The following is a 40,429-nucleotide window of genomic DNA, read 5'->3' as shown; positions in this document are numbered from 1 at the left end:
TAGGAATAGGTTGATCCGGATGACACAGTTCACGTTACACTACCGCGCCACCTTATTTGCCCTGCCATTATGCCGTAGTCTTTTGGTTGGGCGGTGCGGTGGGTGTCCGCCTTAACTTTGCTAACTTTTTATTTGTTTTTGGATGATTTTTAAAATGATGCTCAATAATAGAATGGTTTTTACCCTACCGCTATACAAAATTCATATTGGCGGTTCGTTATTTTGTTGTCCGTATGTTATGCTTCAACAATTCATTTATTTGCCATTCTCTTTCAGCTGTTATTTTGTTTAAATCATTTGAAGAACATAATTGGACAGTTTTAATTGCGTAATCACTACAAACCATTGCGTGTTCTTTCATATGTCCGACCGCTACGGCTTGTCCAACAGTTCTTAAAATATTTTTTGCAATTTCTGTTTTACATTTTCGCGCTTCTTCGTGAACCTTAAACCCTGCCTGTCTGACTTGATGAACAGTTGCTTTATTTTCCTGCCAAAGTTTATTCGTTTCAAAACCAAAATCCACGACTTCGGAATTTATTTTTTCAGTTGATAAGCTTAAAACGTGTTTGGCAGAGCTTATAGCCCAATTTGCTAAATCAATATGTTCCGTAATTTTTACAAGACCTAATAATTCTTCCCGTAATTCAGGATTATCTAAAATTTTAATTTTGGGTTTATCGCTCATTCTCTTTGATGGTTGTTGTCCGCCTGTCACTCCCAAAATTACAAAAATATCTCAACCGTATTTGGGATTATAATACAGTAATTTGCAACTGAACGCCAAATACTACCTCTCACTGCAACATTGAATGGTCGAGCATCTTTTCAGAGTGGCTTTAAAAATGAAGCTGATAGCCAGCTTTCATTTTTTATCAACATAAAGGAGTATAGCGATGGAAAACAGTGATAAAAACAAGGAAACTCCCGAAATCGACAAGACCATTTTGGAAATTAACGAGCAAAGGGAGCGTGAGAAAGAGGAAAAATTTGTAGATTTAATCATTGAGATTATTGTGTCAGCAACGTTAAGGGAATACTATGAAAAGAGCGATAAGATACCTACGGTTCAGCCAACTCGGACAAAGTAACGGTTCAATCGAAAGACAGGAACTCTATACCGACCAATGGCTGAAATTCAACAATGTGGAACTGGTGGACACCTTTACCGACAGGGGCACGAGCGCACGGACGTTTGACCGCCCCGACTTCATCAAACTGAGGGAGTTCATAACCAAGCACCACAGGACGGTGGATTACTTCTTGGTCGACCAACTCGACCGTTTCAGCCGTGATACAGGGGAAGCGATGAGTATGGTCAAGCTCCTGCAACAGAAGTACAGCCTACAGGTTGTAAGTGTCACCGAGGGCATTACCTTTGACTACGATACGCCCGGAAGTTTCTTCCGTGCAGGATTGCAGTTGTTGCTTGCCGAAGAGGACAATATCAACCGGAGCATCAAGGTCAAGGGCGGTATCTATACCGCAAAAGCCAAAGAGGGAAGATTTGTTTACAAGAACGCTCCGTTCGGGTACAGGAAACAGGGAGAGCGTAAGGAAAGGCGGTTGGTAATTGAGGAAACCGAAGCCAAGATAGTACGCTTCATCTACGATGCTTATCTAAGGGATACCCCGCTCTATCTGATAAAGGAGCAAGCCCAACGGTTGGGCTTTCCGACAAAGGGCAATATGGCTATCGAACGGGTGCTTAAAAACCCGACCTATGCAGGCGGACTGTTCGAGGCTATCCACGAACCCATCATTGACAAGACCACGTGGATGATGGTACAGGAGAAAATGAAACGACCCGAAAAAACGAGGACGGTCATCGATGATGAAATCCCGTTGCGTGGGGTATTGAAATGCCATTGCGGAAACCCGTTATCGGGCGCACCGTCAAGGGCAAATCGGGCAAGTATTTCTATTACTACAAGTGCAGGCACTCCAAGCACAACAACATAAGTGCAATAAAAGCTCATAACCAATTTTTGGAAGTCTGTGAGCTGATGAGCCTGCCGAGTGCAAGGGTAAGAAAGATTAGGACAGTGACCAAAAGTTCGCTCGATTTGGAAATGGAGAGCAACCGTAAAAAGGTCATAGAAAAGAGAAGCCAATTGCAGGAAGTCGAGGAAAAGCTGTTTTCGGTCGAGGAGAAATGGATAAAGAACGAAATCAACAAAGACACCAAAGACCGTTGGTATTCGATATACAGTAACGAAATACTGAACCTTAAAGGGAGCGATTGAACGGTTGAGCAATGACCAGAGCAAGGCGTTCAGCATCTTGGAAGATAACCTGAACCTATTGACCGATATGCGCCATGTATATACCGTGTCCGACACCCTACAAAAAAGGGAATTTGTGAACAGGGTGTTCGACAGCAATCTGTACTATGAAAATGGTATTTATCGAACACCTACCATGCTTGGTTTAGTATCGCATAACCATTTGAAAATGAAAGAAAAGGGATTGCTTATATACGAAAAAAAAGAGGGTCTTCTTGATGAAGACCCTCTCAGCGGAGAGTGAGGGATTCGAACCCCCGGACCTGTTACAGTCATCGGTTTTCAAGACCGACGCAATCGACCACTCTGCCAACTCTCCGCCGCAAAAGTACAAACTCTACCACATTTTGCAAATTCAATTCTTACTTTTTTGTTAATGATTTCATTACCAGTTAAATATTAATTAACAGTGATAAATATCATATCCAACTCTACATGGCTGAATTTTGAGAAACCAATTTTTGTTGTTACCATTTTGAAAAAACTAAAAGGTTAATACTAAATTATGATTACCAGATTTGGTTTGAGGATCGGATCCGCCCGGTTTAGATACGGTTTGCCGGGAATACCAATTAGTTTTCGCGGCAAACCAATTCACTTTTGCCCGGGAAGAATTGGTATTTGGGAAATACCTTTTGGTCTTCACGGATTTCCGATTGGTGCCGATGGATTTCCGTTTTTCCGCAGCGTATTTCTAATTGGTAAGCGGCAAAAGAGAATGAGTTATTGAGGAGGGAGAATTAGTAATTAGAAAAAGGGAATGGAAAAAACCGGCCGGAAAATCGGTATACGGCAAAAACCAATTCTTTTCCGTTGAAAACACATCGGTAATGCGCAAAAACCGATCATAAATCCGTAGATACCAATTAGGAATTTGCGAGAACCAATTAGGTTTTGGAGCAAGAAAATTGGTTTTTCGGAAATTCCCACCCTGTTTTTCGTGGATTTGATTATAAACCACCGATTCCCGATGATGAAATTCTTTTCGTGTTTCCTTGTTTCCATTTCCTGTTATCTTTGTTGCCTCACCTTTGATGTACAGCGAGGAACTTCTCGGAGGATGGAGTTGTTTTTATAGGCAATTTTACCTAAGTTTGCACCGAAAATAGAAGCGCCAATAGCTCAGTTGGATAGAGCAACGGTTTTCTAAACCGTCGGTCTCAGGTTCGAATCCTGATTGGCGTACTAAATAGCCTCTTGATGTATATTGAGGGGCTTTTTTGTTAGTGTTTAATAGCAATAATGTCAATAGGAAGGCATGTTTGCTTCTTCCTTGGAGAAATGCTAACTTGTACCAATTGGCAATATCAGGATTTACAAGACTATGGATTTTACAAAGCAAACAGTTGGGGTGGTAGGAAGTGGTAGTTGGGCAACGGCTATGATTAAAATGCTGGGTGATAACGATGTTGACAAGTCTATCTATTGGTGGGTCCGTAATAGGGAAACCGCGGATTACATCCGGATATATAAACATAATCCCAATTACCTAAGCGCTATAACGGTCAAAATCCCCAAGAGAAACATCCATGCCGATGTACGTACAGTCATTGCGCATTCCGATATTGTAATCCTCAATACACCCGCGGCATTTTTGAAGGATGCGTTGAAAGGCATTACATCGGAAATGTTGCAGGGCAAGGTCATTGTTTCCGCCATCAAAGGGATTGTTCCAGATGAAAACCAAATTGTAGGGGATTATCTTCAGGAACGGTACAATATTCCCATATCCAATATCGCGGTCATTGGTGGGCCATGTCATGCGGAGGAAGTATCACTTGAAAAGCTATCATACCTTACCGTGGCCTCGCAAAATATGGATGTCGCAGTAGCTGTAGCCTCACTGATAGGTACCCGTTATATAAAAACCAATGTCTCCGATGATATATATGGGACCGAATATGCTGCCGTGTTGAAAAATATTTATGCGGTAGCAGGGGGTATTTGCCATGGCATCGGATTCGGTGATAATTTCCAGGCTGTATTGGTGTCCAACGCAATCAGGGAGATGGCGGACTTTGTAAACACCGTACACCCCATTAAACGGGACATCAAGGAATCTGCTTATTTAGGCGATCTATTGGTGACGGCCTATTCTCAATTTAGCCGTAACCGCAACTTCGGGAACATGGTTGGCAAGGGTTACTCGGTTAAATCTGCACAGTTGGAAATGAACATGGTAGCCGAAGGGTACTATGCCTCGAATTGCATCCAGCAAATTTGTACGGAATACGGTATTGAATTGCCCATCTGCAATGCCGTGTATAACGTATTATATCAAAACCAATCTCCAGTTCTGGAAATGAAAGCATTGGCTGAAAAATTAACATAACAACATATGAACGGAAAAACCTTACCTTGTTATTTTCTTATTCTCTTTTTCCTAGCGGTCTCCGTTGTTTCATGCGATATATTCAAGCGGAACGAACTGCCTCCTTCCTATCACAACGGCGTGGTGGTAACCGCTCATCCCGAAGCTTCTGCTGTGGGGCTAAAAATCCTCAAGGACGGTGGCAATGCAGTGGATGCGGCGGTAGCTGTGCAGTTTGCACTTGCTGTGGTATACCCTAATGCAGGCAATATTGGAGGAGGAGGGTTCATGGTGTGCCGCAATGCCGATGGCAGCTTTGCTTCGTTAGATTTCAGGGAAGTAGCGCCAGTAGCCGCCAAGATGGATATGTACCTTGATGATGAAGGCAATCCCATTACCGACCTCAGCCTGCGAGGACAATTGGCCTCAGGCGTGCCGGGTGTGGTGGATGGCATGGTCAAAGCACATGAAAGGTATGGGAAGTTGGAGTGGACTCAGTTGTTGCAACCTGCCATCCTTCTGGCACAGCAAGGATTCCCAATCACGACCAGGCAGGCCCAAGAGCTCAATGGCAGGAAAGAAAGCTTCGAAAAGCACAACCCAGCGGGAACGGCCTTGGTGAAGGCAGGGGAGTGGGCAGAAGGGGATACCCTTGTGCAACCTGAACTGGCACATACGCTATCCTTAATTGGCCAACACGGTAGGGCAGGCTTTTATGAGGGAGAGGTTGCCAACCGGATTGTTGATGAAATGGCAAGAGGCAATGGCATCATCAGTCACGCCGACCTGAAAAATTATGAAGCCAAGTGGCGGGAACCGGTCGTATCGACTTACCGCGGCCATCGGATTATATCTATGCCGCCATCATCAAGTGGCGGAATTGCGTTGATTTCTATGCTCAAATCTGTGGAAGCCTATCCGCTGTCAAAATGGGGCTTCCAGAGCGATTCAACGATGAGGGTAATGATAGAGGCTGAACGCAGGGTGTATGCCGATAGGGCCACTCACCTTGGAGACCCAGATTATTATGAGGTGCCACAAGCGATGTTGATCGATTCGGGCTATAATGCAGAACGGATGCGCAACATTAATTTCAAGCACGCTTCATTCAGCAGCGATATTTATGCAGGAAACCTACTCCGTATCGAAAGTGAGGAAACAACGCATTTTTCCATCATTGACGAAGAGAATAATGCTGTATCCATTACCACTACCATCAACGGTTCCTATGGATCGCACGTGGTAGTAGATGGGGCTGGGTTCTTGTTGAATAATGAGATGGATGACTTTTCCGTAAAACCGGGAACACCTAATATGTATGGGCTGATCGGCGGTAAAGCCAATGCCATTGAGCCCGGTAAACGTATGCTCAGCTCAATGACACCCACGATCATGGAAAAGGACGGTAAGTTATTCATGGTGGTAGGCACACCCGGTGGAGCTACCATCATGACATCCGTATTTCAGACCATCCTCAATGTAGTGGATTTTGATATGAATATGCAACAGGCTGTGAATGCGCCGAGATTTCATCACCAATGGTTGCCCGACGAAGTGTTGGTCGAAAAGGACGCGGTGGAAGATAGGATTCGCCATTCATTGACCACAACCGGCTATAAATTGGTTGATCGAAATAGCATAGGTAGGGTAGATGCCATATTGGTATTGCCAGATGGAAGTTTACAGGGAGGGGCTGATCCTCGTGGAGATGATGTGGCCTTGGGCTATTGATATATAAAAAAGCCGTATAGGTTTACTGCCTTGGCGGCATACATATGTGCGGGATTGTCGCATAGACAAACTATGAGGTTTATAAAAAGATGAATGTGATTAGCAAGCAAGCGATAGCCGAACGGTATAAGCATATTCAGGATGAAATATGCGCGGGGTTGGAAGCGTTAGACGGGGTTTCGGTTTTTGAAGAGGAGGTATGGCAGCGTGATGGCGGTGGCGGTGGGCGCACCCGAATCATCCAAAATGGCGATGTCATCGAAAAAGGAGGTGTGAATTTTTCAGCTGTGCATGGGCAGCTACCTGAGGCGGTGAAAAAGGCCTTTAATGTGGATGAATCGGATTTTTTTGCGACAGGTGTTTCCATCGTTATCCATCCAAATAATCCGTTTGTGCCTATCATCCATATGAATATCCGGTATTTTGAGTTGAATGATCGGATACGATGGTTCGGTGGGGGGATAGATCTCACACCGCATTATGTGCAACTTGAAGATGCCACCTACTTCCATCAACAACTCAAGCATATTTGTGACGAGTATGACCCTGCTTTTTATCCGGAATTCAAAGCTCTTGCCGATCGGTATTTTTACATCAAGCATCGACAGGAGACTAGGGGCATAGGCGGCGTTTTCTACGATAGGCTCACACCTGATCGAACAACGATATCATGGGATGGGATTTTCGACTTTTCATGTGCTTTGGGTCGCGCATTTGTGCCGATTTATAGGGAGCTGGTCAACAGGAACCGCCATAAGGCGTATACCGAAGCCAACAAACAGTGGCAACACCTCCGGCGCGGACGGTACGTGGAATTTAACCTGGTATATGATGCGGGAACGAAATTTGGCTTGGAAACCAATGGTCGTGTCGAATCCATCTTGATGAGCTTGCCCCCACAAGCCCAATGGGCTTATGATTTCAAAGCCAAACCGGGAAGTGCAGAAGAACATACCTTGTCATTACTTAAACAGGGAGTGGATTGGTTAGCCTCATGATTAAAACATACGATTACATAACATAAAGAATGGTTACATTCAATCGATTTACGTTAACCAACGGCTTACGAGTACTGGTACATGAAGATCCTGCTACCCCAATGGCGGTGGTGAATATATTATATGATGTGGGGGCCAGGGATGAGGATCCCAACCAGACTGGGTTTGCACACCTATTTGAGCACCTGATGTTTGGAGGCTCAGTCCATGTGCCTAATTATGACCTGCCCTTGCAGCGGGTAGGTGGTGAAAACAATGCATTTACCAATAACGACATCACCAATTATTACATCACCTTGCCTTCGGCCAATCTCGAAACGGCTTTTTGGTTGGAAAGTGATCGCATGCTTAGCTTGGCGTTCAGTGAAAAGAGCCTGGAGATTCAACGGAATGTAGTATGCGAAGAGTTTAAGCAACGGTATCTCGACCGACCTTATGGTGATATGTGGTTACGCTTACGGCCGTTGGCTTATAAGGTACATCCATATCGCTGGGCAACCATTGGCAAAGAACTTGCCCATATCGAGGACGCCAAAATCCAAGACGTCAAGGCTTTCTTTGAAAAACACTACACGCCCGGTAACGCTATTATGGTAGTAGCAGGGGATGTTACTACCAACAGGGTAAAGCAGCTAGCTGAAAAATGGTTTTCACCAATCCCTTCAAGGGGTAAGTACGTACGTAAATTGCCCGCTGAGCCCCGGCAGCAGGAAGCTCGTAGAGAGGTGGTCCATGCCGATGTGCCGCTCAATAGCCTTCATATAGCTTTTCATGGTTCTGCGAGAAGCGATGATCCGTATCATGCAATGGATTTGATTTCGGATATGCTGTCGCAAGGGCAATCTTCTCGTCTATACCGTCGGTTGGTAAAGGAAATGCAATTGTTTAGTGAAATAAATGCCTACCAGGTAGGGGGTCTTGACCCTAACCTATTCGTGGTGGAAGGGAAGCCTTCGCCTCAAGTTAGTATCGAAACTGCCGAGGAGGCCATATGGACAGAATTGGAGGCGCTCAAGAACGAAACGGTTGAAGAATATGAGTTGCATAAGGTGAAAAATAGGGTGGAGTCTACCATGGTCTTTTCTGAGCTGGCTATTTTAGATAAAGCCATGAACCTTGCGTATTTCGAACTCTTGGGCGATGCAAATGAATTGAATAGCGAAGCGAAACGGTACCTTGGTGTATCTGCCGCCGACATACAGCAACAAGCCAACACATTATTTAGGAAAGAAAACTCTTCAACACTTATTTATATTGCCAACAAACATGCTGGATAGGACCTCTCCCCCCGTTTATAACGCGATAGAACGCTTCAACCTGATCAAACCCGAGCATATTACATTTGCCAATGGCATGGAGGTTTTCGTATTTAACGCCGGCGAACAAGATCTGGTGCGTATTGAATGGATATTTGGAAACGTATTCACTGAAGAGAAGCAGGCGTTACTCAATACCTGTGCCTGTGAAATGTTGTTGGAAGGAACATCCTCCTATAGCAGCACGAAGATTGCCGAAACGGTGGATTTCCATGGTGCTTTTCTCGTACCGGAGTTTGGCTACGACCGATCTGCCCTCTCTCTGTTTACGCTTAATAAGCACTTAGCGCATCTGTTGCCCTTGGCGAAAGCTGTTCTTTCGGATTCCGTTTTTCCTGAAAATGAACTGGCAACTTATACCCGTAATAGTAAGCAGAAATTGCAGGTTGCACTCGAGAAAAACAGCTTTGTAGCGCGTCGCCAATTCAACAACGCTGTTTTCGGCCAAACTCGTTATGGGCATGTATTTGAAATTGCGGATTATGATAAAATAACAAGGGAAGCCCTTTTGGCATTATTCCGACAACAATACACGCCGTCCAACTGCACGTTGATCATATCAGGCAAGGTAACGGATGACGTGGTTGCTTCTTTGGAACGATTATTTGGTGACGATTGGACTGATGATAACAAATCTGCTCCAGCAGATATTGCCCCAGACTTTGGTGGACACGAGGGGCGGGTAATTGTGGCTGAACGCAAAGATTCATTGCAATCAGCTATCCGGTTAGGATGTCTGAGTTTACAGCGCCATCATGAAGACTTCCCCGGTATGCAGGTGGTCAATACGTTATTGGGTGGTTATTTTGGATCCCGATTGATGGCTAATATTCGGGAAGATAAGGGGTATACCTATAGTATCGGATCGGGATTGGCTTCGTTGAAACACAGAGCTTTTTTTACCATTGCTTCTGAGGTTGGTGTGGATATGACAACGGCTACACTTACCGAAATAGAACGGGAAATCCGCTTACTTAGAGACGAAAAGGTGAGTGAAGAAGAATTGGCACTAGTCAAAAACTATATGCTGGGTTCCATGTTAGGTAGTTTGGAAAATGTGTTTTCACATGCAGATAAATTCAAAAGTGCTTATTTTTCAGGACTGGATTTAGATTATTATGAGTATTATACCGGTGTGGTCAGGAATATCGATGCCGATGAAATTCATCGTTTGGCCAATGCATATCTAGACTATGATAGGATGGTGAAGGTGGTGGTAGGAAGGATGATTTGAAGATAGGCTTACCGACTCTTCAACACCTCAAATAGCGCTTTACCTTTCAGCAAGCATTCATTGTACTCCTTTTCCGGATCGGCATTGTCGGTGATGGCTCCGCCGGTATGAAAGGAGAGGTAGCCATTCTCTGCATTGTACACCATGGTGCGTATGACCACGCTGAAATCAAAATTGCCCTGCGGACTGAAATAACCCAATGCTCCGGCGTATATTCCGCGACGGCTGTTTTCATATTGGTCTATTAATTTCATGGCGCTTATTTTCGGTGCTCCGGTCATGGATCCGGGTGGGAACGTGTTTTCGATGGCCGCTGTTGCACTCATACCATCACGTAGTTGACAAGTGATGGTAGAAATCAATTGATGCACCTGCCGAAAACTGTGTATTTGTAACAACTCGGATGCTTTCACGGTACCTGGTTTGGCGCTCCGGGTAAGGTCATTCCTTACCAAATCCACAATCATGATATTCTCACTGATCTCTTTCGGATTGGTAGACAATGCAGCCTTCAATTGCTCGTCTTCATCAACATTTCTCCCGCGTGGAGCTGTACCCTTTATGGGTTGAGAGAGCAATGTGCTACCATTTTTCGATAGGAAGCGTTCTGGGGAGGCGGATAGGATGTATTTCTCTCCAAACTTGAAAAAGCATGAAAAAGGAGTGGGAGAAACTTCGTTAAGCCTCCGATATGCTTCCAGAGGGTTAAGGGAGACGTTTTCTGCAAAAAACTCTTGGCAAAGGTTTACCTCATAACAATTACCTTTATGGATATGGTCTTGCAATTCAGCGAAGGCCGAAAAATAAGTTCCCCGAGTCATCCGGTATTTTAGTCGGCCTTTGAATCCCAAGGGTTCCTCATTTATTTCTGTAGCCTCAATTTGCTTGATGATGGCTTGTGGATTTTCTCCTTTGATCTCTGCATTGTATCGCCCAATGAGTAGAGTGTATTTTGGCACAAAGAAGTAAGCATCCGGAAACGCCGTACGGTTTGGATGCTGGGAATGCAACTCTTCGATCTCGTTTTTTAGGTCGTATCCCAAAAAACCGGGAATCCATGTGTTTGGATGGCTATCTATGAAATGTTGCAATTTTGCGAAGGTATCGTGTCCATCGCTCGTGAAAGATGCGGATTCACCTACGGCGATAAATACCTCAATATTGCCATAGTTGTCGCGGTAACCATTGGAGTCAAGGTAACAAACAGCGTCAAACTGGGCTGCCCATTGCAACGCCTTTTGGGTGAATGTGTCACTATCATCAAGGTGGCATGCTAATGATACCATAGCTGAGTTAGCTCAATATCAGCGTTTGTGTACGATCTGGTCCTACAGAAAGGTATTTGATGGGTACGCCAAGGTGCTGTTCGAGGTAATGGATATAATTATATAGCGTCTGGGGAATTTGATCCTTGCCGGTAATTCCACATAGGTCCTCGTTCCAGCCTTGGAGGCTTTCATAAACTGGCTCAGGTTTAATGCTCACGATATCGTAAGGCATATAATCTATTTTTTCACCATTTTGTATGTAGTGGGTGCACACCGCTATGGTGTCAAATCCGCTTAAAACATCGGCTTTGGTCATCACCAATTCAGTAACCCCATTGAGCATGATGGCATATTTGAGCGCGGGCAGATCAATCCATCCAGTACGCCGTGCCCGTCCGGTGGTGGCACCAAATTCATGGCCCAGCTGACGGAGTTTTTCTCCTGTTTCATTGTCCAATTCGGTTGGAAATGGGCCGCCACCCACACGGGTACAGTATGCCTTGAAAATACCGATAACTTGGCCGATCTTGGACGGAGCTATCCCTAATCCTGTGCAAGCACCGGCTGTAGTGGTGTTAGACGAAGTGACAAATGGATACGAGCCGAAGTCGATATCCAGCAAGGTGCCTTGCGCACCTTCGGCAAGCACGCGTTTGCCTTCACGAAGGTATTGGTTTACCAAATGCTCGCTATCTACATGGGGGATTGTTTTGAGAAATTCCACAGCCTCCATAAATGCCTGTTCACGTTCAGTAAAATCAGGTATTTCTCCATAGTGCGATAAGATTGACTTATGTTTATCCACCAGTTTTTGATAGCGCTCCATGAAATCGGGTAGTGTGGTGTCGCCCACACGTATGCCATTTCGACCAGTTTTATCCATGTAAGTAGGGCCTATACCCTTGAGCGTGGAACCGATTTTCCCTGCACCCATTTTAGTTTCTGATGCTGCATCGAGTAGCTGGTGGGTAGGTAATATAAGGTGGGCCTTGCGAGCGATGACCAACTTTCCATCAGCCACCGGATCAAACCCGTTTTTTTTCAACGCATCTAGTTCCCTCTTGAGTGTGATGGGATCTATGACCACTCCATTGCCGATAAGATTGAGCGTGTCCTTATTAAAAATACCAGAAGGAATGGTATTCAGCACGTATTTTTGGTTATCAAATTCCAACGTATGCCCGGCATTCGGTCCGCCCTGGAAACGGGCAATTAAATCGTATTTTGGACAAAGTACATCCACAATTTTACCTTTCCCTTCGTCGCCCCATTGTAGGCCCAAAAGCACATCAACTTGCATAGTCTAAATTAGTATTGAAAATTGAAATCATTTAATATCGGTGGAGGTGGTAGCATATTAGCGCAACCCAATTGCGCACTGGGAATACCAAACTCGTGGCAAATCTAACATTATTTTAATACTCTCCGATTTTTAAATCGAAAAGGTGGCCAATGCTTACCCGATTAGCGACACCGAAAAATAGGTTGGGATGAAATAACTCAATTGGTTTCAACCAATTCCCTTTTTTTGGAAGTACGGACACTGCCTACCGTATCCTTTTTGGTCGAACAATCGCTGCATACCCCATACAGATTCAGGGAATGATGCTTGATCTCAAACTTCAAGAGCTCGCCCATCATGGTTTGTATTTGATGGATGCGCGGGTCACAGAATTCAACGACCTTGCCGCATTCGATACAGATGATATGGTCGTGCTGTTTGTATCCGTAAGACTTCTCAAACTGTGCCATGTTTTTACCAAATTGGTGTTTGGTCACCAAATCACACGATACAAGCAACTCCAAGGTGTTGTACACCGTAGCCCGGCTCACCCTGTATTTCTTGTTTTTCATGTGGATATACAGGGATTCCACGTCGAAGTGGTCATTCCGTGAATAGATTTCTTCAAGGATCGCATAGCGTTCCGGAGTCTTGCGGAGTCCTTTGTTCTCCAAATAAGCCTCGAAGATCTTTTTTACTGTTTGATAGTTTTCCGTTTGAGTCATCATACGAAAGTTTAATGTACAAACTTACATAAAGTTGCCCGGATATACAAGGGGTGCACAACAGATTGCCAGTTTCACGCAAAGTGCACCAAGCCCATTCCTTAGCGGCCTTCGCGAGAAAGCAGAGCGCCTTTGCGGTCTTCAATTATCCGAATCAAAACGTGTGATCCCTGTAATGCCCTTGATTTGCTTAAGATGTTCGATAAGATTCTCGAGATGTGCCGTGTCATTAACGAAAATCATGATGGACCCTTCGAAAATACCCTCGTTGCTTGAAATGGTAATAGACCGGATATTCACTTTGAAATCGTCCGAAATGACCTTTGTGATCTTATTTACAAGCCCCACATCATCGATGCCCACAATATGCAATCCGGTAAGGAAAGCCAGTTCTTTCTGCGACGTCCATTTGGCTTTCACGATACGGTAACCATAATTGGCCATCAGTTTGGCAGCATTCGGACAATTGGTGCGATGTATCTTGATGCCTTCATTGACGGTGATGAACCCAAACACATCATCACCAGGGATAGGGTTACAACAAGGGGAGAGCGTGTAGTCGATTTTTTGCAAATCATCACCGATTAGCAACGTTTCATAGTCCTTTTTGTTGATCTTTTCGACCAACCCGCTTATATGTGAATTGAACTGCTGTCCGTTTTGTTGTTCTATGGTCTTTTCGCTCAGGACAAACTCCTTCAGGTTTTTAATGTCGATGGTTCCCTTGGCCACATTATAAAACAATTCCTGCGATGAAGGATATTTAAAAAACATCGTCAGTTTGTTGATGTTTTCGGTATTGTAGGTAATCTTAAGTGACTTCAGTTTCCGCTCGAGAATTTCTTTGCCATCTTCAGCCACTCGCCTTTTTTCTTCCTTGAGGGCAGATTTTATTTTGGATTTGGCTTTGGCAGTGACCACGAAGTTCAGCCAATCCTCTTTAGGAGTCTGTTTACTGGAGGTGATGATCTCCACTTGGTCGCCATTCTGCAATTGGTGGCTCAAGGGTACCAGCTTGTGGTTGACCTTGGCCCCGATACAACTGGCTCCAAGATCGGAATGGATTTCGAAGGCAAAATCCAATGCAGTGGCGTTGTGCGGGAGCTGGATGAGCGCGCCCTTGGGAGTAAAGATGAAAATCTCGTCAGAAAAGAGATTCATTTTGAAATCATCGAGGAAATCAAGCGCGTTAGGTTCCGGATTGCTCAATATTTCTCGCACTTTATGAATCCATTGATCGAGCCCGCTGTCTGAATTGGATTCCTTGTACTTCCAGTGTGCAGCAAATCCCTTTTCGGCAATTTCATTCATCCGTACGGTACGGATTTGAACTTCCACCCATTGCCCTTTCGGACCCATCACGGTCGTATGCAGCGATTCGTATCCATTGGCTTTGGGCGATGAAACCCAATCCCTTAATCTATCCGGGTTGGGCCGGTAGAGGTCGGTCACAATGGAATAGGCTTTCCAACAGTCGGCCTTTTCGTTTTCCGGTTCTGAATCAATGATGATCCGGATGGCAAACAAGTCATACACTTCTTCAAAAGGAATGGATTTCTTGCGCATTTTATTCCAGATGGAGTGGATGGACTTTGGCCTGCCGAAAACATTGGCTTTGACGCCTTGCTCATTCAATATCTCCTTGATAGGTTCCACAAAATTGTAAACGAAGCGCTCCCTTTCTGCCTTTTTTTCGTTCAGCTTCTTGGCAATGAACTTATAGGTGTCGGGGTCAGTATACTTCATGGAAAGGTCTTCCAATTCGGACTTGATCGCATAGAGGCCAAGACGATGCGCCAGTGGAGCATACAGATACGACGTTTCGGATGCTATTTTCAATTGCTTGTCCCGAGGCATGAAATCCATGGTACGCATGTTATGCAGTCGGTCAGCAAGCTTGATGAGAATAACCCGCACATCATCCGCGAGGGTAAGCAACATCTTACGGAAATTCTCGGCCTGCATGGAACTGTTGGGGTCAAATATGCCCGATATTTTTGTCAACCCATCAATGATACGGGTCACTTTCTTGCCAAATTCACGTTCGATGTCTTCTAGGGAAATATCCGTGTCCTCTACCACATCGTGTAGCATGGCACATACGATGGACGTAGTACCTAGGCCAATTTCCTCGGCGGCAATTTGGGCAACAGCTATCGGATGATATATGTAAGGTTCGCCCGATTTCCGACGCATATCCATATGGCTGTCCAATGCCATATCAAACGCCTTCCGTATCATTTGCTTGTCTCCACGCTGCAACGTAGGCTTACAGGCGCGTAACAATGCACGGTATCTTTTGCGTATTTCTTTGCTCTCCGCCTCTAAATCAACCACTAATTCTTTCATATATCACCTTACACTTTGTATTAAGAATTACTATATTTGTATATCCATCTATATGATTATTGGACGAGTAGTTTACCTATTCGTTTAATTTATAAATATACGGATAATAATTAATATTGTAACAGGATCTCGGAGCGGTAATTATTATACACATGGGCCATCTAAGGCTGTTGTTTTTTTTGAGTTTTTTTTTACCTGTGGGCGAAGTTGCGGCGCAAGACACCATTGCGCAGATGTCTACAGCCCAGCAGCCACAGCGTATTAGGGTACCTACTACTGTGGTAAATGGAGAATTTGTGCCCTGGATGCTGATCCCTGAGGTGGAGGTAACGCGGAGACGTATTTTCAAAAGCCCAGAAGACAAAGCCCGGTATATGCGATTGCGGTATAATGTAATCAAGGTACTGCCTTATGCAAAATTTGCACAAAACAGGTATCAGCAGCTATACCGTGATTTAGCCGTAACCGCTAATAAACGTAAACAAAAGCGATTGGTAAAGGACTGTGAAAAGGAAATCAAAGACATGTTCAATAGGGAAGTGAAGAACCTCACCATATCGCAGGGAGAAATATTGATCAAGCTTATCGACCGCCAGACTGGAAATTCCAGTTATGAAGTTGTGCGCGAACTGCGAGGTGGTGTCACCGCCTTTTTTTACCAATCCGTTGCAAGGGTATTCGGACACAACCTCAAAAACACCTATAATCCGGAAGAGGATTTCGAGATTGAAAACATAATCCGCAGCCTCGAACGACCCACTTACCGATATTTTTGATGTGGAACCGATAACTTGTATATAAACGGCAAGTTATCTAAGTTTGTGCCGAACTTGTTGAATATCGGACATGAAGGAAAATAACAAACTGGATATATTAGTGATAGCTGTGCATCCTGATGATGCCGAACTGGGTTGTGGCGGCACCATCCTCAAGCATGTGTCCATGGGGCGGAAAGTTGGAGTCGTTGACTTGACTCGTGGAGAACTGGGCACCCGTGGTACACCCGAGACAAGAGGGATGGAGGCACTTGATGCGGCTCGTATACTCGGCCTGTCAGTGCGGGAAAACTTGGGTTTGCGCGATGGGTTTTTTAGAAATGACGAATCCCATCAGTTGAAAGTTATCCAGGTTATACGTAAATACCGCCCCGAAATCATCATTTCCAATGCGTTGCATGACCGTCATCCCGACCATGGGCGGGCGGGCGACCTAATCAACGATTCGGTTTTTTTGGCTGGCTTGCGGAAAATAGAAACGATCGAGGAGGACAGTACCCAAGTTCCTCACCGTGCAAGACTGGTATTGCAGCTGATCCAGGACTATTACATCAAGCCAGATATTGTGGTGGATATAAGTGACCATTGGGAAAAGAAAGTGGATGCAATAAAAGCCTTTCAATCGCAATTCTTCAATAGCACCTATAAGGAAAACGAACCCGAAACGTACATTTCAAAACCCGATTTTCTTGAGTATATCGAGGGTCGTGCCCGGGAATATGGTAAGTATATCGGCGCAACGCATGCGGAAGGATTTACATGCCGCAGGTTACTAGGGGTAGATGATTTGTTTGTGTTGAAGTAGGGGGGAGGTGTGAAATGCTTATACCGCGAAACTCTCTCCACAAGCACACGTACGGGAGGCATTCGGATTGTGAAATTCGAACCCTTTTCCAGTGAGGCCATCCGAATAATCAAGCTCAGTGCCAGCCAAGTACAAATAGGATTTGATATCCAGACAGATTTTGATACCGTTATCTTCAAATAGCTGATCACCCTTTTTTTCCTCGTTATCGAAGTCGAGTTTATAACTCAACCCTGAGCAACCACCACTCTCCACCGCCACACGTATAAAATAAGTGTTGTCGTAGTTTTTATCACGTATGATATCAAGGATATGTTGCTTTGCTTTTTCTGTTATCGTAACCATCTTTTGTCTGATTTGAGATGTTAGACATGAGATTTGAGACTTTCCTACTCCCGATGAATCGAAATTCGGCTTCCCAAATCCAAGTCACCATGCAAATATCGGAATAATCAAAGGATATTACAAAAGCTTAACGTTTGTGTGGTGTCATATTTATAGGCTAAGGTAATTCTTTGCTAAACACACGCATCAAATAGAATAAAAAGGGAAGTATGAAGATGCTGCCCAGCATGAGTGCCCACGCCAGCGATGAAATCGTTTGGTCATTTCCCGCATGTTCAATCAGGGACAAACCCCCTTCATTTTTGAATAAGATAAGTTCCGGATAATGCTGGTAAGTGGCGGCAAGCAAAATCATCGTCACCTGAAAGCCAGCCAACAGACGGGCAGCTATTGCTTTCCTTTTTTTGAACGCAATAAATGTAAAAGCCAATGAAATCGTGGCCAATAGGATTGCTGTTTGGCCTATCAGGCCTCCAAATATCCAGTCGATCAACGGTATCCCTGAATACATGGCAGCAAGGAAGACCAGCACACCGGCCCCAACTACAGCAAAGATCATATGCTTGGCAACACGGATAACCAATGATTTGTGTTGCTCATCTCGCACGGTTCCTATGGCGTAAGTCGCGGCAAGGTACCCACATATCGTGATCGTAAAAAGGCCAATAGCTGGCCCGAACCAGTTCAACCAACTGCCTATGTAAGCAGAAATGAAATCGGTGGCCTGGAGGTCTATCGTACGGGAAACAGTAGAGGCTGCGATAATACCCAGGAAAAAGGGTGTCACCATACTTGACCAAGTAAAAATCCGAGAATATACCTGCTGCCAATCATCTTCTACCGCATCATAGCTCCTGAAAACGAATGCCGTGCCCCGGGCAATGATGCCTAATAGCATGGCAACAAGGGGGATGTGCATATACACGGACATAGTCGTGTATATTTTGGGGAAGCCAACGAAGAGGATGACAATGGCAATGATTAACCACATGTGGTTGGCTTCCCAAACGGGTCCAATGGCGCGTGACATGATGTTCCTTACTAGCAACTTGTGTTTCTTGGCTACAGCCAGTTCCACGATGCCGGCACCAAAATCGGCGCCACCTAGTAATAGATACAAGCAAATGGACGCCCAGAGGAATATGATTACGACGTATAACATAGTGATTATTGCTTGGGCTGGTAATTGGGGTCGGTCACATCATAGAGCTTACCCACCATTTTCATCTGGCGGTACAACAGAAAAACCACAATGGCCGATAGAGAAAGGAAGACCCCGGTGAACAAATAGAAGGAATAAACGATACCCGGCATCGGGGTCACCGCATCCGCGGTACGCATGATGCCATGGATTATCCAAGGTTGACGGCCAACTTCCGTGACAACCCACCCGGCCTCCACCGCAATATAACCCATTGGGGTGGCAATGACAAATAAGCGAAGAAACCACCTGCTTACCAACCAAGTTTTTCGTTTGGTGAGGGCAAAGAAATAAAGAAGGGACAGCAATACCAGCAACATGCCCAATGTCACCATCAGCTGAAATGCATAATGCGTAATGGCGACCGGAGGCCACTCGTCTTTCGGGATATCCTTCAGTCCCATTACAGGTTTGTCTACATCGCCATGTGCAAGGAAGCTCAGTAATCCGGGTATCTTGATGGCATACTTCACGGTTTCTTGTTCCTCATCGGGAATGCCACCAATAATGAATGGAGCCCTGGGTTCGGTTTCGAAATGGGCCTCCATGGCGGCCAACTTTGCCGGTTGCCGCTTGGCTACATCCTTGGCTGAAATATCTCCACTGATAGGTTGTAACACAGCAGCAATACAAGCGGATAAGGCAGCAATCCGGAAAGCGGCGGTATGAAAGGCCACGTTTTTTCGCTTGAGAATCATCAAGGCATGGATGCCGGCCACGGCAAATCCGGTAGCCGCAAATGCAGCCAAGGTCATATGCAATGCCTGGGAAAACCATGCATCGTTAAACATCGCCTGTATCGGGTCAATGTTTAGGTACTCCCCATCGACGAAATCGAACCCTGCGGGGCTGTTCATCCAAGCATTGGCGGCTACCACCAATATGCCTGAGGCTAATCCGCTAAGTCCTACAATCAGCCCGGTGACCCAATGGAACCACGGTTTCAGTCGGTCCCAACCATACAGGAAAAAACCGAGCGCAATGGCCTCTATGAAAAAAGCGGTGCCCTCCAAAGAAAAAGGCATGCCGAAGATTGGGCCTGCATGCTCCATAAAGGTAGGCCAGAGCAAACCCAATTCAAAGGAAAGCATCGTGCCAGATACAGCCCCTGTGGCAAACAATATGGCCACGCCCTTGCTCCATGCCTTCGTCAGCCCCTTATAAATTGGGTTGCCTGTTTTGAGGTAGATAAAATGTGATATGGCCATGAAAAACGGCATGACCATCCCCACGCATGCAAAAATGATGTGGAACCCCAGGGACATTGCCATTTGTGAACGAGCAGCTATAAAATCATCCATACATATTTTGGAATTTAAAATGCCTAAAGTTACCAATTAAACCATACACTGTGAAGTTGGGGATGAAGGTATCCATAGGGAATGGCAATTTAAATTCGTTCTAAATATACCATAAAACCTGTATATTGGCTCCCGTTTACTAATTAATCGTTTCAAATCAAATGAGGAAGTCGTATCCCAAGGAGGTGTTTTTAAATGGACAATGGTTGCCGCATGACCAAGCCACAGTTTCTGTATTCGATCGGGGCTTTATGCTTGGCGATGGTATATACGAAGTTATCCCTTTTTACCAGAACAAGCTGTTCACCCCTGATGAACATATCCAGCGGTTGAAAGCTGGTCTTGCAGAAGTAGGTATTGCCTACGATGTCGATTCGTTGAAGACTACGGCATCGGAGGCCGTTGTTCGGGCTGGATGCAACGAAGGAGCCGTTTATATCCAAATTACAAGGGGTGCGGCACCTCGAACCCATTATTTCCCGGCAGATGTTGAGCCAACAGTATTGCTATATGCCTTTCACTTATCCTTAGGGGGGTTCGAACAGAAGTTGGTTGATGTAATTCTTTCAGAAGATTTCAGGTGGCATCGTTGCAATATTAAATCCATTTCGTTGATAGCAAATGTCTTGGCAAATAATTTTGCCCACCAACAAGGTGTCTTAGAAAATGTGCTCATACGAAACGGATTAGTTACGGAAGGCTCATGTACTTCCGTCTTTTTTGTGAGAAATGGCATTGTTTACACACATCCCGAAGGCCCACATATCCTTCCGGGCATAACTCGGAACTTGGTGATTTTGCTCTGTGGAGAAATGGGTATCGAAGTCGAGGAAAAGGCTATTTCCGTTAATGATTTACCCTTTGGGGATGAGGCTTTTTTGACGGGCACTACCATGCAAGTAACAGCAATTGGTTCCATGCGAATAGGCAGTGAGCAATTGGTTGTGAGTACGGATGTAGGTCAGGTTACACGGCGTATCCAACAGGCATTCATCAAGCGGATTGAAGCTTTATGACATAAGCGCACCCTCAGTTATGATTGGAGGGATGCGCTTATGTGTATATCAAATCCAACCGAAAGGCAACACAGGATTGATAATGTGAGGAAGATACACTTTATCACTCACTTTTTTTCCACTTGATGGTGCAGCCTACCGCTTTTGTCTTGTTAGGGTCGGGGCTTTTTCCCGCCTCCAGTGCTGCGATGGCTTCTTCCACAAATTTGGTGCTGGGATTTCCACCTCTACTGTCATCATCTATGGCGCCGATATATTGCAGTACGTTGCCATTATCCGTTTTTTGTAGGAGGAACGTATGCGGTGTATGTGTCGCTGCAAAACGCTTGGTAACAACATGGTCAGGATCGAGAAGATAAGGGAAGGTAAACCCTTTATCTTTGGCACGTTGCTGCATTTGCTCGTATGACTCCCTCGGTGCTACGCCGGCATCATTGGGGTTAATAGCAATGACCGGATACCCTAAGGCCTTGTATTTTTGGTCTAAAGCGATGATGCGATCTTCATTTGCCACTGCTACCGGACAAGTATTGCAGGTAAAAATAAGAATGAACCCTTTTGCATCAGGGTAGTCGGCAAGCGATAGCTTGTTGCCATCCACATTTTTCAGCTTGAAATCCGCTACCACATCGCCGAGTTGATACCCGTCATTGGAGGTAGGGGTACTGGCTGTAAACAGTGTAGCCAACCCGATTAATAAAACACTAAATACTTTCATGACTCAATTTTTATTGGTGAACAATAGACAAATAATCTTTTTCGAGTTGTTGGTAATCAAACTCCTGTTCCTTAAAAACCCGTATGCCTTTGCTTGTATTCACAAACAGTGTCGCCGGTATGGCTCCAGACCATTCTGTGCTAATTTTGTCGATGAAATATTGCTCATTTTTTTCATCGAGCAATAACACTTCATTTTTCAACCCCCTTTCGTGGACAAATTTTGTTACAGTAGCTTGGTTATGTTTGGTATCCAAACTAACGAAAAGTACTTTCAAGGGGGCCGACTGATAGTTTTGTTGCAATTTTTCGAAATGGGGCATTTCAGCAACACAAGGTGCACACCATGTGGCCCATAAGTTGACTACGAAGGTAGTATCACCACTGTTTTCCAACCGCTTTTCCAACTTATCTAGCGTAACCAATGGCACATGTTTCTGTACTGCTGGCTGTTTCGCCATACCCAAGGTGATTACGATGATGAGGACCAAACATCCTTTCATATCGTAAAAATATAAAAAAATCTACTTAACAAGTAGATAAGTAACGTAATATTTACTATTTGGGTGAGCCTGCTCGGGTAAAATATTTGTAATACCAGGCATCGTGGAGATCGCTGATAATTACACCCTTGCTGGTGGATACATGCACAAATTTATTATTATGCAAGTAGATGCCCACATGATCGATATCCTTGCGGCCGAATGAGAAGAAAACCAAGTCACCTTCCCTCAATTGCCTTTCATATTTGCGCTTAATGTGCTGTGCCATTTCCCTTGAAACGCGAGGTATCGGCTTACCATAGATATCATGCATCACCATACCCACAAACGCGGAACAATCGATTCCTCGTCGGTCGGTACCACCAAGGCGATGAGGAGTGCCCATCCAATCATCGATATAGGTGTACAATGCTTGGTTTTGCAATTCGTTGGTATTCACACCCAACACTTCTGCATATCCTTCAAGCAGGCCTTTCCCTGATGCACGCACATCCCTGGGTGAAGTGGATGCATCGGTGAGGATGGTGCCCCTTGCTGGTTTTCTATTTTTATAGGGGTTGGATTTGACAGTCCTGTCTGATGGGAGTGCGTTTTTACGGGTAAGACACCCGTTAAAAAGTAAGGTAGAAAGCAACAAACAAATCGCTAGATTAATACGAAACGCTATTGATCCGAATGGCAACCTAAACCATGTAGCTGTGGTATGCAATTGGCGCTGTGCTGAGCCTTTCATTGATATATTCCAATTTCTACCTCCCCAGATTCAGTAATTGCTCCCCGGTACATACCGGCCGTATTGAACGGCATGGCGATGTTCCCGTCCCTATCCAAGGCAATCATCCCTCCATCACCACCCGTTTTACCGATTTTTTCAATGACATTGGCGGCGGATTCGGCTAAGGGTGTTTGGGCGTATTCCATTTGGGCCGCCACATCATAAGCAGCGATGCCTCTGATGAAAAATTCGCCCCAACCCGTACAGGAGATTCCCACCCGGTCGTTGGCAAAGGTACCGGCCCCAATGATGGGTGCATCGCCTACACGTCCGTAGCGTTTGTTGGTCATGCCACCTGTGGAGGTGCCTGCAGCAAGATTGCCGGCCTTATCCAAAGCCACAGCACCCACGGTGCCATATTTATAGTCTTTATCAAGGGGTGTTTTGTTCGATTGTTGGTTGCCATCATGGTCGAGCTGCATATTGATAGAGTCCTGTTTCAATACGCGTTGCAATGCTTTCCATCGGCCTTCTGTCCAGAAGTATTCAGGGGTTACCATGTCGAGCCCCTTGGACTCGGCAAATGTTTCGGCCCCTTTTCCAGTTAGCATGACATGTTCCGATTGCTCCATCACGGCCCGGGCAGCCCTTATGGGGTTCCGTATCGTGGTAACACCGGCCACCGCGCCGGCCATGCAGTTAGCGCCCGACATGATGGAAGCATCAAGTTCGTTTTTGCCTTCATGCGTAAATACGGCGCCTTTTCCGGCATTGAAGAGGGGGGAGTCTTCCATAATCAGGATGGCTGCTTCCACCGCATCTACACTGCTTTTACCCGCCTGCAATTGGGCATACCCGGCTTGCAGTGCCTGAGTAAGCGTTTCATGGAAAGCTTTTTCTTGTTCGGGGCTCATGTTTTTCTTCAAAATCGTGCCCGCCCCGCCGTGGATAACCATTACGTATCGTGTTTGACCAAAAACGACGAAATGCATGGAAAATAATATCAACACGATACAGAGGTGTTTCATGGGTTATACGTTTTATAGTGGCGAATTTAGCTAAAATAATTGTGAGTGTGCTATCCTGTTCACGCAGAGATCACAAAGGCGCTTTGTAGGTTAGGTTGAAAAAATAATACAGGAAACCTTACATTTGCGCAATGGTTATCAAATCGGCAACATTCATTTGCAGCAATACCCGGGTGGATAAACTGCCGGCAGCGAACCTACCGGAGTATGCCTTCATTGGCCGATCCAACGTGGGTAAATCTTCGCTCATCAATGCATTAACGGGCAAACGCCATTTGGCCAAAACCTCCCAGACTCCAGGTAAAACACAGTTAATCAATCATTTCTTGATTAACGATAATTGGTATTTGGTGGATTTGCCGGGATATGGCTTTGCCAAGACCTCCAAAACCAATCGAGCTGCATGGGAAAAATTCATTCGCCGTTACCTTATGACGCGTGAAAACCTGCAATGCGTGTTTGTATTGGTGGATAGCCGCCTTGAGCCGCAGCAAAACGATTTGGATTTTTGCTGTTGGCTTGGCGAAAATGGCATCCCATTCATGTTGGTCTTTACCAAGGCTGATAAGTTATCGCAAGTCAGATCCGGCGCTCATGTTGAAAAGTTCCAGCAAGCATTGCTGCAATGGTTTGAGGAAGTGCCTCCCCATTTCCTCACTTCTGCCGGAACACGGCTGGGCTGTGCGCAATTGCTCACTGCCATCGATGAAATCAACAATAACTTCCAACAGGTTGAGAAGGTAGATTACTGATTATTCCTTTATGAACAAATATTTTTCACTTGTCCTCTTCGCGCATAGCATTTTTGCACTTCCATTCGCCATCATTGGTTTTTTTCTGGCCATCAATACTACTGAATACGGCTTTGATTGGTTGAAACTGGTATTGATGTTAGCATGCATGGTGTTTGCCCGCAACGCTGCTATGGCATTCAACCGCTATTTGGACCGGGAGATTGACGCAGAAAATCCGCGTACGGTCATGCGTGATATTCCGGCAGGTAGGATAAGCCCCCGGCAGGCACTAGCATTTACCATCATCAATTGCATCCTGTTTGTGGGAGCTACATGGTTTATCAACCCGGTATGCTTTTACCTATCGCCGGTGGCCTTGGCGGTAGTACTGGGATATAGTTATACCAAAAGATTCACACCGCTTTGTCATTTGATTTTGGGCTTGGGGCTGGGCTTGGCCCCGTTAGGGGCTTACCTCGTGGTCACCGGTACATTCCATATTGTACCCATCTTCTATTCGTTAGCGGTATTGTTTTGGGTGGGAGGGTTTGATATCATCTATGCGCTACAGGATGAGGAGTTTGACCGTGAGCACAATTTGAACTCCATCCCGGCATGGCTCGGGAAGCAAAAGGCGCTTAGGGTATCGGAAGTCTTTCACATGTTTTCGGCCATTTTTGTGACATTGCCCATGTTTTTTATCCAGCTGGGCTGGTTTTATATGCTAGGGGTGGCTTTCTATATCCTATTGCTTATTTACCAGCATTGGATTGTTAGCCCCACAGACTTGAGGCGTGTAAATCGCGCCTTCATGACCACCAATGGTATCGCCTCCGTGGTGTTTGCTTGTTTTTTTCTGTTGGATATGATTTTCTGACTCCCTTGCTGGAGATAGGAAAATCTGTGTAGATTCAGTCAAATCCGTGCCACCCGTGTTCCAACTTTTGGACTTTCAGATTTTCCAACTTTTATCAAAAAACACAAAACGTTTTGCCATTCCCTAAATAAATCCCTTTATTTGCAGAAATCTGAAGAATCAATGGCGAAAAATTTACTGATTGTAGAGTCCCCAGCGAAAGCAAAAACAATAGAAGGATACCTGGGCAAAGACTTTTTGGTAAAGTCTAGTTACGGGCATATCCGCGATTTGGTGAAGACTGATGATGCGATCGATACGGCAAATAATTTTGAACAAAAATACGAGGTTCCTTCTGATAAAAAGGCTATAGTCAGTGAATTAAAGAGATTGGCCAAGACTGCAGAGACGGTATGGCTCGCATCCGACGAGGACCGCGAGGGGGAAGCGATTTCTTGGCACCTATATGAAACGCTTGGCCTTAGTGCCGACAAAACGAAACGGATTGTTTTCCATGAAATCACCAAGCCGGCCATACTCAAGGCTATTGATACGCCAAGGGGAATAGATTTCAACCTTGTAAATGCTCAACAGGCCAGAAGGGTACTCGACAGGTTGGTGGGCTTTGAGCTCTCCCCGGTATTGTGGAAAAAAGTGAAGCCAGCTCTCTCCGCTGGAAGGGTGCAATCTGTTGCGGTTCGCCTGATTGTGGACCGTGAACGTGAAATTAATCGATTTAAGGCGGAGGCCGCTTTCAAAATCGTGGCTATTTTCCATACCGATAAGCCCAAGGAATTATTTAAAGCCGAATTGCCCCAACGATTTGTGGATGTCGCCGAGGCAGAACGTTTTCTTGCCGATTGTATAAATGCGGATTTTATCGTCAATAGCTTGGAAACCAAACCTTCCAAACGCAACCCCGCCGCACCATTTACCACTTCCACATTGCAACAGGAGGCCAGCCGCAAGCTCGGATTTTCGGTGGCGCGTACCATGTCCGTGGCACAGCGGCTCTATGAATCAGGTCGAATCACCTACATGCGTACAGATTCAGTAAATTTAAGCAATACCGCTTTACAAGAGGCCGAACAGCAAATAAGGACAGCATACGGCGATAGATATCATAAACTACGTCAATACAAAACTAAATCGGCAGGTGCGCAGGAGGCACACGAAGCGATCAGGCCTACTTACTTTAACCAGCATACAACAGATGGCGACAACGCCGAAAAACGGCTGTATGAATTGATTTGGAAGCGAGCAATCGCTTCACAGATGAGTGAGGCTGAGTTCGAGAAGACCATTGCAAAAATCGGCATTTCTACACGTAAAGAAGAATTGGTGGCTAACGGTGAAGTCATGAAATTTGACGGATTCCTCAAGGTCTATTTCGAATCCACGGATGATGAACACGAGCCCAGCTTCGACAGCGATGCGGATAATACCCTACTACCGCCATTGCAAAAGAACCAACAAGTACAATTGCGAAGCATGACAGCCACCGAACGCTTCTCGCGCCCACCAGCGCGTTATACTGAAGCGAGTTTGGTCAAAAAACTGGAGGAATTAGGCATAGGCCGTCCTTCTACCTATGCGCCCACCATCTCTACGATCCAAAACCGTGGCTATGTGGTAAAGGAAGACCGTGAGGGGAAATCCCGGGACTATCGGGTATTGGAACTCCACGCAGGTGAACTAACGACCCTAAAGAAAGCCGAGATCACAGGTGCTGAAAGAACCAAATTATTTCCAACGGATATCGGTGCAGTGGTGAATGATTTTTTGGTTGAACACTTCAAAGGAATCGTTGATTTCAATTTTACCGCCAATGTGGAGAAGGAGTTTGATGAAATAGCGCAGGGACTGAAAGAATGGACCGCTATGCTCCATAGTTTCTATGAACCATTCCATAGTGAAGTGGAAATGACGATTAAAACCGCTGATCGGGCCACCAATGAAAGGGAGCTGGGCATCGACCCTGAAACCGGCAAACGAGTCAGCGTGCGTATTGGGCGGTTTGGCCCGATGGTGCAGATAGGAGCAGCGGATGATGAGGAAAAACCCCGTTTTGCAAGCCTTCGCTCTGGACAGATGATTGAAACCATTACTTTCGAAGATGCATTGGAGTTATTCAAATTGCCCAAGAAAGTAGGGGAGTTTGAAAGCAAAGATATGACCGTGGCCATTGGTAGATTCGGCCCTTATATCCGTCATGACAACGCGTTTTACTCCTTGCCTAAGGATGTCGATCCACATGATGTGACTGAGGAGTCTGCTATCCAGATTATCAAGGAAAAGCGACAAAAGGATATCGAGAAAATTGTTAAGACCTTTGATGAAAACCCTGACGCACGTATAGAAAACGGCCGCTGGGGGCCGTTTATCCGCTTTGGCAAACAGAATATCAAGATACCCAAAGGTGCCGAAGTACAAGATATCACTTATGCTGATGTGCTTAAATGGGCTGAAGCTGACGACAAAAAGCCAAAGAAGAAGGCGAGAGGTAGGAAATAGGGCTTTCGGCCTCCAGCTGATAGCCGACTACTGATAACATGAAAAAAGATTTGCCAAAAAATATAGTCCAGGATATTTCCATTGCCGTGGTGTTGGAAAGTGAATCACCCGCCGGAAAAGTATGGAATGTATACCTCATCAACCAAAAGGATATACCCATTAAAAATGTGATGGTGAGCTCCAAGGGCTATGGTCTTAAACATGACAAGGAAGTTAAAACTTCTATCTTACGGCATTTTATTGGCGATATCAATCCAAACGAGTATGCCAAGATTGAGGCGATAGATGAGCATATATTTGGTTTGACCAATGAATATTGGCTCAGTTATTACATTGATGGCGTCATCTACGATAAGAAATATATTTTCCTTCCCGAAAGCATCATTGATGACAATCTGATTAAAATACCGATTTTGAATAAACCCGGGGTTTTGATTGGTGGAAATAATTGATTAAAAATGATCAGAACGAACAAAATTATTGCCATTGATGGTTATTCATCCTGCGGAAAAAGCACATTAGCTAAGGCACTGGCAACCAAACTCAGGTATTTATACGTGGATAGTGGGGCAATGTACAGAGCCGTCACTTTGCATTTGATACGGGTAGCTAGGCCAATTGAGGATGAGGAGGGCATCGCTGAGGAATTGGAGAACATAAATCTGGATTTCGAAGTCAAATCAGGCGAAAACCGCATCTTTCTCAATGGTGAAGACGTTTCAGAAGAAATCAGGCAAATGTATGTATCGGACTTAGTGAGTGAAGTGAGTGCGATTAAGGCGGTGCGTGTGGCTATGGTGGCACAGCAACAGAAACTTGGCAAAAGACTGGATATCGTGATGGATGGCCGCGATATCGGTACCACGGTGTTTCCCGATGCTGACTTGAAAATTTTCATGACGGCCGATCCAAAGATACGTGCAGAACGACGTTACCTTGAACTGAAAAACAAGGGCGAAAACATTACACTGGAGGAGGTCTTCGAAAATTTGGCCCATCGCGATTATATCGATACCACACGGGAGGAAAGCCCTTTAATACGGGCGGACGATGCCATCATATTGGATAACACCAACCTCAATGAAGAAGAGCAATTGCAGTTCGTGCTCGATCGTCTATAATGCTATATTTTCTTTCCCGGATACTTCGCTAGCCCTTTCTCGAGGCATATTAATGATTTTTCCAAGTCATTTATATTTAATACATAAGCCAGCCTTACCTCATCTTTTCCTGCATTTGTAGAACTATAGAAACCAGTGGCAGGGGCCATCATCACGGTTTGGTTTTCGTGTGAAAAATGTTCCAGCATCCACTGGCAGAATCGATCGGAATCATCAATGGGCAGACGGGCGACTACATAAAACGCCCCGCCCGGAATGGGACAGTAAACACCGTCAATTTTATTGAGTCCTGCAACCAATATGTCCCTTCGGGCAGTATATTCCGCTTTCACTGCGTCGAAATAGCTTTGGGGGGTATCTATCGCTGCCTCTGCCGCAAGCTGTGCCACGGCTGGTGGACTGAGCCGCGCTTGCGCAAATTTAAGGGCCGCTGCCCAAAGCTCGCTATTTTTGGTCACCAAACAGCCCAGCCTTGCACCGCAAGCACTATACCGCTTGGAAACCGTATCCAGCACAACCACATGCTGTTCAAGACCTTCCAAATGCATAGGCGACACAAACGCGCTGCCGTCATAGCAGAATTCCCGGTAAGCTTCATCGGCCAGCAGGAAAAGGTCATGCTTTAGGCAAAGGTCGCGTAGGGCCTCGAGTTCCTTGCGTGAATACAAGTAACCCGTGGGGTTGTTTGGATTGCAGATAGCAATAGCCTTGGTCTTTTCAGTGATTAACTCCTCAAATGAGGAGATGGCCGGCAATGCGAAACCATCGTCTATATAAGACAGAATGGGCTTGACTACAATGCCCGCCGAGCGCGCAAAACCATTGTAATTGGCATAGAAAGGTTCGGGTATGATGATTTCCTCATCCGGATTGATGCATGCTTGCATGGCGATGGTGATAGCCTCCGAACCACCATTGGTCACCAAGATGTCTTCCGGAAGAATATTGTATCCTAATTTATTGTAATATCCACTCAGTTTATCGCGGTATGAAGCAGTCCCTTCCGATGGCGTGTATGCCCAAACCTTGAAACCAATGTTCCTGATGGCATCCAACATGATCTGTGGAGTTTCAATATCGGGTTGCCCAATATTTAGGTGGTAAACGTGTTTGCCCTCCCGTTTGGCCTTATCTGCATATGGCGTGAGCTTACGGATAGGGGAGGCCGGCATTTCGCGACCTTTTATGGATACTGAAGGCATGATTTGCGTTATTTTGCTGCAAACTTAGATAAATTGCCTCTTATATGCAATTTATCGATCTCTCATCTGCCATTGAAAACTTACTTTATAGATGAATATTAAGCATAGCATTTGACTTAACAGAAATAAAAAAAACCGCTAATTGGATAGCGGTTTTAATATTTCAAGAAAACTCTTATTAACCAGTTACTTCTCCTTTGATGTAAAGGGTCTTGACAGGAGTCTTTGTATTGGACCGTATGGTGAAGTTTTTGGTGAATGGCTGCTTGGCTTTTGCGTCATAAGTCACCTTGATTTTGCCTGACTCACCGGGTTTCACGGGGGTTTTTGTAAATTCAGCAACCGAGCATCCGCAGGAAGGTTTCACTTGACTGATAATGATAGGCTCTGTACCCACGTTTGTGAAGCTAAATTCATGCGAAACCGGGTTGTTTTGAGGTATTTTTCCAAAATCATGTGATTCCGCGTTGAATTTAAATTCTGCTTTGCTGGCTTGTTGCCCCAGAGCAGTTGTACAGACAAAGGCAATCAAAATGGCGCATATTGTAGCAATTTTTTTCATCTTTATTTTTTTTGTTTTAGTGTAGTATGGATTATTGATACCATACAAATTTACTGTTTTGAAATGATAAGGTCAAAAAATGTTCCAAAAACAAGTTGCATTGCAACAGATTTGCTACATTAACAATAGGTTTGCATCGGTGTTTATGCGTTCAATCCGCGTTATCCGCCAGTAGTCGGACACAGTCTGTGTTCAATCCCGTTACAAATTGCCTCGTTTTTCCTGTTCGCGTTCGATGGCTTCAAATAGAGCCTTGAAGTTGCCCGCTCCGAAACTTTGGGCTCCTTTACGCTGGATGATTTCAAAGAAAAGCGTAGGGCGATCTTGTACAGGTTTAGTGAATATCTGTAACAGGTATCCCTCTTCGTCGCGATCCACCAAAATGCCTAATTCTTGGATGGTTTTAATTTCCTCATCGATTTCTCCTACGCGTTCAGATAACATTTCATAATATGTGTTGGGTGGTGTGCTCAAGAACTCCACGCCCCGTTCTCGTAGCGTTTTGACGGTGCGCAGGATATTGTTGGTCGCGAGGGCAGCATGTTGTACCCCTTCGCCCTCGTAAAACTCAAGGTACTCCTCAATCTGGGATTTTTTCACTCCTTCGGCTGGTTCATTGATGGGAAATTTCACGTAACCATTCCCATTGCTCATCACTTTGCTCATCAATGCGGAATATTCTGTGTTGATTTGCTTGTCGTCAAACGAAAGGATATTCACAAACCCCATCACGTCTTGGTACCATTTCACGGTTTCGTTCATACGGTTCCACCCTACATTGCCCACGCAGTGGTCTACATATAATAGCCCTGTCTCCTCGGGTTTATATTCGGATTCCCATTTCTCATAGCCCGGCATGAAAACGCCTTGATAGTTTTTGCGTTCCACAAAAAGGTGTACGGTCTCTCCGTAGGTATAGATGCCGGAGGTACGTAGCTCGCCGAAGTCATCGGTAAGTGTTCGTGGCGCTTGATATGATTTGGCGCCACGTTTGGTGGTTTCCTCGTATGCTTTATAAGCATCATCTACCCACAATGCCAATACCTTCACGCCATCGCCGTGCTTCTTCACGTGGTCGCTTATCGGGTGGGTAGCATGTAGGGCTGTGGTAAGTACAAGCCTTATTTTCTGCTGCCGCAACACATAGGAAACCCGGTCTCGTATACCAGTTTCGGGTCCAGCGTAAGCTTCAGGTTGGAAACCGAATGCCGTCTGATAATAATGCGCGGATTGCTTGGCGTTGCCCACATATAATTCAATGAAATCAGTGCCATTGATGGGCAGGAAATCCTCCGCCCTGGCTATTTTCTCTGCAAATGTTAATGTTTCTTTGGTCATTGTTGTAATTTGAATTTCATTTATTTAATAGAACACAGATAATACGGATTCGGCAGATTTACGCGGATTATTTTTATACCATCCGTGCTTATCCGTTCCATCTGTGTCATCTGCGTTCCAAACCATTTTACTCTTGCCATGATTTATAATAATTCCTATCTTCTATTTCCAATGCTTCTTCCGTAAGCATTAGCGGCCGGAAGGGATCGATCATCACAGCCAGCTCATCCGTTTTGGTCTTACCAATGCTTTTTTCAACCGTACCGGGATGTGGACCATGTGGTATGCCTCCGGGATGCAAGGTGATTTGCCCGCGTTCCACACTTTTGCGACTCATGAAATCACCATCCACATAATACAGTACCTCATCCGAGTCAACATTGCTGTGGTTGTAAGGTGTGGGTATGGATTGCGGATGGTAGTCATACATCCGTGGGCAGAAGCTGCACAGCACAAAACTGTCCGTTTCAAATGTCTGGTGCACAGGAGGGGGCTGGTGCAGCCTACCTGTAATGGGTTCGAAATTGTGTATAGAGAAACCCCAAGGGAAATGATAGCCATCCCATCCGATGAAATCAAAGGGGTGGGTGCCATATGTATAGGGATACATCAATCCCTCCTTTTTGATCAATACCTTAAAGTCACCTTTTTCATCATAAGTTTCCAAATCTCTCGGCAATTTCATGTCGCGTTCACAAAATGGCGAATGTTCCATCAGTTGCCCATGCTCATTACGGTACCGCTTGGGTGTACGGATAGGGCTGAACGATTCTACGATGAAAAGTCGGTTCTCGGGGTTGTCAAAATGCAGTTGGTAGATGACACCACGAGGTACCAAAAGGTAATCGCCGTATTCAAATGATATTTGTCCGTATCCGGTCTTGAGCAGGCCGCTTCCTTTATGCACAAAAATAACCTCGTCGGCCTGGCTGTTTTTGTAAAAATAATCTGTCATCGAATGCCTTGGTGCGGCTAGTGAGATATGTAGGTCTGCATTTACAAGAACAGGTTTTCTGCTATCGAGGTAATCATCCGCCGGAGCGATGTTAAATCCTTTGAGGCTGGTGTGCTTCAAATGCTTTTCTCGCGCGATTTTTGGATGGACGGCAAAAGGTTCACTGATTTGCTTCACAAGCGTAGGAGGGTGGCAGTGGTACACCAACGAATAGGTGTTTGAAAATCCATGTGTTGATACGAGTTCCTCTGCGTACAACCCGCCATCGGGCTTACGGAATATGGTATGTCGTTTAGGGGGGATTTTCCCCAAAGTATGATAAATTGGCATGGCTTTAAATTTGAAATACGAAGTTAGAACTACAGGATACGAAATCGCAAAATCGAACCCCTATAAACGCTTGGTGGATTGGTGTCAATACATCAGTATTGGGCGAAAACAAGCTTTGCCAAAAGTGCTTGTGTAAGCAATGGCATGCCTGAACATAATGAAGCTACACGTAATGGCATATTCCGTTAATTGGTCATCTTATACGAAGGTACAGAATTTATTCGGAAATAGCCAAACAGTGGTAGTGGTTTAAGGAATGTTCAGGTACTTGTGTGTTTGTAGGGAGATTTCCCATTTTGGGTTTTGCATCACATATTCCACGATGAGCGGGGTCATCTCCTGGGCCTTTGACCATTCGGGTTGCAGGTAGAGTCTGCAAGATGGTGGGACCTGAGCAGCATATTTCTCCGCCCAATCAAAATCATTTTTGTTGAAGACAATGACTTTCAGTTCACCCGCAGCAGCGATGACATCCGGCAAGGGCCACTTAAATTTCTTTGGGGAGAGGCAGATCCAATCCCAATGCCCGCTCAGTGGATAGGCGCCGGAGGTTTCGATAAACGCTTTGATACCTGCAGATTGCAACCCCTGGGTGAGGTAATCGAGGTTATAAAGCAATGGCTCGCCGCCGGTAACGACAACCGCTTTTGAGGGGTGTTGCTTAGCGTGTTCGATGATGGTATCGGCAGCTGTGAGTGGATGGAGCTCTGCATCCCAGCTTTCTTTCACATCGCACCAGTGGCACCCTACATCGCATCCCCCTAAGCGGATAAAATAAGCCGCTTTACCTGTATGGTATCCTTCGCCCTGAATGGTGTAAAATTCTTCCATCAAGGGAAGTAATGTGCCGTCTTCCGGAACTTGGTGTGCCATTTTTCTATTTTGAGGACGCAAAGATAGGAAATTTATAGGTCTTGCTTCCCAGTCCTTGTTACTTACTAGCTCACATCTCGAAAATTTTTTAACCGATTGTAGCGTTATGGTTGTCATGATCGTCATCCATAAAAACGTGATTAGCAATAATCAATTTTTGATAGATAACCTTTTTAACACCTAAAACACAAACACGATGAGTACTTCATTACCCGCTAACAGGTTACCGAAATTATTGGTAGGCCTTGTATTAATTATTTCCACTTTTACTTCTTGCCGTGATCAAGTCGAACACACCGTTACCTATGCCACTCAAGTGCCCGTTTATCTTGAAGTAAGTGCATTCCGGAAAATGGAAGTGGGCCCCCGACCCGTGAAAACCATTTCAGATGCAGGCAAAATCTACGTTTATGGAGATTACTTGTTCATTAACGAGCCACAGAAAGGGATACACGTGTTGGATAATCGGGATCCGTCGAACCCACAAAACATCACGTACATTGAGATTCCGGGCAACGTTGACTTAGCGGTCAACAGTAATATCCTGTATGCCGACAGCTATATTGACCTTTTGGCATTCGATATCAGCGATTTGTCGGCCATCAAATTGGTGGAGCGCGTAGAAGAAGTGTTCCCACACATGTTTGTCGATGCGGAACGCGGAATGTTTGTGACATTCAAGGATACGGTCATCACTACAACTAGTGTCGAACAAGGGCGTGGATGGGGTACTTGGCGTAATCAGGAAGCGTTTGTTTCGTCCGACGCCGCTGCCGGTTACGGGCAGGGTGGATCAATGGCGCGTTTCACCCTGATGAGTGGCCATTTATATGCTGTGGATGACTATACGCTGCGGCTTTTCGATGTACAACAAGCCTGCAAACCCAAGTTTGTGAAAGATATCCAGCTGGGGTGGGGCATCGAAACCATATTCCCTTATAAGGAGAAGCTGTTTATCGGTTCGATGACCGGGATGCATATTTACGATGCGACCAAACCGGACAGCCCCATACGCATGTCGGTATACCAGCATATAGCGGCCTGTGATCCAGTCGTTGTCAATGATGACCATGCATTTGTAACACTTAGGACGGGTAACATGTGCCGGTTTGGAGAAGATGTGCTGCAAGTGCTGGATATCAAGGATCCCTATTATCCCAAATTGATCAAATCTTATGCGATGGACAATCCCCATGGTCTGGGGTTGTCGGGCGATTACCTTTATATCTGCGAAGGTGATTTCGGACTGAAGAGTTTTAACACATCCAACGTATTGGATATTGCAAATAACCAACTGGAACACATTGAAAACAAACGATTCACCGATGTTATACCCGCACCGAAATCCCTGATTGTTACCGGTGCAGATGGTGTATGCCAGTACGATTATAGCGACCCCCGTAAATTAAAGCTCCTCAGCTGTATCAATGTGAAATGAGGGTAAGTATGCTAAGGATATCCGGCTTGCCGGTAATCGTCACAGTGATTTTGCTATATGTGGGCGTATCCGTTCGAGGGCAATCCCTCCGCTATGCCAACGAAACTGAAATAGGCACATTGTGGTCTGGCGCGAATTTTTTTTCGCCGGTCGCCTTAACAGTTCAATCGTTCAACGGTGTGCAATTCGCCCGGGTGATGAGCATGGGGCTTACCGTTGGCGTGGACGAATATTTCGGTCTTCGCATTGTTCCCATAACCCTGGGAGCTCGGGTCATCTTGCCCAAAAAGCGGGTATCTCCGTATGTTGGGATGGAGGTGGGATATGGGTTTGCTTGGTTTGAGAAACGAACGGATACGCAATGGCATGACGGGGGCGTTGTATTCAATCCTTCCATGGGGTTGAGGTGGAAAGCCAAAGGTAAAGATCGTTATTTGGTTAGCATTGGATACAAAAGGCAAGTTGCATCACTGCATACGGCGAACACCATTTTGGGGCCGGAAGCATACAATACGGAAAAATATACGCTAAACCGGATGGCGATACGGTTTGGCGTGGTTTTTTGAATTTGTATTGCGCTTCATATTGCTAACTTCATATTTCTTTCCTTACCTTTGTGCCTGCAAAAAAACCACGTTTGTACGGTGGTTATTATGAACAAATTTCTAGAAATAAAAAAAAATCATAGTTGTAGATGATTGACATTACACTACCTGACGGTTCCGTACGGCAATATGCCGAGGGGACTACAGCGATGGAAATCGCACAATCCATTTCAGAAGGCTTGGCCCGCAATGTGCTAGCCGCGGAGGTAAACGGAGAGGTATGGGATGCTTCGCGCCCAATTGAGCAAGATGCGTCCGTACGGTTGCTTACTTGGAATGACGACCAAGGTAAATCGACCTTTTGGCATTCTTCGGCTCACTTGATGGCTGAAGCCTTAGAAGACCTATATCCGGGTATCAAATTTGGTATCGGTCCCGCCATTGAAACAGGATTCTATTACGATGTAGATTTTGGCGACCGTGAATTCTCCTCGGATGATTTCAAACTAATCGAGGACAAAATCGTTGAGTTAGCCCGTACCAAGTCGGCATACGTCCGTAAACCAGTAAGCAAAGCGGAGGCGGAAGCGTATTTCAGCGATAAAGGTGACGAGTACAAGCTTGACCTAATTAAAGATTTGCCCGATGGAAGCATTACCTTTTATACGCAGGGCAACTTCACGGATTTATGCCGGGGGCCACATATCCCCAATACCGGCTTTATTAAGGCCGTAAAATTGACCAATGTGGCTGGGGCTTATTGGCGGGGTGACGAAAGCCGTAAGCAACTTACGCGTATTTACGGCGTTACTTTCCCTAAAGCAAGCGAATTGACGGATTACCTGACCATGATTGAGGAAGCAAAGAAACGCGACCACCGCAAGCTGGGTAAGGAGCTAGAATTGTTTGCGTTTTCCGAAAAAGTGGGGATGGGATTGCCACTGTGGCTGCCTAAAGGGGCACGGTTACGGCAAAAATTAATCGATTTCATGCAACGTGCGCAACTGAAGGCAGGTTACGAACCGGTAATGACACCCCACATTGGGCATAAGAACCTGTACGTGACCTCCGGGCACTATGATAAGTATGGTGCGGATTCGTTCCAGCCCATTCATACACCACAAGAAGGGGAGGAGTTTTTCCTGAAACCCATGAACTGCCCGCACCATTGCGAAATATACAAGACGAAACCCCGTTCGTATAAAGATTTACCTATCCGCTATGCGGAATTCGGTACGGTCTACCGCTACGAACAGAGTGGAGAATTGCATGGCCTTACCCGTGTACGTGGTTTTACACAAGATGATGCGCATCTCTTTTGTCGGCCTGACCAAGTGAAGGAAGAATTCAAAAAGGTTATTGATTTGGTATTCTATACATTCCGCGCTTTAGGGTTTGACGATTACATTGCCCAGATATCCCTTCGCGATCCGGATAATAAAGTGAAGTACATTGGATCAGACGAACACTGGCACTTAGCCGAGCAAGCCATCGTGGAAGCGGCAGAGGAGAAAGGATTGAATACGGTGACGGTGCTAGGCGAGGCCGCGTTCTATGGGCCCAAATTGGATTTCATGGTGAAGGATGCGTTGGGTCGCAAGTGGCAGTTGGGTACCATCCAGGTGGATTACAACCTGCCCGAGCGTTTTGAGCTCGAATATACTGGGAGCGACAACACCAAGCATCGGCCCGTGATGATACACCGCGCACCCTTTGGGTCGTTGGAACGCTTTGTGGCTGTACTGATAGAACACTGTGCCGGACAGTTTCCGCTGTGGCTTGCACCAGAGCAATTTATTATACTCCCGGTATCGGAAAAATATGAAGAATATGCGAAAAAACTTTTGGAATCGCTCAATAATTCCGATATTCGCGGCTTGATAGATTTGCGAGACGAGAAAGTTGGACGTAAAATCAGGGACGCCGAGATGAAGAAAATACCCTACATGCTGATTGTAGGGGAGAAGGAGATGGAGAGTGGCACCGTTTCTGTTAGGAAGCATGGCTCCCAAGATTTAGGTGCCATGACTACGGACGCATTCAGCGAGCAATTAATAAAAGAGATAACCGTTTAATTTTTTAACTAGTTGGCATTAAACAGACCAGGATTCAGAGGCCCAAGACCTCCATTTAGGAAAAAGGAGCCAGAACATCGTATCAATGACTTCATCAGGGTACCAGAGGTGCGCTTAGTTGGCGAAAATGTGGAGCCGGGAATTTACCCTACACGCAAAGCATTGGATCTTGCTGATGAATTGGATCTGGATTTAGTGGAAATTTCACCGAATGCCAGTCCACCCGTTTGCAAGGTTATCGATTATAGCAAGTTTATATACGAGCAAAAGAAAAAGCAAAAGGAGATCAAGGCAAACGCCAAACAAACAGTTATCAAGGAAATCCGTTTTGGCCCGAATACCAATGACCATGATTTTGAGTTTAAGCTCAAGCATGCGATTAAATTCCTGGAGGCAGGTGAAAAGGTACGTGCATACGTGCATTTCAAAGGCCGGGCGATAGTCTATAAGGAACAAGGAGAAATCCTGTTACTGCGTTTTGCGCAGGCCCTTGAAGAGTACGGCAAAGTGGAATTATTGCCGAAATTGGAAGGCAAGCGGATGTTTCTCACCTTATCGCCCAAATCATCAGGGAAAAAATAAGAAAACTAACAAATCGATATAAAAATAGCGAATCATGCCAAAAATGAAAACCAATTCCAGTGCGAAGAAGCGTTTCAAACTTACTGGAACAGGTAAAATTGCGAGGAAGCATGCTTTCAAAAGTCACATTCTGACCAAGAAAAGCACCAAGCGTAAACGCAATCTGACACAGACAGGTTTAGTGTCTGATGCGGATACGGGCAACGTGAAACGTATGCTTGCTATCGGCAAATAATTATTAGGTTTAAAATTAACAAAAATCATTGACCGGGTATTGGGTTGTAAGATCGTTGCGAAACACGGCGCCTGCTACCAAAAAAACAAAAAATTATGCCACGTTCGGTTAACTCAGTAGCGTCAAGAAGAAGACGGAAGAAAATCCTCAAAATGGCCAAAGGCTATTATGGGGCACGCAGCAAGGTATACACCGTTGCAAAGAATACAGTAGAAAAGGGATTGCAGTACGCATACCGCGACCGCAGAACCAAGAAAAGGGAGTTCAGGGCTTTATGGATACAACGTATCAACGCCGGTGCCCGTCAGCATGGGATTTCATATTCGCAACTGATAGGTAAGTTGAACGCCAAAGACATTGGGTTGAACCGTAAGGTGCTGGCCGATTTGGCCATGAACAATCCGGAGGCATTCAAGGCCGTCGTAGACGCAGTAAAATAAGGTTTTAACCCCATTCGATTTTGTTAGGAAAAAGGGAAGTCATTGGCTTCCCTTTTTTGTGGAATTAAAACCACCTATGAGTTTTTGTTGTACAAGTCAAGATACATCACCCTATGCAGGCCAATGCCCGGAATTTCAAATTCTTCCGAGAGGAATTCAAATCCAAGGTTCTGATAAAAATCATGGGCAACCCTCCGGGCATTACACCACAGGTAGTCTGCCTTCATTTCGTTGGCCAAGTGGTCAATGACCTCTTTGAGTAGTAAGGTGCCAATCCCCTTGCCTTGCCACTCCGGATGCGTGGCCATGCCGCGTAAGCGGTAACCTATCCCTGTATAGGGCTCCATGGATTCGAGCTGACAGGTAAGGATAGACACGATTTCGTCCACAGGGGAATGGTATCCCAAATGGAAAGTGGTAGGCAAATCATCGGCTTGGAAATAGCATTCGGTTGTTGGCTCACCGTTGCGGAGTACGCTGCTCCTAAGGGGGAGTGTGTCTTCAGTAGCGATGAATTTAATCATTTTCAGCAATTTTAATCAACAAATCCACTAAGCGATTGGAATATCCATATTCATTATCATACCAGCCAACTACTTTAATCAATCCACCGACTACCGATGTCAGCTGAGCATCAAATACGCAGGAATATGGGCTATTGATGATGTCGACGGATACGATAGGATCCTCGGTATAGCGCAATACGTTTTGGAGTACTCCTTC

42 protein-coding genes and 2 tRNA genes (1 of these 44 only partly in view) are annotated in these 40,429 nt (G+C 45.3%); 24 read left to right on the top strand and 20 right to left on the bottom strand.

Annotated features, from left to right (window positions below; all coding sequences use genetic code 11):
• Positions 1-217: 217 nt before the first annotated feature.
• A complete protein-coding gene (locus NF543_RS09555) occupies positions 218-688 on the bottom strand; it encodes a putative immunity protein (protein ID WP_257667889.1) in 471 nt (156 codons plus the stop codon).
• 208 nt (positions 689-896) lie between these two features.
• Between NF543_RS09555 and NF543_RS09550 the strand changes: the two genes are divergently transcribed.
• From NF543_RS09550 to NF543_RS09535, 4 genes are all read left to right on the top strand, one after another.
• A complete protein-coding gene (locus tag NF543_RS09550) occupies positions 897-1,091 on the top strand; it encodes a hypothetical protein (protein WP_257667888.1) in 195 nt (64 codons plus the stop codon).
• Complete coding sequence (locus tag NF543_RS09545; protein WP_257667887.1) at positions 1,042-1,962, top strand: recombinase family protein; 921 nt, start codon at positions 1,042-1,044, stop codon at positions 1,960-1,962. Before NF543_RS09550 ends, NF543_RS09545 begins: the two co-directional genes overlap by 50 nt.
• 83 nt (positions 1,963-2,045) lie before the next feature.
• Positions 2,046-2,246 carry a hypothetical protein gene (locus NF543_RS09540; protein ID WP_257667886.1) on the top strand — a complete coding sequence of 67 codons (201 nt, stop codon included), beginning with the start codon at positions 2,046-2,048 and terminating at the stop codon, positions 2,244-2,246.
• A gap of 4 nt (positions 2,247-2,250) precedes the next feature.
• Entirely contained in the window at positions 2,251-2,529 is a 279-nt protein-coding gene (locus tag NF543_RS09535; RefSeq protein ID WP_257667885.1) for a hypothetical protein, read from the top strand.
• Here the strand turns inward: NF543_RS09535 and NF543_RS09530 are convergent.
• Positions 2,520-2,604 (bottom strand) — tRNA-Ser (locus NF543_RS09530). The genes NF543_RS09535 and NF543_RS09530 overlap by 10 nt on opposite strands.
• Positions 2,605-3,396: 792 nt before the next feature.
• Between NF543_RS09530 and NF543_RS09525 the strand changes: the two genes are divergently transcribed.
• The 6 genes from NF543_RS09525 to NF543_RS09500 all read left to right on the top strand — a co-directional run bounded on the left by NF543_RS09525 (position 3,397) and on the right by NF543_RS09500 (position 9,875).
• Positions 3,397-3,470 (top strand) — tRNA-Arg (locus NF543_RS09525).
• A 139-nt stretch (positions 3,471-3,609) separates the two neighbouring features.
• Positions 3,610-4,617: an NAD(P)H-dependent glycerol-3-phosphate dehydrogenase gene (locus tag NF543_RS09520; protein WP_257667884.1), complete on the top strand. Its 1,008-nt coding sequence runs from the start codon at positions 3,610-3,612 to the stop codon at positions 4,615-4,617.
• A gap of 6 nt (positions 4,618-4,623) precedes the next feature.
• Positions 4,624-6,327: a gamma-glutamyltransferase gene (gene ggt, locus NF543_RS09515; protein WP_257667883.1), complete on the top strand. Its 1,704-nt coding sequence runs from the start codon at positions 4,624-4,626 to the stop codon at positions 6,325-6,327.
• 95 nt (positions 6,328-6,422) lie between these two features.
• Positions 6,423-7,325 (top strand): oxygen-dependent coproporphyrinogen oxidase, encoded by a 903-nt coding sequence (hemF, locus tag NF543_RS09510; protein ID WP_257667902.1) that lies wholly within the window; start codon positions 6,423-6,425, stop codon positions 7,323-7,325.
• A gap of 29 nt (positions 7,326-7,354) precedes the next feature.
• Positions 7,355-8,602 (top strand): M16 family metallopeptidase, encoded by a 1,248-nt coding sequence (locus NF543_RS09505; RefSeq protein WP_257667882.1) that lies wholly within the window; start codon positions 7,355-7,357, stop codon positions 8,600-8,602.
• Complete coding sequence (locus NF543_RS09500) at positions 8,592-9,875, top strand: M16 family metallopeptidase (RefSeq protein ID WP_257667881.1); 1,284 nt, start codon at positions 8,592-8,594, stop codon at positions 9,873-9,875. Before NF543_RS09505 ends, NF543_RS09500 begins: the two co-directional genes overlap by 11 nt.
• An 8-nt stretch (positions 9,876-9,883) precedes the next feature.
• Here the strand turns inward: NF543_RS09500 and NF543_RS09495 are convergent, their stop codons facing one another.
• The 4 genes from NF543_RS09495 to NF543_RS09480 all read right to left on the bottom strand — a co-directional run bounded on the left by NF543_RS09495 (position 9,884) and on the right by NF543_RS09480 (position 15,499).
• A complete protein-coding gene (locus NF543_RS09495) occupies positions 9,884-11,161 on the bottom strand; it encodes an anthranilate synthase component I family protein (protein ID WP_257667880.1) in 1,278 nt (425 codons plus the stop codon).
• A 7-nt stretch (positions 11,162-11,168) separates the two neighbouring features.
• Complete coding sequence (locus NF543_RS09490) at positions 11,169-12,443, bottom strand: adenylosuccinate synthase (protein ID WP_257667879.1); 1,275 nt, start codon at positions 12,441-12,443, stop codon at positions 11,169-11,171.
• Positions 12,444-12,643: 200 nt separating this feature from the next.
• Positions 12,644-13,150 (bottom strand): Fur family transcriptional regulator, encoded by a 507-nt coding sequence (locus tag NF543_RS09485; protein ID WP_257667901.1) that lies wholly within the window; start codon positions 13,148-13,150, stop codon positions 12,644-12,646.
• 141 nt (positions 13,151-13,291) lie between these two features.
• A complete protein-coding gene (locus NF543_RS09480) occupies positions 13,292-15,499 on the bottom strand; it encodes a RelA/SpoT family protein (RefSeq protein WP_257667878.1) in 2,208 nt (735 codons plus the stop codon).
• A gap of 152 nt (positions 15,500-15,651) precedes the next feature.
• Between NF543_RS09480 and NF543_RS09475 the strand changes: the two genes are divergently transcribed.
• Both NF543_RS09475 and bshB1 read left to right on the top strand, forming a co-directional pair.
• Entirely contained in the window at positions 15,652-16,275 is a 624-nt protein-coding gene (locus tag NF543_RS09475) for a DUF4294 domain-containing protein (protein ID WP_308378688.1), read from the top strand.
• Between the two features lie 70 nt (positions 16,276-16,345).
• The gene (bshB1, locus tag NF543_RS09470) at positions 16,346-17,080 is read left to right on the top strand and encodes a bacillithiol biosynthesis deacetylase BshB1 (protein ID WP_257667877.1); all 735 of its coding nucleotides are present in this window, start codon (positions 16,346-16,348) and stop codon (positions 17,078-17,080) included.
• Between the two features lie 18 nt (positions 17,081-17,098).
• Here bshB1 and NF543_RS09465 read toward each other — a convergent pair whose 3' ends face one another.
• The 3 genes from NF543_RS09465 to NF543_RS09455 form a co-directional block, all read right to left on the bottom strand.
• A complete protein-coding gene (locus NF543_RS09465; protein ID WP_257667876.1) occupies positions 17,099-17,425 on the bottom strand; it encodes a HesB/IscA family protein in 327 nt (108 codons plus the stop codon).
• Positions 17,426-17,582: 157 nt separating this feature from the next.
• Complete coding sequence (locus NF543_RS09460) at positions 17,583-18,587, bottom strand: cytochrome d ubiquinol oxidase subunit II (RefSeq protein ID WP_257667875.1); 1,005 nt, start codon at positions 18,585-18,587, stop codon at positions 17,583-17,585.
• A gap of 5 nt (positions 18,588-18,592) precedes the next feature.
• Positions 18,593-19,927: a cytochrome ubiquinol oxidase subunit I gene (locus NF543_RS09455; protein WP_257667874.1), complete on the bottom strand. Its 1,335-nt coding sequence runs from the start codon at positions 19,925-19,927 to the stop codon at positions 18,593-18,595.
• Positions 19,928-20,088: 161 nt separating this feature from the next.
• Here NF543_RS09455 and NF543_RS09450 point away from each other — a divergent pair, with 161 nt between their 5' ends.
• Positions 20,089-20,943: an aminotransferase class IV gene (locus NF543_RS09450; protein WP_257667873.1), complete on the top strand. Its 855-nt coding sequence runs from the start codon at positions 20,089-20,091 to the stop codon at positions 20,941-20,943.
• Between the two features lie 103 nt (positions 20,944-21,046).
• On the opposite strand, the gene NF543_RS09445 is transcribed toward NF543_RS09450, so the two are convergent.
• Genes NF543_RS09445 through NF543_RS09430 form a run of 4 tightly spaced genes read right to left on the bottom strand, consistent with a single transcriptional unit; the run spans position 21,047 to position 23,906 of the window.
• The gene (locus NF543_RS09445; protein WP_257667872.1) at positions 21,047-21,661 is read right to left on the bottom strand and encodes a thioredoxin family protein; all 615 of its coding nucleotides are present in this window, start codon (positions 21,659-21,661) and stop codon (positions 21,047-21,049) included.
• 10 nt (positions 21,662-21,671) lie between these two features.
• Positions 21,672-22,163: a TlpA disulfide reductase family protein gene (locus tag NF543_RS09440; RefSeq protein ID WP_257667871.1), complete on the bottom strand. Its 492-nt coding sequence runs from the start codon at positions 22,161-22,163 to the stop codon at positions 21,672-21,674.
• A gap of 55 nt (positions 22,164-22,218) precedes the next feature.
• On the bottom strand, positions 22,219-22,896 hold the full coding sequence (locus tag NF543_RS09435) for a C40 family peptidase (RefSeq protein ID WP_257667870.1): 678 nt from the start codon (positions 22,894-22,896) through the stop codon (positions 22,219-22,221).
• Positions 22,893-23,906 carry an isoaspartyl peptidase/L-asparaginase family protein gene (locus NF543_RS09430; protein WP_257667869.1) on the bottom strand — a complete coding sequence of 338 codons (1,014 nt, stop codon included), beginning with the start codon at positions 23,904-23,906 and terminating at the stop codon, positions 22,893-22,895. The genes NF543_RS09435 and NF543_RS09430 overlap by 4 nt, the downstream gene beginning before the upstream one ends.
• Positions 23,907-24,037: 131 nt before the next feature.
• On the opposite strand from NF543_RS09430, the gene yihA reads away from it, so the two are divergent.
• The 5 genes from yihA (at position 24,038) to cmk (ending at position 29,131) form a co-directional block, all read left to right on the top strand.
• A complete protein-coding gene (yihA, locus tag NF543_RS09425) occupies positions 24,038-24,658 on the top strand; it encodes a ribosome biogenesis GTP-binding protein YihA/YsxC (protein WP_257667868.1) in 621 nt (206 codons plus the stop codon).
• Positions 24,659-24,668: 10 nt separating this feature from the next.
• On the top strand, positions 24,669-25,517 hold the full coding sequence (locus NF543_RS09420) for a UbiA-like polyprenyltransferase (RefSeq protein WP_257667867.1): 849 nt from the start codon (positions 24,669-24,671) through the stop codon (positions 25,515-25,517).
• Positions 25,518-25,679: 162 nt separating this feature from the next.
• Positions 25,680-28,010 carry a type I DNA topoisomerase gene (gene topA, locus NF543_RS09415; RefSeq protein WP_257667866.1) on the top strand — a complete coding sequence of 777 codons (2,331 nt, stop codon included), beginning with the start codon at positions 25,680-25,682 and terminating at the stop codon, positions 28,008-28,010.
• 38 nt (positions 28,011-28,048) lie between these two features.
• A complete protein-coding gene (locus tag NF543_RS09410) occupies positions 28,049-28,462 on the top strand; it encodes a hypothetical protein (RefSeq protein ID WP_257667865.1) in 414 nt (137 codons plus the stop codon).
• 6 nt (positions 28,463-28,468) lie between these two features.
• Entirely contained in the window at positions 28,469-29,131 is a 663-nt protein-coding gene (cmk, locus tag NF543_RS09405; protein WP_258171703.1) for a (d)CMP kinase, read from the top strand.
• A gap of 2 nt (positions 29,132-29,133) precedes the next feature.
• On the opposite strand, the gene NF543_RS09400 is transcribed toward cmk, so the two are convergent.
• The 5 genes from NF543_RS09400 to NF543_RS09380 form a co-directional block, all read right to left on the bottom strand.
• On the bottom strand, positions 29,134-30,333 hold the full coding sequence (locus NF543_RS09400; RefSeq protein WP_257667864.1) for a pyridoxal phosphate-dependent aminotransferase: 1,200 nt from the start codon (positions 30,331-30,333) through the stop codon (positions 29,134-29,136).
• 178 nt (positions 30,334-30,511) lie between these two features.
• Entirely contained in the window at positions 30,512-30,895 is a 384-nt protein-coding gene (locus NF543_RS09395) for a DUF1573 domain-containing protein (protein ID WP_257667863.1), read from the bottom strand.
• A 201-nt stretch (positions 30,896-31,096) separates the two neighbouring features.
• On the bottom strand, positions 31,097-32,233 hold the full coding sequence (hppD, locus tag NF543_RS09390; RefSeq protein WP_257667862.1) for a 4-hydroxyphenylpyruvate dioxygenase: 1,137 nt from the start codon (positions 32,231-32,233) through the stop codon (positions 31,097-31,099).
• Positions 32,234-32,360: 127 nt separating this feature from the next.
• A complete protein-coding gene (locus NF543_RS09385) occupies positions 32,361-33,518 on the bottom strand; it encodes a homogentisate 1,2-dioxygenase (RefSeq protein WP_257667861.1) in 1,158 nt (385 codons plus the stop codon).
• A 249-nt stretch (positions 33,519-33,767) separates the two neighbouring features.
• The gene (locus NF543_RS09380) at positions 33,768-34,391 is read right to left on the bottom strand and encodes a 7-carboxy-7-deazaguanine synthase QueE (protein ID WP_257667860.1); all 624 of its coding nucleotides are present in this window, start codon (positions 34,389-34,391) and stop codon (positions 33,768-33,770) included.
• A gap of 196 nt (positions 34,392-34,587) precedes the next feature.
• On the opposite strand from NF543_RS09380, the gene NF543_RS09375 reads away from it, so the two are divergent.
• The 6 genes from NF543_RS09375 to rplT all read left to right on the top strand — a co-directional run bounded on the left by NF543_RS09375 (position 34,588) and on the right by rplT (position 39,706).
• A complete protein-coding gene (locus NF543_RS09375; RefSeq protein WP_257667859.1) occupies positions 34,588-35,829 on the top strand; it encodes an LVIVD repeat-containing protein in 1,242 nt (413 codons plus the stop codon).
• A gap of 8 nt (positions 35,830-35,837) precedes the next feature.
• Positions 35,838-36,395, top strand: a complete 558-nt coding sequence (locus tag NF543_RS09370) for a hypothetical protein (protein ID WP_257667858.1) — start codon at positions 35,838-35,840, stop codon at positions 36,393-36,395.
• A 128-nt stretch (positions 36,396-36,523) separates the two neighbouring features.
• Positions 36,524-38,449, top strand: a complete 1,926-nt coding sequence (gene thrS, locus NF543_RS09365; RefSeq protein WP_257667857.1) for a threonine--tRNA ligase — start codon at positions 36,524-36,526, stop codon at positions 38,447-38,449.
• A gap of 12 nt (positions 38,450-38,461) precedes the next feature.
• On the top strand, positions 38,462-39,031 hold the full coding sequence (infC, locus tag NF543_RS09360) for a translation initiation factor IF-3 (RefSeq protein ID WP_257667856.1): 570 nt from the start codon (positions 38,462-38,464) through the stop codon (positions 39,029-39,031).
• Positions 39,032-39,065: 34 nt separating this feature from the next.
• Positions 39,066-39,266 (top strand): 50S ribosomal protein L35, encoded by a 201-nt coding sequence (rpmI, locus tag NF543_RS09355; protein WP_257667855.1) that lies wholly within the window; start codon positions 39,066-39,068, stop codon positions 39,264-39,266.
• Between the two features lie 95 nt (positions 39,267-39,361).
• Complete coding sequence (rplT, locus tag NF543_RS09350; RefSeq protein WP_257667854.1) at positions 39,362-39,706, top strand: 50S ribosomal protein L20; 345 nt, start codon at positions 39,362-39,364, stop codon at positions 39,704-39,706.
• A 74-nt stretch (positions 39,707-39,780) separates the two neighbouring features.
• On the opposite strand, the gene NF543_RS09345 is transcribed toward rplT, so the two are convergent.
• The gene (locus NF543_RS09345) at positions 39,781-40,230 is read right to left on the bottom strand and encodes a GNAT family N-acetyltransferase (RefSeq protein ID WP_257667853.1); all 450 of its coding nucleotides are present in this window, start codon (positions 40,228-40,230) and stop codon (positions 39,781-39,783) included.
• Positions 40,223-40,429, bottom strand: the end of a protein-coding gene (gene gap, locus NF543_RS09340) for a type I glyceraldehyde-3-phosphate dehydrogenase (RefSeq protein WP_257667852.1). It continues 798 nt past the right edge of the window; 207 of the gene's 1,005 nt are visible here — the last part of the coding sequence; its start codon lies off the right edge, out of view; it ends in the stop codon at positions 40,223-40,225. The genes NF543_RS09345 and gap overlap by 8 nt, the downstream gene beginning before the upstream one ends.

It is taken from the genome of Parapedobacter tibetensis (assembly GCF_024704835.1).
GTDB classification, from domain to species: Bacteria; Bacteroidota; Bacteroidia; order Sphingobacteriales; family Sphingobacteriaceae; genus Parapedobacter; species Parapedobacter tibetensis.
This window is presented reverse-complemented; position numbering and strand designations above follow the sequence as displayed.

Bases quoted from the DNA above. Each gene is read 5' to 3' on its own strand.
- NF543_RS09555 (WP_257667889.1), bottom strand. From the start codon at position 688: ATGAGCGATAAACCCAAAATTAAAATTTTAGATAATCCTGAATTACGG.
- NF543_RS09550 (WP_257667888.1), top strand. From the start codon at position 897: ATGGAAAACAGTGATAAAAACAAGGAAACTCCCGAAATCGACAAGACC.
- NF543_RS09545 (WP_257667887.1), top strand. From the start codon at position 1,042: ATGAAAAGAGCGATAAGATACCTACGGTTCAGCCAACTCGGACAAAGT.
- NF543_RS09520 (WP_257667884.1), top strand. From the start codon at position 3,610: ATGGATTTTACAAAGCAAACAGTTGGGGTGGTAGGAAGTGGTAGTTGG.
- ggt (WP_257667883.1), top strand. From the start codon at position 4,624: ATGAACGGAAAAACCTTACCTTGTTATTTTCTTATTCTCTTTTTCCTA.
- NF543_RS09505 (WP_257667882.1), top strand. From the start codon at position 7,355: ATGGTTACATTCAATCGATTTACGTTAACCAACGGCTTACGAGTACTG.
- NF543_RS09500 (WP_257667881.1), top strand. From the start codon at position 8,592: ATGCTGGATAGGACCTCTCCCCCCGTTTATAACGCGATAGAACGCTTC.
- NF543_RS09495 (WP_257667880.1), bottom strand. From the start codon at position 11,161: ATGGTATCATTAGCATGCCACCTTGATGATAGTGACACATTCACCCAA.
- NF543_RS09490 (WP_257667879.1), bottom strand. From the start codon at position 12,443: ATGCAAGTTGATGTGCTTTTGGGCCTACAATGGGGCGACGAAGGGAAA.
- NF543_RS09485 (WP_257667901.1), bottom strand. From the start codon at position 13,150: ATGACTCAAACGGAAAACTATCAAACAGTAAAAAAGATCTTCGAGGCT.
- NF543_RS09480 (WP_257667878.1), bottom strand. From the start codon at position 15,499: ATGAAAGAATTAGTGGTTGATTTAGAGGCGGAGAGCAAAGAAATACGC.
- NF543_RS09475 (WP_308378688.1), top strand. From the start codon at position 15,652: ATGGGCCATCTAAGGCTGTTGTTTTTTTTGAGTTTTTTTTTACCTGTG.
- bshB1 (WP_257667877.1), top strand. From the start codon at position 16,346: ATGAAGGAAAATAACAAACTGGATATATTAGTGATAGCTGTGCATCCT.
- NF543_RS09465 (WP_257667876.1), bottom strand. From the start codon at position 17,425: ATGGTTACGATAACAGAAAAAGCAAAGCAACATATCCTTGATATCATA.
- NF543_RS09460 (WP_257667875.1), bottom strand. From the start codon at position 18,587: ATGTTATACGTCGTAATCATATTCCTCTGGGCGTCCATTTGCTTGTAT.
- NF543_RS09455 (WP_257667874.1), bottom strand. From the start codon at position 19,927: ATGGATGATTTTATAGCTGCTCGTTCACAAATGGCAATGTCCCTGGGG.
- NF543_RS09450 (WP_257667873.1), top strand. From the start codon at position 20,089: ATGAGGAAGTCGTATCCCAAGGAGGTGTTTTTAAATGGACAATGGTTG.
- NF543_RS09445 (WP_257667872.1), bottom strand. From the start codon at position 21,661: ATGAAAGTATTTAGTGTTTTATTAATCGGGTTGGCTACACTGTTTACA.
- NF543_RS09440 (WP_257667871.1), bottom strand. From the start codon at position 22,163: ATGAAAGGATGTTTGGTCCTCATCATCGTAATCACCTTGGGTATGGCG.
- NF543_RS09435 (WP_257667870.1), bottom strand. From the start codon at position 22,896: ATGAAAGGCTCAGCACAGCGCCAATTGCATACCACAGCTACATGGTTT.
- NF543_RS09430 (WP_257667869.1), bottom strand. From the start codon at position 23,906: ATGAAACACCTCTGTATCGTGTTGATATTATTTTCCATGCATTTCGTC.
- yihA (WP_257667868.1), top strand. From the start codon at position 24,038: ATGGTTATCAAATCGGCAACATTCATTTGCAGCAATACCCGGGTGGAT.
- NF543_RS09420 (WP_257667867.1), top strand. From the start codon at position 24,669: ATGAACAAATATTTTTCACTTGTCCTCTTCGCGCATAGCATTTTTGCA.
- topA (WP_257667866.1), top strand. From the start codon at position 25,680: ATGGCGAAAAATTTACTGATTGTAGAGTCCCCAGCGAAAGCAAAAACA.
- NF543_RS09410 (WP_257667865.1), top strand. From the start codon at position 28,049: ATGAAAAAAGATTTGCCAAAAAATATAGTCCAGGATATTTCCATTGCC.
- cmk (WP_258171703.1), top strand. From the start codon at position 28,469: ATGATCAGAACGAACAAAATTATTGCCATTGATGGTTATTCATCCTGC.
- NF543_RS09400 (WP_257667864.1), bottom strand. From the start codon at position 30,333: ATGCCTTCAGTATCCATAAAAGGTCGCGAAATGCCGGCCTCCCCTATC.
- NF543_RS09395 (WP_257667863.1), bottom strand. From the start codon at position 30,895: ATGAAAAAAATTGCTACAATATGCGCCATTTTGATTGCCTTTGTCTGT.
- hppD (WP_257667862.1), bottom strand. From the start codon at position 32,233: ATGACCAAAGAAACATTAACATTTGCAGAGAAAATAGCCAGGGCGGAG.
- NF543_RS09385 (WP_257667861.1), bottom strand. From the start codon at position 33,518: ATGCCAATTTATCATACTTTGGGGAAAATCCCCCCTAAACGACATACC.
- NF543_RS09380 (WP_257667860.1), bottom strand. From the start codon at position 34,391: ATGGCACACCAAGTTCCGGAAGACGGCACATTACTTCCCTTGATGGAA.
- NF543_RS09375 (WP_257667859.1), top strand. From the start codon at position 34,588: ATGAGTACTTCATTACCCGCTAACAGGTTACCGAAATTATTGGTAGGC.
- NF543_RS09370 (WP_257667858.1), top strand. From the start codon at position 35,838: ATGCTAAGGATATCCGGCTTGCCGGTAATCGTCACAGTGATTTTGCTA.
- thrS (WP_257667857.1), top strand. From the start codon at position 36,524: ATGATTGACATTACACTACCTGACGGTTCCGTACGGCAATATGCCGAG.
- rpmI (WP_257667855.1), top strand. From the start codon at position 39,066: ATGCCAAAAATGAAAACCAATTCCAGTGCGAAGAAGCGTTTCAAACTT.
- rplT (WP_257667854.1), top strand. From the start codon at position 39,362: ATGCCACGTTCGGTTAACTCAGTAGCGTCAAGAAGAAGACGGAAGAAA.
- NF543_RS09345 (WP_257667853.1), bottom strand. From the start codon at position 40,230: ATGATTAAATTCATCGCTACTGAAGACACACTCCCCCTTAGGAGCAGC.